Genomic DNA, 57,671 nt, shown 5'->3' on the forward strand with positions numbered 1-57,671 from the left:
CGAGAGCCATCTGTTTGAACCCAGGCATTTTAATATTGGATGACGCCACGAGCGCAGTAGATATGCAAACAGAGCACAGCATACAGCTTGCCTTAAAAGAAGTCATGAAAAACCGCACAACCTTTATCATCGCTCACCGTATTTCTTCACTGAAACACGCCGATGAGATTCTTGTTTTTGATAAAGGGCGCATACGTGAAAGGGGAACACATCAGGACCTTCTTGAAAAAGAAGGCTATTATAAAAAGATTTACGATCTGCAATACCGTGATGTCAAAATGATCATTGAGCCGCATCAGGTCGGATAGGGAGGGCCATATGAAACAAGCAAAAAAACAGGGGATTTTGGAGCGTTTCTCTTATTCTTCAGATGAAATCATTGAAAAGCCGTTTAACTGGGCTCAAATGTGGCGGCTGCTGAGCTATGTCAAACCATATCGGAAAACAATTTTGCCGCTTGCTTTTCTCACCGTATTGATTGGGACTGCTGTGAAGCTTGTGATTCCCATTCTGATCGGCGTTTATGTTCTCGATCAAGCCATTACAGCGAGAAACTCGGAGCTGCTGACCCAGCTCATTTTCATTATCAGCGGATTATATGTCCTGAATTATGCTGCCAATGTGTTAAGAATCAGATGGATGAATCAGCTTGGCCAGCATGTGATTTACGATTTGCGGCAGCATTTATTTACCCATGTGCAGCATTTATCCCACCGATTTTTTGATCAGCGGTCGGCAGGCTCGATCTTGGTCAGGATTATGAATGATATTAACTCTCTTCAGGAGCTCTTTACTAGCGGAGTCATCAACTTATTGACCGACTTGCTGCTTCTGGCCGGCGTTATCATCATTTTGTTTACGCTGAGTCCTGAGCTGACCCTAGCCATTATGGTGACACTGCCGATTATGTTTTTTATTTCAACAAGTTTAAGGAAAAACATACGCCGCTCCTGGCAAACGGTGCGTCTAAAGCAATCAAAGCTGAATTCTCATTTAAATGAAAGCATTCAGGGCATCCGTGTTACACAGGCATTTACGCAGGAAGAAGAGAACATGGCGTATTTTGACGGCGTTAATCAAGAGAACTATCAATCTTGGCGGGATGCGATAAGAAAAAATGCCATGTTCCGTCCGCTTGTAGAAATGACAAATGCGATTGGAACGGCTGTTTTGATTTGGTATGGCGCCACACTCATCATGAATGAAACCATCACAATTGGCGTCTTTGTTTCTTTTGCCTTCTATCTGGGCATGTTTTGGGAACCTATTTCGAGACTGGGCCAGGTCTACAACCAGCTGTTAATGGGGATGGCATCATCAGAGCGGATTTTTGAGTTTCTGGACGAACAGCCAAATGTCAAGGAGAAGCCGGATGCTATTCATAAAAAAACGATAAATGGAGAGATCTGTTTTGAAGAGGTTGAATTTTCGTATGATGAAAAACGAAAAGCTCTTCACGCTGTATCCTTCACTATTCCGGCAGGCTCAACGCTTGCTCTTGTCGGACATACGGGAAGCGGGAAAACGACGATCGCCAATTTAATCAGCCGTTTTTATGACGCCACTGGAGGAACCATTAAAATCGACGGCATTCCGATTCAGGATCTTTCTCTTGCCAGTTTGCGCTCTCAGATCAGCATTGTGCTGCAAGATACATTTATTTTCTCCGGGACCATCATGGAAAATATTCGTTTAGGACGGCCGGATGCTTCAGACGAAGAGGTGATGAAAGCAGCCCAAGCGGTCGGAGCTGATGAGTTTATATCTGGTTTAGCAGAAGGCTATAAAACAGAGGTGGAGGAAAGGGGCAGCGTACTGTCTGCCGGACAGCGCCAGCTTATTTCCTTTGCGAGAGCATTGCTGGCCGATCCAGCTATTATCATTCTCGACGAAGCAACGGCAAGCATTGATACAGAGACGGAGGTGAAAATTCAGCAGGCTCTAAAAACATTGCTGAAAGGGCGTACAGCAGTGATGATCGCCCACAGATTGTCCACGATCCGCGACGCCGACCGCATCATCGTTCTTGATCACGGCAAGAAAATGGAAGAAGGAAACCATGAACAGCTGCTTGCAAAAGGAGGCATCTATGCAGGACTTGTGAAAGCGCAGTACAGCACAGCGATAGAATAATATAAAAAGCCTTCAGTGATATAATTAAGGCTTTTGGAAATTTATTAGAAAAACATGAAACTTTTTGATCCCCGTCTCGTACTACTTGTTAGATATTCCTAAGGAGGTTTTGAAATGGAAACAAATGTAGAAAAAAACAGCGGGATGGCAACTGAAAAGCCATCACTTTTCGGAGTAATCACAAGTCCGGCCGTTCAGTTTGAAAGAATAAGAGAGAGACCGGTTGTATGGGGTCCGCTTTTTATTGTTGCAGTGATTATCATCGTTGGTGCTGTATTGCAATCACTTGGTACGGATTACAGTGAACTTTTGAAAAGCGGGGACACGCAAGGGTTATCAGCTGAACAAATGGAAACTGTCGAAACAATAACCAAATTTGGAGGAATGGCAGGCGCTATTTTCGGCGGTATCGCAGCGTTATTTATTGCCCCTCTTATTTATTGGCTTTGTGTAAAAATATCAGGCGGGGTTACGTCATACAAAAAAATGCTTTCTCTCGGTCTATTTGTCTCTTTGATTAGCAGTCTTGGATTATTGATTAACGGAATTGTTGCTTTTACGACTGACGCAAATCCTCTTTACAGCACGACGTCACTGGCAGGGATTATCCCGTCAGATGGAGCTCTCGCCAGCGTGTTGAACACCTTTGAGATATTCAGCATATGGAGCTATGTATTATTAGCAATCGGACTCCACAAAACAGGCGGCATCTCAAAAAAAGCAGGATGGATTTCAGTCATTGTTCTTTTCGGCATTTTGGTTGCCTTTTCGTTCTTTTCAGGTTTAATCAATACTGTGGCGGGTGCATAAATTCATGAAAAAAGTTTGGATCGGAATTGGAATCGCCGTTTTAGTCGCTCTTTTTATTGGCATAAATATATATCGGTCTGCCGCGCCGACAAGCGGCAGCACCGGCCAGAAGATACAGACGGGAAGCCTCGAAGAAAACGAAATCTCAACAACGGTCATGGTTCCCGGCACACTTAAATTTTCAAATGAACAGTATGTGTTTTATGAAGCGGATAAAGGGACATTAGAAGAGATTAAAGTGAAGGAAGGCGATAAAGTTAAAAAGGGCACGCCTTTAGTCACCTATACAAATGAGCAGCTGAGCCTGGAAAAAGAACAGAACCAGTTAACGGCTGAATCGAACCGGCTTCAAATTGACCAAATTCAAGAAAAGATAAAAGCGTTAGACAATAAAGAAAAAGAATTGGCAAAACAGGTTGGAAAAAAAGAAGCAGAAAAACAAATTGAATCTGAACGGACGGAGCTTCAAATGCAGGAAAGAACAGCTGAGATCGAATTAAAACAAACCGAGCTTCAGCGGCAGTCACTTGCCAATCGGGTGTCAGATCTTGAAGTGAAAAGCGAAATTGAAGGCACCGTTATTTCCGTCAACCAAGAAGCGGCATCCAAAAAGTCAGATATTCAAGAGCCTGTTATACATATCGGCAACCCAAAAGACCTTGTCGTCTCAGGGAAATTGTCTGAATACGATACACTGAAAGTCAAAAAAGGCCAGAAGGTTACACTCACTTCAGATGTTATTCAGGATAAAACATGGAAAGGTACAGTTTCCGCAGTCGGTCTTGTTCCGGATCAGCAGGAAAACACTGCGGCACAAGGAACAGAACAAGCGGTCCAATACCCGCTTCAAGTGAAAATAAAAGGGAAGCTTCCAGAAGGAAAGCCAGGCTTTAAATTCATCATGAATATTGAAACGGATAAGCGGAAAGCAAATACGCTTCCTTCGAAGGCAGTTAAAAAAGAAGATGATCAATATTATGTGTATACAGTAATAGATGGAAAAGCAAAACGAGTTGATGTCAAAATCGGCGAAGTAACAGATGATCTGACAGAAATTAAAGAGGGTATTTCTCAAGATGATCAAGTTATTTTGAATCCTTCTGATCAGGTGACCGATGGAACGGAAGTGAAAGCATAAATGATCCAGCTTTCTAATGTGCGTAAAAGCTACCAGATTGGCAGGGAAACGTTTGATGTTCTCCATTCTATTCATTTGGACATCCATCAAGGGGAATATGTTTCGATTATGGGGCCGTCAGGATCAGGGAAATCGACGATCATGAATATTATCGGCTGCCTTGACCGGCCGACTTCCGGCACGTATAAATTAGACGGTGAAGATATTTCTTCATATAAAGATAAAGAACTGGCTGCAGTCCGTAACCGGTCCATCGGTTTTGTATTCCAGCAATTTCAGCTTCTTCCGCGGCTGAACGCAAAAAAAAATGTCGAGCTGCCGATGATTTATTCCGGGATAGGCAAAAAAGAACGTCAAGAGCGGGCTGAGAGGGCGTTGGAAAAAGTCGGGTTAGCTGATCGAATGCTTCACATGCCCAATGAGCTGTCGGGCGGACAGAAGCAGCGGGTGGCGATTGCAAGGGCGATCGTGAATGAGCCAAAGCTGATTTTAGCTGATGAACCGACCGGTGCGCTGGATACGAAAACAAGCGCGGCGATTATGGATCAATTTACAGCATTAAATGCCGAGGGAACGACAATCGTTCTTGTTACTCACGAGCCGGAAGTTGCAGATTGCACAAATCGGATCATCTTGGTGCGCGACGGAAACATTGTTCCTGCCAGCTCCGGACAAAGGAGTGTGGGAGAATGAGCCTGTTAGAGAACATCAGAATGGCTCTAAGCTCTGTGCTTGCCCATAAAATGCGTTCAATTTTAACGATGCTTGGCATTATCATTGGTGTAGGCTCCGTCATTATTGTCGTTGCAGTAGGACAGGGCGGCGAGCAAATGCTGAAGCAGTCGATCAGCGGCCCGGGAAATACGGTGGAGCTGTACTACATGCCAAGCGATGAGGAGCTTGCAAGCAATCCGAATGCCGTAGCAGAATCTACTTTTACGGAAAACGATATTAAAGGTTTAAAAGAGATCGAGGGCATCAAACAAGTCGTTGCCTCTACTTCTGAAAGTATGACAGCGCGTTATCATGAGGAAGAAACCGATGTTACGGTAAATGGAATAAACGATGGATATATGAATGTAAATTCATTGGAAATCGAAAACGGCAGAACCTTCACCGACAATGATTTTATTGCAGGGAAAAGAGCCGGAGTCATCTCTCAAAAGATGGCAGAAGAGCTGTTTGATAAAACCTCCCCTCTTGGTGAAGTAGTCTGGATAAACGGCCAGCCTGTTGAAATTATAGGCGTGCTGAAAAAAGAAACAGGCTTGCTTTCTTTCGGTTTAAGTGAAATGTATGTGCCATTTAATATGATGAAATCCTCTTTTGGCACAAGTGATTTCAGTAACGTATCGCTGCAAGTCGAATCAGCGGACAACATAAAAACAGCTGGAAAAGAAGCGGCACAGCTGGTAAATGACAATCATGGGACAGAGGATTCGTATCAAGTGATGAATATGGAAGAGATTGCGGCAGGGATTGGGAAAGTAACGGCGATTATGACGACGATAATCGGCTCAATTGCAGGCATCTCTCTTTTAGTCGGCGGAATCGGTGTCATGAATATTATGCTCGTATCAGTCACAGAACGAACGCGAGAGATCGGAATCAGAAAATCACTCGGCGCGACGAGGGGGCAGATTCTGACTCAGTTTTTAATTGAATCAGTCGTATTAACGCTTATTGGCGGACTGATTGGGATTGGAATCGGATATGGAGGAGCCTCGCTTGTTTCAGCCATTGCGGGCTGGCCGTCTCTCATATCCTGGCAGGTTGTATGCGGGGGCGTGCTGTTCAGTATGCTCATTGGAGTTGTTTTCGGCATGCTTCCTGCAAATAAAGCGGCAAAGCTTGATCCGATTGAAGCGCTTCGTTACGAGTAGCCTCATGCAATATGCATGAGGTTTTTTTATGTTTCGTGATTTCTACTATGAATATAAAAGACTTTTTTCATTAAAATAAGAAGAAAATGTCGTACAATTGTCCTTATTTTTGTCGAATTTACAGTTTACAAACCCTATAGACATACGTTAATATGGAGAAACGTGAAAGATTTTGATAGTTATTGAATGAATTTGAATGATTTTAGTTGCCTAAACTGAAAATAGCGTTTACAATGAAATTGTATTCAAAATGAATACGTTTTCATTAGGAGGTGAAGCATGCTAACTCCTGAACGGCATCAATTGATTATTGATCAAATAGAAAAGCATGATGTGGTGAAAATTCAAGAGCTCATAAGTCTTACAAATGCTTCTGAATCAACAATCAGAAGAGATTTATCGACACTTGAAGAACGCGGTTTTTTAAAGCGTGTTCATGGGGGAGCGGCCAAGCTTTCCGATATCAGACTTGAACCCGATATGCTTGAAAAATCATCCAAAAACCTTCACGATAAGTTGAAGATTGCTGAAAAAGCAGCTTCCCTTATAGAAGAAGGGGATTGCATTTACCTTGATGCAGGCACGACGACTTTGCACATGATTGATTTTATGGATAAAAGCAAAGATATTGTCGTTGTCACAAACGGAGTGATGCATATCGATGCATTAATAAGGAAAGAAATTTCTTTTTATCTGCTTGGAGGATACGTAAAGCACAGAACGGGCGCGGTTATTGGAGGCGCTTCACTGATTGCCATGGATCAGTACAGATTCGACAAGAGTTTTCTGGGAACAAACGGTGTCCATACAGAGGCTGGATTCACAACCCCGGACCCTGATGAGGCCCTATTAAAACAGAAAGCTGTCAAACAGGCAAAACACGCTTACGTCTTAGCAGACCCTTCGAAATTCGGAGAAATTTCATTTTCGGCTTTTGCCGGAATAGGCGACGCAACAATCATTACGACTGACGCTGAAGAGCTTACATTCGATAATTACCAAGAAAAAACTGTCGTAAAGGTAGTGAAACCATGATTTACACTGTAACACTTAATCCATCTGTCGATTATATTGTTCACGTTGAAGATTTTACTGTAGGAGGCCTGAACCGTTCTGCATACGATACAAAGTATCCTGGGGGCAAAGGCATCAACGTATCGAGACTGCTGAAAAGACATCATGTACCGTCTAAAGCGCTCGGGTTCGTCGGCGGATTTACCGGAGAATATATCAAAACATTTTTACGGGAAGAAAACCTGGAAACAGCTTTTTCTGAAGTAAAAGGAGATACCCGTATCAATGTAAAGCTGAAAACTGGTGATGAAACTGAAATTAACGGGCAGGGACCGAATATTTCTGATGAAGATTTCAAAGCCTTTTTAGAACAGTTCCAATCTTTGCAAGAGGGAGATATCGTCGTCCTTGCAGGAAGCATTCCATCTTCACTGCCTCACGATACTTATGAAAAAATCGCAAAAGCCTGCCAACAGCAGAACGCGCGAGTTGTGCTGGATATCTCAGGCGAGGCGCTTTTGAAAGCGACAGAAATGAAACCGTTTTTGATGAAGCCAAATCATCATGAACTGGGAGAAATGTTCGGTACGACGATTACATCAGTTGAAGAAGCTGTTCCTTACGGGAAAAAGCTTGTAGAACAAGGTGCTGAACATGTAATCGTATCCATGGCTGGAGACGGAGCGCTTCTGTTTACGAACGAAGCAACATATTTTGCCAACGTGCCAAAGGGGAAATTGGTAAACTCAGTTGGAGCGGGAGATTCCGTCGTTGCAGGTTTCCTTGCCGGCATTTCCAAACAGCTGCCGCTTGAAGAAGCATTCCGCTTAGGAGTGACGTCAGGCAGTGCTACCGCGTTCTCTGAAGAACTTGGAACAGAAGAATTCGTCCAGCAGCTTCTTCCTGAAGTTAAGGTCACACGTCTATAGAGGAGGAAACAAAAGTGAAAATAACTGAGCTTTTAACGAAGCATACGATAAAGCTTAATATTGAGAGCAAAGAAAAAGAAAATGTTATTGACGAAATGGTCACTGTTCTTGATAAGGCTGGAAAATTAAATGACCGGGAAGCCTACAAAGAAGCCATTTTAAATCGCGAGAGCCAAAGCTCAACGGGTATCGGTGAAGGAATCGCTATCCCCCATGCGAAAACAGCAAGTGTAATCAACCCGGCGATTGCGTTCGGACGTTCAAAAGACGGTGTCGATTATGAATCATTAGACGGCCAGCCGGCTCATTTGGTGTTCATGATTGCGGCAACTGAAGGCGCAAATAACACTCACCTTGAAGCATTATCAAGACTTTCAACACTGTTAATGCGTGAAGAAATCCGCAAGCAGCTCCTTGAAGCTGAGTCAGAGGATGCCATCATCGATATTATTAATCAGCATGATAAAGATGATGACGAAGAGGAAGAGGAAGAAGAAGCGGCACCAGCACCTGCCGGAAAAGGAAAAATCCTGGCTGTTACGGCATGTCCGACAGGTATTGCACACACATTCATGGCTGCGGATGCTCTTAAAGAAAAAGCGAAAGAGCTTGGTGTAGAAATCAAGGTCGAAACAAATGGTTCAAGCGGTATTAAGCACAAGCTGACTGCACAGGAAATTGAAGATGCGCCTGCAATCATTGTCGCAGCGGACAAGCAGGTTGAAATGGAGCGCTTTAAAGGCAAACGCGTACTTCAAGTTCCTGTAACGGCGGGTATCAGACGTCCGCAAGAGCTTATCGAAAAAGCGATGAATCAAGATGCGCCTATTTATCAAGGCAGTGGCGGCGATTCTTCAGCTTCCAATGATGAAGATGAAGCGCGAGGCAAGTCTGGCGGCGGCATCGGAAGCGCGTTTTATAAGCATCTGATGAGCGGTGTCAGCAACATGCTTCCGTTCGTAGTCGGCGGCGGTATACTCGTTGCGATTTCATTCTTCTGGGGAATTAATTCTTCCAATCCGGATGATCCTACTTACAACACGTTTGCTGCAGCTCTGAAGTTTATCGGCGGTGACAATGCGTTAGGATTAATCGTGGCTGTTCTTGCCGGATTTATCGCAATGAGTATTGCAGACCGTCCTGGTTTTGCACCTGGTATGGTCGGCGGATTTATGGCTTCCCAAGCAAATGCTGGATTCTTAGGCGGATTAATTGCCGGATTCTTGGCTGGTTATATCGTTGTTCTTTTGAAAAAAGCATTCGTTTTTATTCCGCAATCACTTGACGGACTGAAACCTGTATTAATTTATCCGCTGTTTGGTATATTCTTAACTGGTATTATCATGCGTTTCGTTGTGAACACACCTGTAGCGGCATTTATGAATTTCTTAACAGACTGGCTTGAAAGCCTTGGTACTGGAAACCTTGTATTAATGGGTATTATCTTGGGCGGTATGATGGCGATCGATATGGGGGGCCCGCTTAATAAAGCAGCCTTTACGTTCGGTATCGCGATGATTGATGCAGGCAACTATGCGCCTCATGCAGCAATCATGGCCGGCGGTATGGTTCCTCCGCTAGGTATCGCACTTGCAACAACAATTTTCCGAAACAAGTTCTCTCAGCGTGACCGTGAAGCAGGTATTACATGCTACTTCATGGGTGCTGCTTTCGTAACAGAGGGAGCAATTCCGTTTGCTGCAGCTGATCCGCTTCGCGTTATCCCGGCTGCTGTAGTCGGTGCAGCTGTTGCCGGCGGATTAACTGAATTCTTCCGCGTAACGCTTCCGGCCCCTCACGGAGGAGTATTCGTAGCCTTTATTACAAACCATCCGCTGCTTTACCTATTAAGTATCGTGATCGGTGCTGTCGTGATGGCCGTTATCCTCGGTATTGTAAAAAAAACTGTTACAGAGAAATAAGAAAAAAGCGTCCTTGATTCGAAAGGACGCTTTTTCTTTATCCTGCTTGCGGGAGCGCGGTTAAGTTATGTATTTTAATATCATTTATGATAAAGTAAAAGAAGAGAAACAACTGACATAGCAATCGTCTAGGATGGAGGAAACACGTTGACCGAGGAAAAAAACACGAAAACTGAAAAAGCGGCGAAGAAAAAAACCAATACGTACTTGGAATGGGGAAAAGCGATCGTCATCGCTGTTCTGTTGGCTCTCCTTATCCGTCATTTTTTGTTTGAACCTTATTTAGTAGAAGGTTCATCTATGTATCCCACATTACATGACGGAGAAAGACTGTTTGTGAATAAAACAGTGAACTATATCGGTGAGCTCGACCGCGGAGATATCGTCATTATCAATGGTGAGACATCAAAAGTCCACTATGTAAAAAGATTGATCGGAAAGCCTGGAGAAACCGTTCAAATGAAGGATGACACGCTTTATATAAACGGAAAAAAAGTAGCCGAGCCTTACTTGTCTAAAAACAAAAAGGAAGCAGAAAAACTTGGCGTCAGTCTGACCGGCGACTTTGGACCGGTAAAGGTTCCAAAAGGCAAATATTTTGTCATGGGAGATAATCGGCTGAATTCTATGGACAGCCGAAACGGACTGGGACTGATTGCGGAAGACCGGATTGTCGGCACATCAAAGTTTGTCTTTTTCCCGTTTAACGAAATGCGTCAAACAAAATAAAAACGCCTTGCTGGCCTTTGGACAGCAGGCGTTTTTTAATTTGAAATAGAAGCAACTAATGCAATGCATAGTACCGTGATGAACACTGAACCGATAATGGCCAGCACACTGAAGAAAAGGTGAACCTGTTTGTTCTCTTTTCCGCGCTTTTCTAAAAAACGTTTAGAAAAAACGTGCGAAAATATGTAAATGAGGGCTATGCCGATATATAAGCCGATATCTTTGGCGGTAAAACCTGTTACGGCAAGGTAAAAGCCCGTAAAAAAGATCAATAAGCAGTATTCAATAAGTGTTAAAAGCCTCAACGTGTTCCTCCATGAGAGTGTGTAATTTTCCAGGTGGATGCATTCTCTCTGCTTCATTGTAACATGCTGGCCGCTTTGAGTGTATACGTGTTTTCTCTCTGTTTTATCAGGGAATCATTTCTCTTGCCCTGTATTCATGGTATACTTTTAATGATGATAGACATGATGGAGGATAATAAATGATTGCTGTAAATAATGTAAGCTTGCGGTTTGCGGATCGCAAGTTATTTGAAGATGTCAATATTAAATTTACCCCAGGCAACTGCTATGGGTTAATTGGTGCAAATGGTGCCGGTAAATCAACGTTTCTGAAAGTGCTATCAGGCGAGATTGAGCCTCAGACAGGCGACGTTCATATGAGTCCCGGCGAGCGTCTTGCCATCTTGAAACAGAACCATTTTGAGTACGAAGAGCATGAAGTGCTGAAAGTGGTCATTATGGGCCACAAACGCCTGTATGAAGTCATGCAGGAGAAAGACGCCATTTACATGAAGCCTGATTTCTCAGATGAGGATGGAATTCGTGCGGCTGAGCTCGAAGGTGAATTTGCAGAGCTGAACGGTTGGGAAGCGGAAAGTGAAGCTGCGATCCTTTTAAAAGGCCTCGGAATCTCAGAAGACCTTCATACGAAGAAGATGGAAGACCTTGGCGGTTCAGAGAAAGTAAAAGTGCTCTTGGCGCAGGCGCTATTCGGCAAGCCGGATGTTCTGCTGCTGGATGAGCCGACGAACCACTTGGACCTTCAGGCAATCCAGTGGCTGGAAGAATTTCTGATTAACTTCGAAAACACAGTTATTGTCGTATCCCATGACCGTCACTTCTTAAATAAAGTGTGTACGCACATCGCTGACCTTGATTTTAACAAAATCCAAATCTATGTCGGAAACTATGATTTCTGGTACGAATCAAGCCAGCTGGCGTTAAAGCTTTCTCAAGAAGCGAACAAGAAAAAAGAAGAGCAAATTAAACAGCTTCAAGAGTTTGTCGCTAGATTCAGCGCCAATGCGTCTAAATCTAAGCAGGCAACATCAAGAAAGAAACTTCTCGAAAAAATTACGCTGGATGATATTAAACCGTCTTCCCGCCGCTATCCTTACGTTAACTTTACGCCTGAACGGGAAATCGGAAATGATGTGCTTCGGGTTGAAGGCTTAACGAAAACAATCGATGGCGTAAAGGTACTCGACAACGTCAGCTTTATTATGAATAGAGAAGATAAAATTGCTTTTACGGGCCGCAACGAACTGGCTGTTACTACACTGTTTAAAATCATTTCCGGGGAAATGGAAGCTGACAGCGGAACGTTTAAATGGGGCGTCACTACATCCCAAGCGTATTTTCCGAAAGACAACAGCGAATATTTCGAAGGCAGTGATTTGAATCTTGTTGACTGGCTTCGCCAATATTCTCCTCATGACCAAAGTGAGAGCTTTTTACGCGGTTTCTTAGGTCGCATGCTGTTCTCCGGAGAAGAAGTCCACAAAAAAGCAAATGTACTTTCCGGGGGAGAAAAAGTTCGCTGTATGCTGTCGAAAGCGATGCTTTCTGGCGCCAATATTTTAATATTGGATGAGCCGACCAACCATCTAGACTTAGAATCCATTACAGCGCTCAATAACGGCTTAATCAGCTTTAAAGGCGCTATGCTGTTTACTTCCCATGACCATCAGTTTGTTCAGACCATTGCCAACAGAATTATAGAAATTACACCTAACGGCATCGTCGATAAGCAAATGAGCTATGACGAGTTCCTTGAAAATGCTGATGTGCAGAAAAAACTGACTGAACTATACGCGTAATAAAAAAAGCAGAGATGTCTCTGCTTTTTTTGATACATAAATATGAAAGGGGACCACAGCATGAAGTTTTTAGTTGTCGGAGCTGGAGGAGTAGGCGGATATATTGGCGGACGGCTTGCAGAGAAAGGTAATGATGTGGCATTTCTCGTGCGTCAAAAAAGAGCTGGGCAGTTAAAAGAAACCGGGATTGTCATTCATAGCGAAAAGGGGAATGTATCATTTCAGCCCTCACTTATCAGTGCCGGAGAAACAGGGCAGTTTGATGTTGTTATCATCGCTTCTAAAGCATATTCACTTGGTCAAGTGATAGACGATGTCAAACCGTTTATCCATCGCGAAACTGTCATTATTCCGTTTTTAAACGGATACCGGCATTACGAGCAGCTGTTCACGGCATTTTCAAAAGAACAGGTGCTGGGCGGCCTATGTTTTATAGAAAGCGCCTTAGACAGCAAGGGAGAAATTCATCATACGAGCGCATCGCATCGTTTTGTATTCGGAGAATGGAACGGCGAGCGTACGGAACGAATAACAGCGCTTGGAGAGGCATTTTCAGGCGTGAAGGCAGAAGTCATCATCAGCGGAAATATCGAGAAGGACATATGGAAAAAGTATCTCTTCATTGCAGCGCAGGCGGGGATCACAACGCTATTTCAACGACCGCTTGGCCCGATTCTCAAAACAGAAGGCGGACGTCACACGGCCAAAAAACTTATTGGGGAAATTGGCGCTATTTTACGAAAAGAAGGCGTTCCGGCTGATCCGAATCTTGAAGAAGAGAGCTTCCGGACGATGACAAGCATGTCTTATCATATGAAGTCCTCCATGCTTCGGGATATGGAAAACGGCCAAACGACTGAAGGTGACCACTTGCACGGATTTTTGCTTGAAAAAGCAAAACGTTTATCACTTGCAACGCCTATATTAGAAACCGTTTATGCCAATCTGCAAATGTATGAAGCGGAAAAATAAAAAGGAGGCGAAAAGCCTCCTTTTGTTGATTAAAAAGCCCAATTACCGTTTCTGAAGATAGGCTCTCTTTTTCCGTCTGCCGTAATTCCGTCGATATTCATATCCTTAGAACCAACCATAAAGTCCACGTGTGTGATGCTTTCATTTAAGCCTTCTTTGACAAGCTCTTCCCGAGACATCTGTTTTCCGCCTTCAATGTTAAAGGCATATGCGCTGCCGATCGCTAAATGATTTGACGCGTTTTCATCAAACAATGTGTTATAGAAAAGAATATTTGATTGTGATATAGGAGAATCGTAAGGAACAAGTGCCACTTCACCTAAATAGTGAGAGCCTTCATCTGTTTCCACCAATTCTTTTAAAATGTCCTCACCTTTTTCGGCTTTAATGTCGACTATACGGCCATTTTTAAACGTGAGGGTAAAGTTTTCGATAATATTTCCGCCGTAGCTTAGCGGTTTTGTGCTCGATACCACTCCGTCGACCCCGTCTTTTTGCGGCAGTGTAAACACTTCTTCTGTCGGCATATTGGCCATAAACTCATGGCCGCTTTCATTCACGCTTCCTGCGCCTGCCCAAACATGCTTTTTCGGCAGCTTAATGGTTAAATCAGTTCCTTTTGCTTGATAATGTAAAGCAGCGTAATGTCTCTCGTTCAAATGGTCAACTTTTTCATGCAGATTTTGATCATGTTTGATCCAAGCTTGAACCGGGTTATCTTCGTTTACGCGCGTTGCTTTGAAAATTTCTTCCCACAGAAGCTGAATCGCTTCCTCCTCTGATTTGCCAGGAAACACTTTCTGAGCCCAGCCCGCTGATGCCGCACCTACGACCGTCCAGCTGACTTTGTCCGATTGAATATATTGTCTGTATGTATGTAATGCTTCACCTGCTGCTTTTTGAAATGCAGCGATCCGCTTGGAATCGACACCCTTTAGTAAGTCCGGGTTAGATGACACAACAGAGATGAAAGCAGCCCCTTTTTTAGCAAGCTCTTCTCTTCCTTTTGCTTCCCATTCAGGATATTCTTCAAATGCTTCAAACGGCGCGAGTTCATATTTTAATTTGGCGACTTCGTCATCCTGCCAATTTACTGTTACATTTTTTGCCCCTTTTTCATATGCATGTTTCACTATTAAGCGGACAAAATCCCGTACGTCTGTAGAAGCATTTACAACTACATACTGGCCTTTTTGGACGTTTACGCCAACCTCTACCGCCAGCTGTGCATATGTATTTAATTTCTGTGAAAATGAATCCATAAATCATTCCTCCTCAAGCTTTTTTCTCATCATATCAAATATAATTCAATAAAGGAAAGAAAGGAGGCCAATGTGAAAAACCCAAAACAACATGTCTTGGGTTTTCCGGTTTTATGGATGATTCAGTTTTACAGTGCCGCCTGCAGGCGAATGGGGCATATTTGCCAAAGAAATGCTCATGCCTCCAAGAATGATTCCGCTTAAAATGGCTGCAATCGCTACTCTTCTTCCTAAATCTCTTAGCATCTGTTTCCTCCTTAACGTTTCTCCATTTCCCACAATATGAAGGGAGAGAGGAAAAAAGAAGCAAGAAATTTACTATATGTGAGATTTTTGCAGGAAAAGGCTATTTAATCGCTTTTTGAAGCTTATCGATCACTTCTAAAGAACGGCCTGTGCCGATTGCCACAGATTCAAGCGGATTTTGCGCAACGTGTACAGGAACTACAATTTCTTCTGTGAGCCATTCTTTTATCCCATTAAGGAGCGCGCCGCCGCCTGTTAAAATAACGCCACGGTCAACAATATCACCGCTCAATTCAGGCGGGCAGTCCTCAAGTGTAGCTCTGATGGCTTCAAGAATATGCAGGAGAGATTCACGCATGGCATCTTGAATTTCGTTAGATTGAAGCATAATGGTTTTTGGAAGGCCTGTCACGAGGTCGCGTCCCCGAATTTCCATTGCTTCGGGCACATGCTCAATCAGGGCGTGGCCAATTTCCATTTTTACCTGCTCAGCTGTACGCTCGCCGATCAGCAAATTATATTTTTTTCGGACGAAAGAAACGATATCCTCATCAAGCTGGTCTCCGCCGATTCTGATAGAGTGGCAGGAAACAACGCCGCCAAAGGAAATGATCGCGACCTCTGTCGTCCCTCCGCCGATGTCTACTACCACATTGGCAACCGGCTCATCAACCGGTAAATCCGCTCCGATTGCGGCAGCTACTGGCTCTTCAATTAAATGGACATTTTTCGCACCGCAGTTTTTCACCGCGTCACTGATGGCGCGGCGTTCTACTGCTGTTGATCCTGACGGTGTGCAAACGACGACGTTCGGTTTTCTGAACGTCATGCCGATGCTTTTTGCGGCTTTTTTCATAATATGCTTTAGCAAATCGGTTGTCATATCATAGTCTGCGATAACGCCATCCTTCATTGGTCTGACGGCGACAATTTTTCCCGGCGTTTTGCCGATCATGTTTTTTGCGTCAGTCCCGATTGCAAGGACTGCTTTTGTCGTTGTATCCACTGCGACAACAGATGGTTCATTTAAAATAATCCCTTTATTTTTGCTGTAAACAAGTATATTAGCTGTTCCTAAGTCAATCCCGATTTCAGTTGATTGAAACATGTTTTCACCCAATCTCTATCCTGATTTTATATGATTCTACATTTAAAGTTTCTAACAAATAAAGCGATTTGTGGGGGTGTGCGTCGGGAAAGAAATGTTTTTGTAAAAAATCATGGAACTGTGTAACAGAAGTAATACATTTTTCGGTTTTATGGAAAAAATATCTTGTGATTCTTATAGAAAGCGGGAAACTTTTTCTAAGTTTCGTACGTCTACGATATATTGAGGTACATCCTTAAATATTACATGAGAAAAGAAACATTTAAAGGAAGAAGGGTTTTTATGAAATCAATAGGTGTTGTAAGAAAAGTAGATGAATTAGGCCGTATTGTTATGCCCATAGAATTAAGACGGGCACTGGATATTGCTATTAAAGACAGCATTGAGTTTTTTGTTGACGGAGATAAAATTATTTTGAAAAAGTACAAACCTCATGGCGTTTGTTTAATGACCGGAGAAATCACGTCAGAAAATAAAGAATACGGCAACGGTAAAATTACGTTAAGCCCTGAGGGTGCACAGCTGCTCCTTGAGGAAATTCAAGCCGCTTTAAAAGAATAATACGATATTGAAAAAGGCGGAGCGATGCATCTCCGCCTTTTTTTGCGTGCCAATTTCTGATTACCGCCGCCTAAGATAGAACACCATGAACACCCGGTAATGAATGATTTGGGATACTTTACATATTTTACTCAATTATTTGTCGAAGAATGGTACAATAAGTAGAGAAACACAAGCGGCAGGTGGTCATATGAGAAAATATCAAGCGCGTATCATTTCCATCATCTTGGCAATGATTTTTATTATGTTTTGGGATTATTTATTTTATTTTATAGGCAAAAACCCGATTAATTGGCCTGTTGATATTGTGTATACTGCAGTCACGCTCGTAAGTGTCTGGATGCTGGCTTACTATGTAGATGAAAAACAGCAGCTGGTTAAGAAAATGAAGGATAATGAATGGAAGTATAAACAGCTCTCTGAAGAAAAAAACCGCATCATGGATAATCTGCAGGAAATCGTATTTCAAACGAATGCAAAAGGCGAAATTACATATTTAAACCAGGCGTGGGCATCAATAACGGGCTTTTCAATCAGTGAATGTATGGGAACGATGTATAATGATTACTTCATAAAAGAAAAGCACGTAGCCGACCACATTAACACCCAAATCCAAAACAAAGCGTCTTCTGGCATGTTTACCGCAAAATATGTGACAAAGAACGGCACGATTTTTTGGGGAGAAGTTCATTATAAACTTTACTACGACCGAGATGACCAATTTACAGGCAGCCTCGGTACAATGTCAGATATCACTGAGCGAAAAGAGGCTGAAGATGAGCTTATTGAGATTAATGAACGGCTGGCGAGGGAATCACAGAAACTGTCCATCACAAGTGAACTTGCTGCCGGGATTGCACACGAAGTCAGAAACCCTTTAACATCTGTCAGCGGTTTCCTTCAGATTATGAAAACACAATATCCGGACAGAAAAAGCTATTTTGACATCATCTTTTCAGAGATTAAAAGAATCGATTCGGTGCTCAGCGAGCTGTTGCTGCTTGCAAAACCGCAGGCGATCTCATTTAAAACGCATCAGCTCAATGAGATTCTGAAACAAGTCACGACATTGCTTGATACCAATGCTATTTTGTCCAATATCGTGATCGAAAAAAATTTTGAAGAGACAGACGGCAGTATCATTAACGGGGACGAAAATCAGCTGAAGCAGGTCTTTATCAATATCATTAAAAATGGGATTGAGGCAATGCCAAAAGGCGGTGTCGTAACCATTACGACTGCTAAGACAGCCTCTCACGCAGTAATCAGCGTCAAAGATGAAGGAAACGGCATGCCGCAGGAAAAACTTAAGCAGATTGGCAAACCTTTTTACTCGACAAAGGAAAAAGGCACCGGACTAGGACTTGCCATTTGTTTAAGGATCTTGAAGGAACATAACGGAGAATTGAAAATTGAAAGTGAAGCTGGGAAAGGCAGCGTCTTTCAAGTTGTTTTGCCTTTAACATCAGACGGCTGAGAGGGGAAAAATAAGATGAACTCGCTTCTGTTTGTATACGGGACATTAAGAAAACATGAAAAAGATCATCATTTACTTGCGCAATCGGCATGTATTAATGAACAGGCGAGAACGAAAGGATGCCTGTTTGCCGCAAATGAGGGGCCTGCAGCCGTTTTGGCTGGTGAGGGCTATATATGCGGCGAGGTATATGAAGCAGATGAATTATGTATACATAAGCTCGATCAATTTTTTCAAGGTTACCATAAACAAACGGTGCTTGCGGAAACAGATGGCGGGAACAAAAAAGCACTTGTTTATTTTATGAACAAAGACGATTGTACCGGCTTTCCGAAAATAAGCAGCGGCGACTGGAAAGAACATCAGATGATCAGCAAATCGCAAGATCCTGTTTATTATTTTGCCTACGGGTCCTGTATGGACAATGCACGTTTTCAAAAGGCTGGTGTCGATCATTATTTTCAAGATCCAGTGGGAAGAGCCGTTTTAAAAGGATACACAACCCGTTTCACGCTAAAAAGGGAAGACGGCTCAAGAGCGGATATGATGGAAGACGGAGGAATAACAGAAGGTATTTTATATCGTATCCCTTTTTCTGCGCTCTCCTACCTATACAAAAGGGAGGGTGTCGAATCACTTACGTATCGCCCGGCATTTGTAGATGTTGAAGCAGGCGGAAGGCGTTACACAGACTGCTTAACCTTTCTTGTTCTCCAAAAAGATGCGGAAACCGCCCCGCCTCAGCACTATCAGAGTGAAATTGAACGCGGAGCAGAGCTGTACTTATCACCGGCATTTGCTGAAAAACTCAAGCGGCATATGAATTCGCTGCCAAAAGGATAACGAGATTAACACTGTTACAAAAGAATATGATAAAATTTGATCAATATGATGTCAGGTAAAGGAGCATCACTATGAAAAAAGAATTTGCGGTAATTGGACTCGGCCGTTTTGGAGGCAGTATTTGCAAAGCATTAAGTGAAGAGGGCGTCGAGGTTATGGCGATGGATATTGATGAAGATAAAGTCAACGAGTATGCCAAGATCGCATCTCACGCCGTTATCGGTGATTCAACAGATGAATCTGTCTTAAAAAATTTAGGCCTGCGAAATTTTGACCATGTCATTGTTGCAATTGGAGAAAATATCCAAGCGAGTATTTTAACGACTCTTATTCTGAAAGAGCTGGGTGTCCATACAATTACAGTTAAGGCCCAGAACGATTATCATGAAAAAGTGCTGTCTAAAATCGGTGCGGACCATATTGTCCACCCGGAACGCGATATGGCGAAACGAATTGCGCATAACATCGTGTCCAACAATGTACTTGATTATTTGGAGCTTTCTGAGGAGCATAGTCTTGTTGAAATCGTAGCCAACAGCCGCCTTGCCGGAAATACGCTTCTTGATTTAGATATCCGTGCGAAATACGGCATTAATATCGTAGCCATAAAAAGGGGCAAGGAAGTCATCGTATCGCCGCTTGCAACTGAAGTCATACATCAAGAAGATATTCTCATCGTCATTGGATCGGTTACAGACATTTCCCGCTTTGAAAAAAGAGTTCTTCATACAAAATAACAGTAAATCAAGCCGTCCGGAAAGGGCGGTTTTTTAAATATTATCAGAATATAACAACTTTAATGAAATGAGCGCCAATTTCTTAAAATTTTATTGACTAAGCATAGGCGTTCCGATAGCATATTGTACCATATAATAAAAAAGAGGAGGGGCCTATTTGAATAAAGAAACGCTGGTCAATAGGCTGAACGCTTCAGCCCGAAGACAAAAAGCTGATCTCGTCATTAAGAACGGAAAAATCATGGACGTATTTAACCAAGAGTGGATCCATGAAGATATTGCGATTACAGATGGAGTCATTGTAGGCCTCGGCGAGTATGAAGGCGAAAAGACCATTGATGCAGAGGGAAAAATGATTGTTCCGGGTTTTATTGATGGACATGTACATATTGAATCATCAATGGTTACACCAATTGAATTCGCTAAAGCGGTATTGCCGCATGGAGTGACGACAGTTGTTGCCGATCCGCATGAGATAGCGAATGTGTCCGGTGACAAAGGGATTGCCTTTATGATTGAACAGGCTCGGCAAACACCGCTGAATATTCATTTTATGCTTCCCTCAAGTGTGCCGGCCGCAAGCTTTGAGCGATCAGGCGCAGTACTCAGAGCTGCCGATTTAAAGCCTTTTTATGGAGAGGAAGAGGTTTTGGGGCTGGCTGAAGTCATGGATTATGTGTCGGTTCAGCAGGGTGAAGACGATATGGTTCAGAAACTGCTCGATGCCCGTGTTGCAGGAAAGCGGATTGACGGCCATTTAGCCGGTTTATCAACAGATCTCATTAACATTTATAGAACGGCATTTGTCTTAAACGATCATGAAGTAACAACGAAGGAAGAAGCTCTTGATCGTATTAGAAGAGGCATGTATGTCATGATGCGTGAAGGATCAGTTGCAAAAAACACTCAAAAAGTGCTTCCCGCGGTGAATGAAAAGAACGCGCGCCGTTTCTTTTTCTGTACAGATGATAAGCATGTGGATGATTTATTGTCAGAGGGAAGTGTAAATCATCAAGTGAAAATGGCAATTCAAGCTGGGCTTGACCCGTTTTTAGCCTATCAATTAGGAAGCCTTAATGCAGCCGAATGCTACGGGTTAGATACAAAGGGAGCGATTGCCCCTGGTTTTGACGCTGATTTGCTCTTTGTTTCTGATCTGGAAAACGTCACTGTCACAATGACAATGGTAAAAGGGCAGACTGTTGCTGAAGGCAGTAAAGCAGTATATCAAGATAGCGCTCAAGCTGCAATTCCAGAACCGGCACTGCTCCATTCAGTTAAGCTTGCTGGTCCTCTTACAGAACAGAATTTTCACATGCCAATCAATTCAAATCAGCAAATCAATGTGATTCAAATCATTCCAAACCAGCTTGAAACACGATTGGTACATGTTCCGGCTCCTGATGCACGCATTTTTGAAGCTGACACTGACCTTGATTTGTTGAAGATCGCAGTTGTTGAGCGGCATAAAGGATTAGAAGAAACCGGACTTGGTGTTGTGAAAGGATTTGGATTCAAGAGCGGAGCGATTGCCACAACCATTTCGCACGATTCCCATAATATTATTGCCGTCGGTACAAATGATGCCGATATCGCGGCTGCAGTTAATAAGCTGCAGGAAATGGGGGGAGGATTAACGATAATCAAAAATGGAGAAGAGCTACATTCGGTTCCGCTGCCGATTGCAGGGTTATTATCCGACCAATCCGCGGAACAGGTAAATGAGAGCTTGCTGGCGCTGCACGATAAATTACCGTTCATCGGTTTCACAGGCGGGTTTAATCCATTTTTGACGCTTTCGTTTTTAGCTTTGCCCGTCATTCCTGATATTAAAATGACGACAACAGGATTATTTGATGTAAAGGCATTTCAGCATATTTCACTGCAATAAAAAAGATGCACTCCCAAGAGTGCATCTTTTTTTAAACCTCCATAATGATCGGAAGGATCATCGGACGGCGTTTTGTTTTTTCGTATAAGAACGGCGCAAGTGTATCTGTAATCTCGTTTTTGATTTCAGACCATTGAGTCGTTTTTCGTTCCATTACTTTTTGTAAGTGGTTTGAAATGAGCTCTTGGGCGTCATTGATCAAGTCGCCAGATTCTCTCATGTACACAAACCCTCTGGAAATCAAATCAGGTCCTGCTGAAATCTTAAAGTCGTCCATGTCAATGCTGACAACCACGATAACAAGTCCTTCTTCAGAAAGGATTCTGCGGTCACGAAGCACGATATTGCCAATATCACCAATGCCGCTTCCGTCAATGTAGACTGAACCGGATGGAATTTTGCCGGCAACTGAAGCTTCATCGCCTTTAAGAGCCAACACTTCACCATTGTCCATGATAAAGCAGTTTTCTTCAGGAATGCCGCAATCTGTTGCAAGCTTGACATGCATCTTTTGCATTCTGTACTCACCGTGAATCGGCATGAAGAATTTAGGCTTGATTAAACGAAGCATCAGCTTCTGTTCTTCCTGTCCGCCGTGTCCTGATGTATGGATATCATTAAGTGGTCCGTGAATGACCTCGGCCCCCGCACGATACAACTGGTTGATTGTACGGCTTACGCTGATTGTGTTGCCTGGGATTGGGGATGAAGAAAATACGACAGTATCCCCAGGATTGATTGAAATCTGGCGGTGTGTGCCGTTTGCAATTCTTGATAGCGCCGCCATCGGCTCCCCTTGGCTTCCTGTACATAAAATTGTTACTTTATTGGCAGGCATACGATTGATTTCGTTATGCTCAATAAAGGTATTTTTAGGACAGTTAATATATCCGAGAGTTTGTCCGATTTCAATAGCCGATTCCATACTGCGTCCAAATACGGCAACTTTTCTTCCGTTTAATACAGCAGCTTCAATTACCTGCTGCAAGCGGTGAATATTCGACGCAAATGTAGCGAAGATAATTCGGCCGTCCACCTTGCGGAAAATGTCATGAATGCTTTCTCCGACACGGCGTTCAGACATGGTGAATTCCGGGTTTTCACTGTTTGTGCTGTCTGAAAGGAGGCACAAAACGCCTTCTTTGCCGATTTCGGCCATTTTCGTTAAGTTTGCCGGCTCGCCGACTGGAGTAAAGTCGAATTTGAAATCTCCAGTATGTACGATGTTTCCTGGCGGCGTCTTAACAACGATACCGTAAGAGTCCGGAATACTATGTGTTGTTCTGAAAAATGACACAGCCGTTTTGCGGAACTTTACGATATCATCCTCACCGATAATATTCAGTTTCGTTTGTCTTAATAATCCATGCTCTTCAAGTTTATTCCGAAGTAAGCCGATCGCGAGTTTACCGCCGTAAACAGGAATATTTACTTGTCTGAGCAGGTATGGAATACCGCCGATGTGGTCCTCATGCCCGTGGGTGATAAAAAGACCTTTAATTTTATCTTCGTTTTTGACTAAATACGTGTAATCAGGGATAACGTAGTCAATGCCGAGCAGTTCGTCCTCGGGAAACTTGATCCCTGCATCAATCAGTACAATTTCATCCTGAAATTGCACCGCGTACGTATTTTTACCGATTTCGCCCAACCCTCCGAGGGCGAAAACAGCAGTCTGATCATTTTTTACAAATTTCATACCGCTCATAACTCCAATACTTTAAAATTTTCGCTCTGTTGCTCATATTCTAAGAATGCACCATCAACAGGTGTAATAAACTCAATATTCAATTTCTTTTCTTTCAGCTTTGTTCTGACGTCACGCTCAGATACGCCTTCAATATAAAGTGAATCTGTCTTTTCCCGAACAGGTACTTCGTCAGCCTTTTCTTGATAAAATACCTTATAAATCATCCAAATCTCTCCTTAAATGCCGTATGTTAGACTCGCTCATTCTATTATATTCGAAAACGGAATATAAGGAAAGCCTTGAGCAAAATAAGGACCTATCGAAAAGTGAAAGATCCCTTGTCAGGCAATCGCTTTCTTGCGAAGCATTCCGTTCCATTGTCTTCTGAGTTTCTTTCTTAATTTGCGCAGCATTAGTTAGTCCCTCCTTTCATTACATACTTGCCCCAGAGTTGTTTTATACAAATAGTATACGAAGATTGAGGAAGACTTTTCGTGGTTATTAATGGAATCTATTGTGCTTTTTAAACGAAATAGTTTGCTGAATGGCAATCTTTCTGTATGATGAGGGTGGGAATTGCAGATCAAGATGATAAAGGGGAAGTTACGATGAATTCAAAATTAATTTTTTTTGATATTGACGGTACGATATATGATCATGACAAGAATATACCGGAAAGTACGAGAGAAACGATTGCAGAGCTGCAGCGCCAAGGACATCATGTGTTTATTGCCAGCGGACGGTCTCCGTTTATGGTTAAACCGATTTTGGAGGAGCTGGGCATACACTCGTTTATTTCCTATAATGGGCAGTATGTTGTCTTTGAAAATCAAGTGATTTATAAAAATCCGCTGCCTGAAGAGGCAATCAGACGATTATTACAGCAAGCGGGAGAGGGGAAACATCCTGTTGTGTTTATGGCTGAAGACACGATGAAAGCGACTGTTGCAGATCACCCTCATGTTTTAGAGGGAATCGGCAGCCTGAAAACCGATTATCCGGAAACTGATGACCTTTTCTATGAAGGAAAAGAAATATTTCAGCTTCTATTATTTTGCCAGGATGAAGAAGAAAAAGCTTATGCCGCTTTTCCTGAATTTGATCTCGTGCGCTGGCATGAACTTTCGACTGATGTACTGCCTCACGGGGGCTCAAAGGCGGAAGGAATCAAAAAAGTGATCGAGCGTCTTCCGTTTGATATCAGCGATACATATGCATTCGGCGACGGATTAAACGATCTGCAAATGATTGAATATGTCGGGACAGGCGTAGCTATGGGAAATGCTGTTCCTGAATTGAAAGAAATTGCGGACTTTGTCACGAAGCCGGTAGACGAAGATGGAATTGCGTACGCTGTCAAAGAATTAGGCCTTTTAAAATAAAGAAACGGCTGGCACTGTGCCAGCCGTTTTTTCGTTTAGCGCTCAATCGCGATTGCATTTTCAGGTTCTTTGAAAGGGTTCTCCTTATCAATATGATCATAGAACATAACGCCATTCAAATGATCAATCTCATGCTGAAATACAATAGCCGGAAATCCTTTTAAACGAATATCAATGTTTTCTCCTTCAAGGGTTGTTCCTTTTACCCTGATGCGAGCATAGCGGGGAACATACCCAGGGATTGCTTCGTCAACAGACAGGCAGCCCTCGCCGCTTGTTAAGTAGCTTCTTTCAACTGAATGGCTGACGATCTTAGGATTAAACAAAGCATAGCTGTATAACTTTCCGGCAGCATCCTCTGCATGAACGGCGATCATTCGTTTTTTGATATTAATTTGAGGAGCTGCGAGTCCCACGCCTGGACGCAGCTTGTATTTTTCGGCTAATTCCGGATCTTGGCTGTTTTTAACAAATTCAATCATGTCGGCCAGCTGCTGTTTTTCTGCATCAGTCGGAGGCAGGTTAACAGGTTCGGCTGTCTCCCTTAGTGCTGGATGGCCGTCACGTACGATGTTTTCCATAGTAATCAAGAAACTTCACTCCTAAAGCTTAATATGTAAATTATATCGGATTTCCTCACAAAGGTGCAACGAACGAATGACCAGCCGCAGATGGCTGGTCAAGTTCAGTGCTGTGCGATTATTAACAGCCTCCGCCTAAATAAGCAGCTCCAACAATGATTAACAGAATGAATAAAACAACGATGAGCGCAAATGTGCGGCCGTAGCCATATCCATAACCGTAACCACCATAACTGCAGCAGCCTCCGCCGTAACCATATCCATACATATTGCAAAACCTCCTCTTTTAATTACGCCAGAGCCTTTATCAGTAGGCATAGCGTCTACTATAACCTATGTAAAAACAAAAAAGTTGTATGGTCATCTGTCCTGCTTTTTCACTTTTTTGATTTGATTTCAGAGTTGAATTCATACAGTACAGCTATTGTCAAATGCCTCCATGAATTCTATAGTAGGAATTGTCAAGATTGGGGGATTTAACGTGAAAGACGCAAAAAAACGGCGGCATGGAATGAAAATCGGAGCCTTTTGTGCTGTGACGCTGTTATTATCAGGTTGTATAGGGAAGGACCCGGTTGATTCAATGCATCACTCATTAGAAAAAGCTGCGGAATCGGAAAAGCCGTTTCAAGAAGAACAGAAAAAGCTTGAAGAATTAGAGGCGAAAGAAAATCAGCTTTATGATGATGTCATGAAGCTCAATATGGATGATTATAAAAAAATTGTTGCTTTATCTAACGAGGCGCTTGAAAACGTCAGCAAGCGCGAAGAACATTTGAAGATTGAAAATGACAGCATCAAAAAATCAGAAACAGAATTTGAGGAAGCAAAAACGTCCGTTGAAAAAATCAAGGATAAGCGCATAAAAGAAAAAGCTGATACCGCAGCAAGCCATATGGAAAAAAGGTATTCATCATATAGCTCTATGTATGAAGAATATCAAAATGCGCTTCAGCTTAATAAAAAGCTGTATAAGCAACTGAAAGAGAAAGACTTGACCCGAGACGATTTGGATCAGCAGATCGAAAAAGTCAATGCATCTTATGAAAAGGTCCTTAAATATAGCGGGGAGTTTAATGAACAAACAGAAAAATATAATAAAGCCCGGGAGGATCTATATGATGCTGCTGGCTATCAAGTGAAAAAGAACTGACTTTGAACAGCTCTTTTTTTTCATAATTGGGAGGCAATTTTGTTCAAAATTTTCATTTCTATTGTAGTACAGTATGGTGATGTATACTAGTACAGTTTTGAACACAGTCGGCATCCTTTTTTAAAAGGAAAATGTAAAGCGAATACATTTATTGAAAATCAGCGATGAAAACGATTGACGGTTCTTCTTTATTTGGTGTAAACTAATCCATGTTAAGCGGTGTTGTATTAGTTTTTTACAACTTCGAAATAATACAGTTCAGAGCAGAGTGTAACTATCCTACATAAAAGGTTTCGGCAAACTGGGGATCGGCTAAATATATACGACTTACTGCTGATACTTTAGGGTACCCTAAGTTTGTATGTATAAAAGGAATGCACGTCTAATGACTGTTTAAAAGAAAGGAAGAGGTGACTTAGTATGGCTGCAAAAACGAAAAAAGCTATCGTTGACAGTAAGAAGCAATTTGATGCCATTAAAAAGCAGTTCGAAACGTTCCAAATTTTAAATGAAAAGGGAGAAGTCGTGAATGAAGCGGCGATGCCTGATTTAACTGATGATCAATTAAAAGAGCTCATGCGCCGCATGGTATTTACGCGTGTGCTTGATCAGCGCTCTATCTCATTAAACCGTCAAGGACGTCTCGGATTTTACGCTCCTACTGCGGGTCAAGAAGCTTCTCAGATTGCAACGCATTTCGCGCTTGAAAAAGAAGACTTTGTTCTTCCTGGATATCGTGATGTGCCTCAGTTAATTTGGCACGGCCTTCCATTATATCAAGCGTTTCTTTTCTCTCGCGGACATTTCAGAGGAAACCAAATGCCTGATGATGTGAATGCCCTTTCTCCACAAATCATTATCGGTGCCCAATACATTCAAACTGCCGGTGTTGCGCTAGGTCTTAAAAAACGCGGCAAGAAAGCTGTTGCAATCACTTACACTGGTGACGGCGGAGCTTCACAAGGGGACTTCTACGAAGGAATTAACTTTGCCGGCGCTTATAAAGCACCTGCCATCTTCGTTGTACAAAACAACCGTTATGCGATTTCAACTCCGGTTGAAAAACAATCAGCGGCTGAAACAATTGCACAAAAAGCTGTAGCTGCCGGTATTGTCGGCGTACAAGTAGACGGAATGGATCCGCTTGCTGTATACGCTGCAACTGCTGAAGCACGCGAGCGTGCAATCAACGGCGAAGGCCCGACACTTATTGAAACACTTACATTCCGTTACGGCCCGCACACAATGGCTGGTGACGATCCGACTAAATACCGCACAAAAGAAATCGAAAATGAGTGGGAACAAAAAGATCCGCTTGTACGCTTCCGCGCGTTCCTTGAAAACAAAGGCTTATGGTCTGAAGAAGAAGAAGCAAAAGTAATTGAGGATGCGAAAGAAGAAATTAAGCAAGCAATCAAAAAAGCTGATGCTGAGCCTAAACAAAAAGTAACTGATTTAATGAAAATCATGTACGAAAAAATGCCTCACAACCTTGAGGAGCAATTTGAAATTTATACACAGAAGGAGTCGAAGTAAGCCATGGCGCAAATGACAATGATTCAAGCAATCACGGATGCGTTACGCACAGAACTGAAAAATGACGAAAATGTCTTAGTTTTCGGAGAAGACGTTGGTGTAAACGGCGGCGTATTCCGTGCGACAGAAGGATTGCAAAAAGAATTCGGTGAAGACCGTGTATTTGACACGCCACTTGCTGAATCTGGTATCGGCGGTCTTGCCCTTGGTTTAGGCTTAAACGGCTTCCGTCCGGTAATGGAAATCCAATTCTTCGGATTTGTTTACGAAGTAATGGATTCAGTTTCTGGCCAAATGGCTCGTATGCGCTACCGTTCTGGCGGACGCTGGACTTCACCTGTAACAATTCGTTCTCCATTCGGCGGCGGTGTTCATACTCCTGAACTTCACGCTGACAGCTTAGAAGGTCTTGTTGCACAACAGCCTGGTATCAAAGTGGTTATTCCATCAACTCCTTACGATGCCAAAGGACTTTTAATTTCTGCAATCAGAGACAATGATCCTGTTGTCTTCTTAGAGCATATGAAGCTTTACCGTTCTTTCCGTCAGGAAGTTCCTGAAGAAGAATACACAATTGAGCTTGGCAAAGCTGACGTGAAACGTGAAGGTACTGATCTTTCAATCATCACTTACGGCGCAATGGTTCATGAATCATTAAAAGCTGCTGAGGAGCTTGAAAAAGACGGCATTTCTGCTGAAGTTGTCGACCTTCGCACAGTAAGCCCGCTTGATATCGATACAATCATCGCATCTGTAGAAAAAACAGGGCGCGCGATTGTGGTTCAAGAGGCGCAAAAACAAGCCGGTATTGCTGCAAACGTAGTAGCAGAAATTAATGACCGTGCGATCCTGAGCTTGGAAGCACCTGTACTTCGCGTGGCTGCGCCTGATACAGTATTTCCTTTCTCTCAAGCAGAAAGCGTATGGCTTCCAAACCACAAAGACGTTCTTGAAACAGCAAGAAAAGTACTTGAATTTTAATCAAATTGCATAATCGAGAGGGAAGATGAACGTTTTCCCTCTATTATATATCTGTTTTCAATGCTTACGATGTAAACTTTAAAATTGCTTAATCAAACTAGGAGGTCGAGAACTGTGGCATTTGAATTTAAACTTCCAGATATCGGGGAAGGTATCCACGAAGGCGAAATCGTAAAATGGTTTGTCAAGCCTAACGATGAGGTTGACGAAGATGATGTACTGGCTGAAGTCCAAAATGATAAAGCAGTAGTAGAAATTCCTTCACCTGTTAAAGGAAAAGTATTAGAATTAAAAGTTGAAGAGGGAACGGTTGCAACTGTTGGACAAACGATCATTACGTTTGATGCACCTGGTTACGAAGATCTTCAATTTAAAGGTAGCGATGAGTCTGACGATGCGAAAACTGAAGCACAAGTTCAGTCAACTGCAGAAGCTGGACAAGACGTTGCGAAAGAAGAGCAAGCTCAAGAGCCTGCAAAAGCTACTGGCGCAGGACAGCAGGATCAAGCTGAAGTTGACCCGAACAAACGTGTGATCGCTATGCCTTCTGTACGTAAATATGCTCGTGAAAAAGGCGTAGACATCCGTAAAGTTACTGGTTCAGGCAACAACGGACGTGTTGTAAAAGAAGATATCGACAGCTTTGTAAACGGAGGAGCGCAAGAAGCTGCACCGCAAGAAACAGCTGCACCACAAGAAACAGCTGCTAAACCGGCTGCTGCACCTGCTCCAGAGGGCGAATTCCCAGAAACACGCGAAAAAATGAGCGGTATCCGTAAAGCAATTGCAAAAGCGATGGTTAACTCTAAACACACAGCTCCTCACGTAACGTTAATGGATGAAGTGGACGTAACAAACCTTGTTGCACATCGTAAACAGTTCAAACAGGTTGCTGCTGATCAGGGAATCAAGCTGACTTACTTGCCTTACGTTGTAAAAGCTCTTACATCTGCACTGAAAAAATTCCCTGTTTTAAACACGTCAATTGACGATAAAACAGATGAAGTAATCCAAAAACATTACTTCAACATCGGTATCGCTGCTGACACTGAAAAAGGCTTGCTTGTACCGGTTGTGAAAAATGCAGATCGTAAATCTGTCTTTGAAATTTCTGATGAGATCAATGGCCTTGCAACAAAAGCTCGTGAAGGCAAGCTTGCTCCAGCTGAAATGAAAGGCGCATCTTGCACAATTACAAACATCGGTTCTGCCGGCGGACAATGGTTCACTCCGGTTATCAACCATCCAGAAGTTGCGATTCTTGGTATCGGACGTATTGCAGAAAAAGCGATTGTTCGTGATGGCGAAATCGTAGCAGCTCCAGTCTTAGCTCTTTCTCTCAGCTTCGACCACCGTATGATCGACGGAGCAACTGCGCAAAATGCATTAAATCACATCAAGCGTTTACTGAACGATCCACAATTAATTTTAATGGAGGCGTAATGTTATGGTAGTAGGAGATTTCCCTATTGAAACAGATACTCTTGTAATTGGTGCGGGACCTGGCGGCTATGTAGCTGCCATCCGCGCTGCACAGCTTGGACAAAAAGTAACAGTCGTTGAAAAAGCAACTCTTGGAGGCGTTTGTCTGAACGTTGGATGTATCCCTTCAAAAGCACTGATCAATGCAGGTCACCGTTATGAGAATGCAAAGCATTCTGATGACATGGGAATCACTGCTGAGAACGTAACTGTCGATTTCACAAAAGTTCAAGAATGGAAAGCTTCCGTTGTAAACAAACTTACTGGCGGTGTAGCAGGTCTTCTTAAAGGCAACAAAGTAGATGTTGTAAAAGGTGAAGCTTACTTTGTAGACAGCAATTCAGTTCGTGTGATGGATGAGAATTCAGCTCAAACATACACGTTCAAAAATGCAATCATTGCAACTGGTTCTCGCCCTATCGAATTGCCAAACTTCAAATATAGTGAGCGTGTCCTAAATTCAACAGGCGCTTTGGCTCTTAAAGAAATTCCTAAAAAGCTCGTTGTTATCGGCGGCGGTTACATCGGAACTGAGCTTGGTACTGCGTATGCAAACTTCGGAACTGAGCTTGTTATTCTTGAAGGCGGAGATGAAATTCTTCCAGGCTTCGAAAAACAAATGAGTTCTCTTGTTACACGCAGACTGAAGAAAAAAGGCAACGTTGAAATCCATACAAATGCGATGGCTAAAGGCGTTGAAGAAAGACCAGACGGCGTAACAGTTACGTTTGAAGTAAAAGGCGAAGAAAAAACTGTTGATGCTGATTACGTACTGATTACAGTAGGACGCCGTCCAAATACTGATGAGCTTGGTCTTGAGCAAGTCGGTATTGAAATGACGGACCGCGGTATCGTAAAAACTGACAAACAGTGCCGCACAAACGTACCTAACATTTATGCAATCGGTGATATCATCGAAGGACCGCCGCTTGCTCACAAAGCATCTTACGAAGGTAAAATCGCAGCAGAAGCTATCGCTGGAGAGCCTGCAGAAATCGATTACCTTGGTATTCCTGCAGTTGTCTTCTCTGAGCCTGAACTTGCATCAGTTGGTTACACTGAAGCACAGGCGAAAGAAGAAGGTCTTGACATTGTTGCTGCTAAATTCCCATTTGCAGCAAACGGCCGTGCGCTTTCTCTTAACGAAACAGACGGCTTCATGAAGCTGATCACTCGTAAAGAGGACGGTCTTGTGATCGGTGCGCAAATCGCCGGCGCAAGTGCTTCTGATATGATTTCTGAATTAAGCTTAGCAATCGAAGGTGGCATGACTGCTGAAGATATCGCAATGACAATTCACGCTCACCCAACATTGGGCGAAATCACAATGGAAGCAGCTGAAGTGGCAATCGGAAGTCCGATTCACATCGTAAAATAAAGCTTATATCAAAAAACAGCCCTCGCTTAAAGCGGGGGCTGTTTTATTTATTTTGTCAGCACGTGCTGTAATGGCTTAATGATGTCTTCTTTCTTTTTCACACATCCCTCGATTTTCACCACGACATGGCGCTGATCAACAACCATCAGGGTAGGGACGGTTTCAATCTCATCTTCCCAGCCTTCTTTGTTATCATAGACCTTCATTTTATCTATTTGCTCAGGATAATCCTTTTCTAAATCAAGCAGTGCATCGTAATATGGCGCTTCCTGGTCAATTTGGTTTTCATCAGAAAAAAACAAGATTTGTGTATGATGAATATTGTCAATCCGGCTTTTTTTCATGGGATTGATGGTGGAAAGCGTACAGCCCGATAAAGCAAATACTATTATCAGTATGGGGAATACCGCGCGATATCGCATCTATCTTCTCCTCTGTATAAACAATAGTAAACTAGTTTTAGTTTATCATGAGAGGCGGCTTAAACTGCTTCTTGTTACCTAATTGTTATATAATTGAAACCGTTTTTAAAGTGAGATACATATCATATTCATCGTTTAAAATACCGACCTGGGGGTATATCACATTTATCTCTGTGTTTTCAATGAAAATTCAAAAAACATGAAATTTCAATATGTGTTTTGGCATATGTATCGATTAAAGCTATTGCATTGAAGAAGCTATTATGTGATGAAAAATAAAAAATGAGCCATATATAAGTGTATCTAAATTAAATGTGTTATACAATTTAGTGTTGACATTTTAAATGTGACATATTAATATAATAGCAACAAAAGAAATTAAGCGTTTTCAAATTTCAAAGAAATGGGGAATGAGAGATGGGTACGATTGTTTGTCAAGATTGCAACGAAGCCATTCATTACTTTGAAGATGAGAAAGTGACAACATTATACGGAACATGCTGCGGACAATGTCAATGTCCTGTAGATGAAGAGTAAAAAAGCATGCGGCTATTAGCCGCATGCTTTTTATTTATTGAATCGCTTTTTGTTCTTTGATGACCCGGATCATGTTCAAAGTCGAGTCCTCAGGTCCTTGAACAGGGAGACCTGCGTCAAGGTTTTTGAAAATGTAGCTGATGTTTTCTTCTGTAATAATCTCACCTGGAATGAAGATTGGAATACCAGGCGGATATACCATGACAAATTCAGCGATAATCCGTCCCGCTGCTTCTTTTAAGGGGATGACTTCCGTATTTGCATAAAATGCATCACGCGGAGTCATTGCCAATAAAGGAATTTCCGGAAGAAGAACCTCAGTTTGCTGATGTGTTACATCCTGTTCTGACATTTGATGTGCGATCTCTGCTAAAGCCTCTACAAGACGGTCTGCATCGTTTTGGCTGTCACCAGGAGTGAAAATACACAAAATATTATATAAATCAGAAAGCTCCACTTCGATATTAAAAGATTCACGAAGCCATTTTTCAACGTCATGACCTGTAAGTCCAAGGTTTTTAACAGAGATAATCAATTTTGTCGGATCGTAGCTGTAAGCTGCTTTCGAACCGAGGATCTCAGCACCGACACAATAAATGCCTTCAATCTGATTGAGGCGATCTCTTGTCTGGTTAGCAAGCTTCAGTGTCTCCTCAGCAAGCTGATGGCCTTCTGTTGCAAGGCGTTTTCTGGCAACATCCAGAGAGGAGAGAAGCAAGTAAGATGTTGACGTTGTTGTCAGCATGCTTAGGATGGATTGCACTCTGTCTTTAGATACAAGGCCATCTTTCATGTTTAAAATAGAGCTTTGTGTCAGTGATCCGCCCAGTTTGTGGACGCTTGTCGCTGCTATGTCTGCTCCTGCCTGCATGGCTGAAAGTGGCAATTCGTCATGAAAATGAATATGAACGCCGTGTGCTTCATCAACAAGCACCGGCACATCAAACGAATGAGCGAGTTCTACAATGCTTTTTAAGTCGGCTGCAACACCGAAATATGTCGGGTTAATGACAAGAAGCCCTTTTGCATCCGGATGCTCGGTAAGCGCCCGTTTAGCAGATTCAAGTGTAATGCCGTGGGAGATACCTAATTCATTGTCAATTTCAGGATGAATAAAGATTGGGACAGCTCCGGAAAATACAATAGCTGTCATGATTGATTTGTGCACATTTCTTGGAATAATAATTTTATCTCCAGGTCCGCAAACAGCCATAACCATTGTCATAATGGCGCCGCTTGTGCCTTGAACAGAAAAAAATGTGTGATCCGCGCCAAATGCTTCAGCCGCCAGATCCTGTGCTTGTTTAATGATGCCTTTCGGCGCGTGCAGGTCATCTAATGGTTCAATATTGATTAAATCTATGCTTAATGCGTTTTCACCGATAAATTGTCTGAATTCTGGGTCCATTCCTGCCCCTTTTTTATGGCCGGGAATGTGGAATTGAACAGGCTGTCTGCTTGCATGCTTTTTCAGTCCTGTGTATAAGGGTGTTTCATGTTGCGACAATTGTTTTCCCACCTTTGTAATCATACCTATGCATAATAGTGTGTATTAAAATCCGTTTCTCAACCGTTTTTTAGACGTAAAACAAATGAATTATATTATGAACTTGAAAGAATGTAAAGAACAATTTATGATCAAATGAAGATGCTTTCTGTTTAGGGAAGCTAATCTATAAGGAGTGAAGAAAATGGAATACCAATATCCGATGAATGAAGATTGGACAACTGAAGAAGCAGTGGATGTGATTGCGTTTTTCCAGCAGGTTGAGCTTGCGTATGAAAAAGGCGCAGATCGTGAAGAACTGCTTAAGGCTTATCGCCGTTTCAAGGAAATTGTACCGGGCAAGGCCGAGGAAAAAAAGCTGTGCAGCGAGTTTGAAGAACAAAGTACATACTCTCCTTATCGCACGGTCAAACAAGCAAGAGAATCTGAAGACGTGAAGATTAAGATGTAAAAAAAGAGCAAGGAGAGATCCCTGCTCTTTTTTATGCTTGCGATACGTTTTGGGTGAAACGGTACAGAAAAGCAAGCTGCTTGAAGGCATCGTTGATACGCTGAAGGAATTCCTGGTTATTCATATTTAGCACTTCTTCTTTTTGAAGCTGGATGCCGCACAACAGCTCGGCTTTCTTTATAGTCTGCAAACGCTCAAACAGTGTCTTCAGCTGTTCCTTATCCATTTCAGACTGCTTATGTACGTCCGGTTTTGTGTGATCTGCGGACCAAACGAAGCTGTCAGGAATATTTTTTGTAATGGTTTCCTGATTCGCTTCAAGCAATTTGCCGTATTCTTCTTTAATAGGGGATTCATAAATAATCGCAAACCACACAAATACGTGGCTTTCCCATAAGCCAATCTGAAAATGCGGCAGTTTTTTATAGCCTCTTTTGCTGTTTGCGAATGCCACCCAGCTGTCAGCAGGTGGATTGACAGATCTTCTTGCGTGCTTTGCCACATGCGGAAACATTTCATCTCCGGTTAGAGCTGATAAAGTTGGGGCGAAGTGTTCGCCCAGAGCTGTCAGCTTCGGACGGACCGTCTCTTTTAATACCTCCATGCGCGCGTCTAAGCCTTCTATTGTAAAGGTGTTAAAGTCTTCTTCTGTAAAACGCATTTGTGTCATGATTTTCCTCCTTCATGCTAAGTAAACATATTTTATCACAGTTAGGACGAGCCGCAAAAAGATTGAGTGCGTTTGAAGAGAGGGGAAATGTGGTAATAAATGAGTAGGTAAACACACAATTTTCAGAATCATGTTGCACGTAAATAGAACAATCATACGATATAAGAAGTAATCATTGTTGATTGGCAAAATGGGATGCTTTTTTACAAACAAATGATCTCTGGAAGGGGCGAAAGACAATGAGGCAAGTTGTGAAAGAGGGATTTAAGGAAGAGAAAAACAATCGTGTAGCTGTCTGGAGACTAGAGGTTGATTATGAATTGGCAACCCTATATGAAGCAATGCAAAAAGAAAATGAAGAACAGATTGAACAAAGCAAAAACAAACTAGAGCGACTTAGAAAAGAATGGATTCGTCTTAACGGGTAAAAAGCGATAGTAAAAACGAACCGCATGAATGGTTCGTTTTTACGTGAGAAGGGATATTTTTCATTTTCCTTGCTTTTTCACCGCCGTTATCAGTATCCTATAAAATAAAGGTCTACATAGAAGAGAGGTACACACGAATGACAAATTGGACGGAAATTGATGAATTTGCAAAGAAATGGGTTAGGGAAGCAGGCGCGAGAATTAAACAATCCATGCATGAGAGCCTGACAATTGAAACGAAATCAAATCCGAATGATTTAGTCACCAATATTGACAAAGAAACGGAAAAGTTTTTCATTGACCGCATTCAAGAAACGTTTCCGGGACACCGCATTCTCGGTGAAGAAGGACAAGGCGATAAGCTTCACTCACTGGAGGGGGTCGTCTGGATTATTGATCCGATTGACGGGACGATGAATTTTGTGCACCAGCAAAGAAATTTTGCGATTTCAATCGGAATTTTTGAAAACGGCAAAGGGAAAATCGGATTAATTTATGATGTGGTGCATGATGAGCTGTATCACGCATTTAACGGTAAAGGAGCTTATATGAATGAAACGAAACTGGCTCCTTTAAAAGAAACCGTCATTGAGGAAGCGATTCTTGCCATTAATGCGACATGGGTAACGGAAAACAGAAGAATCGATCAAAGTGTCTTGGCGCCCCTAGTGAAAAGAGTCAGAGGTACACGCTCCTACGGCTCTGCCGCTTTAGAGCTGGCAAACGTCGCGGCAGGAAGAATAGATGCTTACATCACGATGCGGCTTGCGCCGTGGGATTATGCAGCCGGCTGTGTGCTGTTAAATGAAGTTGGAGGCATTTATACGACTATTGAGGGAGAGCCGTTTACCTTTTTAGAAAATCACAGTGTCCTGGCCGGAAACCCAGCTATACATAAAACGATATTTGAAGAGTACCTTCATGCTGGAAAGTAGGTCCTTTGAACAGGAGGACCTCAGCCTGTTAGAGAAGCTCGCGGAGGCTCATCCTGTATGGAAAGAGGAGGAGTTTGGGGAAAAGGACGCTGAACGTTATATGATCTCCTACTCCATGTACAATGGATCATGGCTTGTATGGGAAAAAGCCGGTCAGCCTGTTGCCATCAGCTATCATCTTGAGTGGGCGCCTTCCAATGGAAAGCCGTGGCTTGGAACGGTGCTGGTCGACCCGGCCGAAGAAAAAAAGGGACATGCGAGGATGATCATTGAACAGATCAGCAAATCGCTCAGAGGCAAACATAAAGCGATGTTTGCGGCCGTTCCCATTGACCGCACTGAATGGATACTGTTTTTGAGCCAATGCGGGTTTGAACAGCTGAAAACGGAGAAAGATGATAGAGGCAAATCATTTATGATCCTTGTGAAGCCTTTAGCGGAAGCTGCCGGATGATGTCGGCAGCTTATTTTTATAAAAGCCTCCCGAAAATGGGGAGGCGTCTTTTGAATAAAACGTTATTTTTTCACAGCATGGATAAAATGAATCGTTTCAAACGCTGACAAATCGTCCGTTCGATTACAAAAGAAACGGTCATTAATGTCGTCCGGTGATAAATGTTCATAGATCAGTAAGCCTGATAACTCTAACATTTGTTGAATGTCTTGATAAGTAAAACACGATTTCATCGGTTCCCCGCTGGCGGCAGCCATCTTCACCATATGTTCAACTCGATTTGACGTTCCTTTTGCCGTAAACAACGTTTCGTCCGCATAATCAAAAACGATTGAGCTTCCTGGCGGGACTTTTGAAAATAAATGACTGATCAAGCTTGCGTTTTCTTCTCGCGTTAAATAATAAGAGACGCCCAGAAGGCTGAAGAATGATTTGGTGTTTTCAAATCCTTCATCTATAAGAGGCTGATATGAAAACGTTTTGGTAAAATCCATAGGAACAAAGTGAAGGTGCCTTGGGATTGTCAGATTTGCATCCTTCAGCTTATTTTTTTTGAATTGCTGTGAAGCTGGATGGTCAACTTCGAACACATTCAAGCTGTTTTCCAATTCAGGATGGCGAAAGCAGAAGGTATCCAGCCCGGCTCCAAGTATGACATACTGTTTTGCTCCCAGCATCAATTCGTTGTGTAATACGTTTTCGCAATACGCGGCGCGTGCTAAGGGTGTAGGCGACAGCTGGATGTGGGTAACCCATTTTAATATGTTTTCAGGATCGTGTTGCAGACGTTCGGCGATCTCTTTGTTGAAAAACGATATTCCTTGAATCATATTTTCGCTGATGGTTGTAAACTCTTTTTCATTAATGAGGTCTTTTGCAATAAAATCATCAAAAATGAGAGGCGAATCATATTGGCTGTGATACGCACGGGCAAAAGCTGAAATCAAAGACGTTAAGCTGGACTCTTTTTTCCTCATGAAATGATCCTCCAATAAAAAAATAAGATTCCCCTGGCCAGGAGAATCTTATTATACATACAAATATGACAATAGTAAATTATAGCATAAATAAAAATTTTTGTCAATAATATCACTCTTTTTTTCTATCGTATGCTTTCAGTTATTTCACATGGTTGCGTTCCTTCTTTAGGTGAGAATTAAAAAATCATTTACAATGTTAAGAGTATGGTGCTGGGTAAAACCGATATGTCCGGCACCCTTAATCTTATACATCGTGGCATTGTGGCCTGTTTTTGTTAGTGCATGATAAAATTCAGCACTTTGCTCATATGGAACGACGTCATCCTGATCTCCATGCATAATAAGTATTGGCGGTGCCTAAGCGATGTACCTATTCAATAGGGCTGGCTTTTCTGGCTTTTTCCTTATGTTCCTGAATTCCCCGCCAATGAGCTTGGATTCAGGAGAATGAGGGGAGTCATTGGTCAAAAATAGACGGATATCGGCTCATTGTCAGTCAATCGGTCGGCCCAAACCTATCTGCATTGGCCTGCACTTTTGCTCGATACATGGGGATATTCCCGGTTTCCATTGAATTCTCTTAATCCTGCAGTTAATCCGAGTAAAAGAGCCAGGTGTTCTCCAGAAGAATCTCCCCATACTCCGATATTTTGCGGATCAATAATGAAAAAAAGCCTGAGGGATCTCAGGCTTTTTGCTATTATTACAATCCAACAGCATTCCAGGCTGCTTCAACTTTAGCGGCATCAGTTGAGCCGTAAAGGTCACGGGCAGACTGAATGAGAGCTGCCTTGGCATCTTTGAACGTTGAAGAAGGCGTGAGGTATGTTGTTAACGCACGGTAATAGATTTGCTGTGATTTAGATACACCAAGCTTTGTAATGGTGTTGTAAGCGGCTTTGTTTGGAATTCCGCTGTTTGTGTGTACGCCGCCGTAATCACCTTCATCTGTGTTTGGAAGGTTTTGATAATCGGCGTAATTGTCAGGTTGATCGTATTTTGTCGGATTGGACAGGCTGCGGAGAGCAGGCTGGCTGACTGTAATGTCTTCACCGATGTCCCAGTCTTCTGTATCGTTAAAGTAGCCGAATACGTCAGAGAATGATTCGTTTAATGCTCCCGGCTGATTTTCATAAATCAAGTTGGCTGTTTCTTGAGTGACGCCATGAGTCATTTCATGCGCCGTCACATCTAATGAACCGGAAAGCGGAGAGAAGAAGGAACCGTCGCCGTCACCGTAAATCATTTGGTCGCCTATCCAGGCAGCATTGTTGTACTTGGTGCCGTAATGAACGGAAGAAACGATTTTACTGCCTTTATTATCATAGCTGTTTCGTTTAAAGTTTGAATAAAAATAATCGTACACTTTACCGAGGTTATAGTGTGCGTCAACAGCTGCCCGCTGTGATGAAGATGTAAATGTTTTCGTTGTGCTTGAGACAAGCGTGCCCGGAAGGCGGCTTTGTCTGTTTTGCAAGTCATATGTGATGATTTGGGTGCCTGTTGGTTTTGAAAGATCTCTTAGAACGTATTTTCCGCTTTCATATGAGATGTTCAAAGGAACAGTTGCGCCCTTTAGAGTTGTTCCGCTTCCAGTCGCGGCGGCATGTTCTACTTTATTTTGCTTTTTTAAAATGCTGCCTGTTTCAGCGTCAACCAAAACTTCCCAGTTAGCAGGTTCAGGCTCGACATAGCGAATTGTCACGTCGTAAGCAAGGCGATAGCTGCCGTCCTTTGTTTCTACAGCTTTTAATTCAGCTTTATCGCTGTTTTTGACCGCTCCGTTAGAGACAGCGTCTGGTGATTTGCCGATAGCTTTGAAAGCAAGTGCCAGCGCTTTTTCAGAGGAGACTTTTTGGCTGTTTTCTGTTTTTGCAGCAGATTGATTGTGTAATTCACCATTGACCGCATAGACATTGTCGGATTTATCGACGTGAACGATCACTTGCGAATCTTTAATCGGCACTCCGTTAACGACAGGCGCATATCGGAAGTGCTTGTACCCAAGGGCATCAGTCGTGCTTTCAACAAGCTTCAGCCTTTTGGCAGGATCACCTTTAAAAATGGTGCGGTTCTTTTTCAAAAACTGTTTGACAGCCTTGTCATTTGGTGCAGATAGCTCTGATTGAGCAATTGCGTTTTTGGAGAGGAAATTTGTTTGATTCTCTTTAAGCTGATGACCTTCAGCAGCCTGAGCACCAGGAAGGCTGATTGATAAACTCATAAACGAAGCAGCGACAGCAACAGATAATTTCTTGCCTAAACCCACATTAAATCCCCCTTTTTGAAAATACTGAAAAATCTTTATATTGTTATATTAAACTAGCATTCTGGAATACTCAACAAAAACTAACATAACTAGACAAAATTGATAGAATTGTCCTGCGTTTATTTTTGCTGAATAATATCCAGATGAGCCAAGTGTCATGTGATGGTTCATTGCAAGTGTTATGGGGAAGAAAAGAAACTTTTATTTCTTATTGAAACTTTTGGGCAAACCGTCTGTCTAACCGAATGAGGCCTTAATAAGAAGTAAAGGATTGTTGTTCGTGTTGGATATATTCAGTCATTATGTATTGCATTTCGAACGTTATTTTATCTTAAGCAGACAAAGCACTTTGCTGATCCAGTGGTTGATTGTTGTTCTGGCGGGCTTATATGTTGTGGTGCACCATTTCAAGATAAACCGGTACCGCACAATGTTCTTAGCTGGTGTCTTATTGCGAATTGTGCTGTTGGTTGGGGTGTCTGTTGAACTCATTCATCAGGTGCAGGCAACAAATTTTACTAGTGCTTACTTAAGAGAGGACGGCAATGAACTGCTGCCGCTGGTGCATTTTTTGTTATACGGGTATGTGCTGCTAACGGCTTTTCACTATATGCTGATGCCTCGTGACCATGGCGGGAAAGGCATGTTTTATACGTTCGATCTGGCCGTTGTCAGTTTGCCGATCGTACAAATGATATTCAGTTTCTTTTCTTATTGGAAGGAATATCCTGATGGGATCGAGCCAATTGGATTTGTGTTCCTGTTTTTCATCATCATTCTTCCGATTGTTTTGAATGTACTGTTTTTCAAGCTGTACTGGAGAACAAACAAGATTTTACTAAGTTTATTTTATACGCTGATTATCGGACTGCTCGTTTTGCTGCTTGTCCCATTTTCCGGGCAAATCTCCATTGATTATGGTGCAACGTTGCCATATACGATTTATTTGGCAATGGCTGGATTTTTGATGAGCTATCATCTGTTCCAAAAGTCAGGCAAGTTTTATATACGTATGAATAAGTGGCTGACGACGGCTGTTATTGTGTTTTTTGTCTTGCTTTTAAATCCGATATATAACGTAGGAACCGTTGCTTTTGCTATCTCAAAGCCGATAAATGTCCATGATTCATTCAATTTTGTCGGGGAGCACATTTCATCTGAAAAAGCGGAACAGATTGTGAAGTCATTTTTTCCTACAGATGAGACATTATATTTGCACGATACAAAAATGGATGTGCATTATTTCTACTCATTTGAAAGCAAGGGCTATAAAGCTGAGATAGATGAAGTATCACAGCTGATTCGTAATTATGAGTACTTAAAAAAAGCGCATGGGAAAAAGCTAACGAATCAGGAGTATAAGCGGAAGTCCATGGCTTTCCTTGAGCGGCACGGACGTGTGTTAAATAAAGATCATATCGAAACAAAGGTATCTAATGAGGACGGCCAGACAGTGGTACGTATATACCTGAAAAATCGACTTCATAAAAAAGATAATGCTGATGATGGCACGGTATTTTATTGGGAAAAGGAAACCTTAATGGGGTTTAGTGAAGATCCTTCGATTTATCAGCTTGACTCTCTTCTGCATGTTCATATCACAGAACAAGACATTCACGATAAAGTGGAACAAATGTTTATAGCGCTGAACAGATCAAAACAGCCTTATCAGATCACTGATATTGAAAGCGATAGCCTGCTCGGAACTATAGTGCGTGTTGAAACGAAAGATGGAATTGTGTTGGAATTTGAAGGCGAATCCGGTTGTTTACATAGCCTTTCGCTTCCAATGAAAAAGAATATCTTACTGGCTAACAGCCGGATGCAGCGACAGATATTATCGGTCTTCGATGCTCGTGGATCAGAAAAGAAGAAAAAAAGCCAGAGTGACATGGTGATGTATACTGATTCTTCTAAAACATATGAGTTTTTTGAAGATCAAGGTCAGCTAAACGTTTATGTGTACAGTGATACACCCAATCACCCGTTCCCATATACGTATCGTAATGGAACACTGGCTTATGAAAAAGTAGTTTCTCTATATCAAGATGTCATTTACAAAAAACGTATGCGCCCAATTATCGTTCAAAGAGGGAATGAACGCCATTATGCATGGCTGATCATTATTCAGCCGTTCGGGTCAAACCGCCATGATGCATACGTCGTGGATGGAGAAACACAAGAGGTGAAAAGTCTTTATGAACGATAAAGAAAAAGAGTCTGTTTTTTTAGATTTATATGACCTATATAAAGAAGGAGAGCTAGAGGACGAATCAATGGAATGGATGAAACAGCACCAACCGTTATATCAAAAGAATGCGGAAAGCTTGAAGAGTGAAGCTTATTCAAATAGAAGCCCTGGTGCTGAAGAAGAGAGCCAAATCAGACATATGAAAGTATACATGTCTTCCATGTATATCTGTTTCATTTTATTGGCCATTTGGATGACAGTGTGGTTTTACTTTTAATGAAACATAGGGATTCTATTGAAGACTTGTATCGACAGTATTACCAAGAAATTTTGAATTATTTATTTCGAAGGACGCATCACCTTGAAACAGCCAAGGACTTGGCGCAGGACACATTTGTGAAAGCACTTAACGGCCTGGTTTCGTTTAGGGGGCATTCTTCCATCAGAACGTGGCTTTACACCATTGCGCATCACACATTTGTCAATTGGTACCGAAGGGATGTCAAATATCAATTTACTGATATCAGCAAAAATGACGGATTAACACAAACAACTTATGAGCAGCCTGAACAGTATCTGTCACGGACGGTAAAAAGTGAAACCCTAAGGCGGGAGCTTTTACAGTTAAAAGATCAGCATCAATCCGTTTTGATTTTAAGAGAATTCCAAGAGCTCTCGTATGAAGAAATCGCTGAGATATTGGGATGGAGCCTTTCAAAGGTGAAAACTACCCTGCACCGTGCCAGATTGGAGCTAAAGAAAAACATGATGAAGAGAAGAGAGGAGGAGCGGATATGACCTGCTTTCTAGTAAGAGACCTGCTTCCTCTGTATCTTGAAGGTGATTGTAGAAAAGAAACGGAACACATCATTGAAGAGCATTTAAAGAGCTGCAGCAGTTGCAGAGAAATGTTTGACATGATGTCTGAGCCTTTTGAATTGGAGGGTGAACAGGCCGTTGAAGAGACTTTTTTGCCGGAAGAAGAACTACGGTTTAAACAGAGGTATTACGGTTTGCTGATCGTTAAAGCTGCCTGCGGGTTTGGAGCGGCGGTCGCCGTGATGCTGATCATCAAACTGCTGATATAAAGAAAAGCGCTTGCCGAAATCGGGCAAGCGCCGTTTTAGATTACACTTGGGGATGAACCATTTCGTAGATTGCAGCAAGCTGTTCTTGGGATAGCGTACTGAAGAGTTTTTCGTAAACGTCAGCTTGCAGAGGTGTCGCACCTGCTTGTACCGCTGCATCTTTATCATAACTGTACACACCGTCTTGTAATACAATGGCTGCTTGAAGAATGTGAATCTTTAGGGAAGCAGCAGAGAAAAATTGTTCAAGAGCGAGTGCCTCTTTTTCTGTGAAGCCAAGTTCAACTGCTTTTTCAGTATCAAATTTGTAATTTCCATCTTCAACATACACACATTGTGAAACGACGCTGAAAAACTCTGATGTCGACTCCCATAATGTTGCGATTACTTGAGCCTCTTCTTTTGTCATTCCTAACTCAACAGCTTTCTCGCTGTCAAAATAATACACACCGTCTTGTTCGTATATACATTGATTTAATATATCAATAAATGTATTGAGATCTTCGTTTGTGATTGTCTGGTGCTGAACATGGACAGACGTGTTATCAGCCAGAGTTTTTGCGCTGGCTGCATCAGGGCCGAACGTTAATAGAGCAGCTGAAGTCATTGCGGCAGTCGATAAAATAGCTTTTTTTACAAATGTTTTCTTCATGATTTCTTCTCTCCTTTTATCGATTTGTGTTACAGATTCCATTATAGGGAGAGATTGGCGGAAGAAAAATAGGCTCTATGGTATTTTATGTATATCTTTGTCGAACTACTTTTTGCCGTACGCATATGTAGTCGTTAGAACGATTGTCTATGTATGAATGCTGTTTTGCATCTTCTCGACTAAGAAACGGGGGAGATAAGACTTAAAGAAATGAAAAACACCGCATTCTTTGCGGTGTTTTTTGATTACAATGTATACTGCGGGGCAATGCTTTTAATCAAGCAAGCCTTGCTCACGCATTTTCTTTTTTAATGTAAAGCCGCCGCCCATAACAGCACAAACAAGTATAATGCTGGCGATAATGCCTAAAGCGCTTTTTTCAGCGATAAAGACGCCGATCAGCATAATGCTGAAAACCGCTGCAAATGCAAATAATAAGAAAAGCCAATTCAATTTTTTCATATTTTCCATCCCCTTTTACGTCTTATCATAAGTTTACAGAAAAACGTGACGCTTTTAAAGTGGATGTGTGATATAATATGAAAGTTATCTAATTTTATTAGGAGATGAAAAAGTGAAACTTCGAAATGATCTTCGCAACATCGCGATTATTGCCCACGTTGACCATGGGAAAACGACTCTGGTCGATCAGCTTTTACATCAAGCTGGTACGTTCCGTGCCAACGAACAAGTTGCTGAACGCGCAATGGATTCTAATGATCTTGAACGCGAACGCGGCATTACAATTTTGGCGAAAAATACTGCGATTAACTATAAAGATACACGCATCAATATTTTGGATACCCCTGGACACGCAGACTTTGGGGGAGAAGTAGAACGGATTATGAAAATGGTTGACGGCGTAGTGCTTGTCGTTGACGCCTATGAAGGCTGCATGCCTCAAACTCGTTTCGTTCTGAAAAAAGCTCTTGAGCAAAACCTGAACCCGGTTGTTGTTGTAAACAAAATTGACCGTGACTTTGCCCGCCCTGAGGAAGTTATCGATGAAGTTCTTGATCTGTTTATTGAGCTTGATGCCAATGAAGAGCAGCTCGAATTCCCAGTCGTATACGCTTCAGCGATTAATGGAACAGCGAGTCTTGATCCGAAACAGCAGGATGAAAACATGGAAGCTTTATATGAAACGATTATTAAGCATGTTCCGGCACCTGTTGATAATGCAGAGGAGCCGCTTCAATTCCAAGTTGCCCTTCTTGACTACAATGACTATGTAGGACGTATCGGAATCGGTCGCGTATTCCGCGGCACGATGAAAGTCGGTCAGCAGGTTTCTCTTATGAAGCTTGACGGAACGGCTAAGTCATTCCGTGTAACAAAGATTTTCGGTTTCCAAGGCTTAAAGCGTGTGGAAATTGACGAAGCAAAAGCGGGAGACCTCGTTGCGGTTTCCGGTATGGAAGATATCAACGTTGGTGAAACAGTCTGTCCTGTGGACCATCAAGATCCGCTTCCGGTGCTTCGCATTGATGAGCCGACACTTCAAATGACATTTGTCGTGAATAACAGTCCGTTTGCAGGTCGTGAAGGTAAATATGTAACGGCCCGCAAAATTGAAGAGCGTCTTCAGTCACAGCTTCAGACGGATGTGAGCTTGCGTGTTGAGCCAACAGCTTCTCCTGATGCTTGGGTTGTTTCCGGACGCGGTGAGCTGCACTTGTCCATTTTAATTGAAAATATGCGCCGTGAAGGCTATGAGCTTCAAGTTTCAAAACCTGAGGTTATCATCAAAGAAATCGACGGCGTACGCTGTGAGCCTGTTGAGCGTGTGCAAATCGATGTTCCTGAAGAGCATACAGGCTCTGTCATGGAATCAATGGGTGCCCGAAAAGGCGAAATGGTTGATATGATCAACAACGGTAACGGCCAAGTTCGTCTTATCTTTACAGTTCCTTCCCGCGGATTGATCGGTTACTCCACCGAGTTCCTATCATTAACACGCGGATTCGGTATTTTGAACCATACGTTTGACAGCTACCAGCCGATGCAGGCGGGCCAAGTCGGCGGACGCCGTCAAGGTGTGCTTGTGTCAATGGAAAACGGAAAAGCGACATCTTACGGTATCCAAGGAATTGAAGACCGCGGTGTCATCTTCGTTGAGCCGGGTACTGAAGTATATGAAGGAATGATCGTTGGAGAGCATAACCGTGACAACGACCTCGTTGTTAACGTCAGCAAAATGAAACAGCAGACGAACGTCCGCTCTGCGACAAAAGATCAGACAACTACAATTAAAAAAGCGCGCATTATGTCTCTTGAGGAATCTCTAGAGTACTTAAACGAAGATGAATACTGTGAAGTAACGCCTGAATCCATTCGTTTAAGAAAGAAAATCCTCAATAAAAACGAACGTGAAAAAGCAGCGAAAAAGAAAAAAACAGCAGGATTGTCTTAATCTCTTGCAGAATTTGAAAAGATAGAACCCGCACGTTTGCAGGGGAGGGAATCTTTTTGAATGACGTAAGCGAACGCCTGTCGTTCTTCGCCGCTCTATATCAAGTAGACCGGCAGCCTGCGGCAGGCATGTGGCTCTTGTACGGCACGATTTTTGTGTTGGCCGTTATTGTATTTAAGCTTGGATTTGCAAAACGGCTACCGGTGTTAAAATCAGCAGTGGTGTATGTATTTCTAGCTTTAGGCTGCACTGTTTTGACCTTTTTAGGAGTGTTTTTGCCCGTGGCAGAGGGATTGGTCGTCGCTGCGCTGATTTTAATCATTTACAAAATTCGGCTGTATCAGTCGAAGAAGGGGCAGTCTGCCAAATCATAAAAAGACTCAGCTGAAAAGCTGAGTCTTTTTTGTTTTTGTATGGTAAAGCGGCTGCTTTATTTTTTAACTTTTTCTTTCTTTTGCTGTCCCGGATGAAAAGTGAATTTTCCCGTTTTCAGCCGTTCTTCTGTTTTCTGGGCAATCCTGTCATGGCATTCCTTGCACATATATGTATGGATTGGGCGGTTTCGAAGCCGTTTCGCGATCAGGGTATCATCATCAATTGTTTCAATTTTATCGCAAATAGAACATTTGACCCTCATCATATCACCTCTTTCACTAACATGTATTATAGCATGGATCAGAAGCTGTCCAAAATAAGAAAAAGCTAAAGCGCGAGGCTATAGCTTAATCATTGTTGTTCTTTTTCATATGATGGTCAGATTGATCGTTCTGCTCCTGCTCCATTTTCTGCTGCTGCTTTCTGTTTAATTGGTCATTTTGCTGCTTTGTTTGCGGTTCGTCTTCATCGTCAATGACATCGTTAGGCACTTCCGGAAGCACTCGGCCGACAATTGCAGCCAATTCATCTAATATGCCGGTCACCGGACGGCCTTCACTGATTTCTTTGCTCATTTCATTCAGGCGGCTGACCGTATCTGGATCAGCAATGACAACTGCGTTGGCGCCGTATCGATCATTTTTCAGAGCCTGGGCAACAGAATATTTAATCGTTTCCACCTTGCTCCTGTCCAAAGTATCATCGACATCAATTCCCACAACGGCATATCCTCCGAGCACAACGGCTGTTGCATCCTTAACATCAGGGATTTTTTCGGCAACGCTGACAAGATGCTTGGCAATATCCCTTCTTGCTCCATTGTCTTTTGTCTCCTGAGTTGTGTCCTTTACGTGAATCGGTTTGGTTTCCTGCTGTCTTGTTGATTCATTTTCAACATTTTGATCCTGTCTTCCTTGCTGGTAGGCACATGCGGACAGAATAAGCGTCAGCTGTATGATAATGAAAAGAATTCGCACTTGCGGGTTCCCTCCTTGAGATGCATTCATAATTTTATTGTTGAATTAACCTTCTATCTTTATGCACAAAATCATATATTTTAGCAGGCATTCACCTTTTTTACATCGTAAGAGAAGCAGGAAGAACTTTGACCCTTATATCAGGAGGCTGAGACTTGAGTAAAATTTATGTGTTAGATACGAATGTGTTATTACAGGATCCTAACGCGATATTTTCTTTTGAAGAAAATGAGGTTGTCATCCCTGCTGTTGTATTAGAAGAGGTTGATTCAAAAAAACGGTATATGGACGAAGTTGGGAGGAATGCAAGGCACGTATCTAAGCTGATCGATGCGCTAAGGCAAAAGGGCAGGCTGCATGAGCAAGTTCCGCTTCACACCGGCGGCACACTTAGAATTGAACTGAATCATCGTTCGTTTCATCAGCTGCAAGAGATCTTTATTGAAAAGACGAACGATAATCGTATATTGGCTGTTGCGAAAAACTTAAGCCTCGAGGAAGAAACGAAGGAAGATGGCAGGCCTGTTATCCTCGTCAGCAAGGATGTATTGGTCAGAGTGAAAGCGGACGCGATCGGATTGCTTGCCGAAGATTTTTTAAATGACCGGGTTGTGGACAATGATGAAATGTACAGCGGCTATAAAGATTTATATATCAGCCAGCAGCTGTTCAGCTCTTTTTATGGGAAAAATCAAATTTCAGTAAACGATGTGAAACAGCACGCATTTTATCCGAATCAATTCGCATTAATGAAGGATGAGCTGGGAGGGTCTTCCTCAGCGGTTGGAATTGCAGATAAAACGGGCACGGTCTTAAAAAGGCTTGTTTTTGATGATGAGCATGTATGGGGAATCAGGCCGAAAAATGTACAGCAGACTATGGCATTAGAGCTTTTGCTGCGTGAGGATATTCCGCTCGTCACCCTGATCGGAAAAGCAGGAACCGGAAAAACGCTTTTAGCATTGGCGGCGGGGCTATTACAGACAGAAGACTTGGGAATATATAAAAAACTCGTCGTCGCAAGACCCATTGTTCCTGTTGGCAAGGACATCGGATACTTGCCGGGTGAAAAAGAGGAAAAGCTTAAGCCTTGGATGCAGCCGATTTTTGACAACTTAGAGTTTTTGTTTAATGCGAAGAAACCGGGAGAGCTTGAGGCCATTCTGTCCGGTATTGGCTCAATTCAGGTTGAGGCGCTGACTTATATTAGGGGAAGAAGTATTCCGGATCAATTTATTATTATTGATGAAGCGCAAAATTTGACCAGGCATGAAGTGAAAACGCTGCTGACGAGAGTCGGTGAGGGCAGTAAAATTGTCTTAATGGGCGACCCTGAACAAATTGATCACCCATATTTAGACAGTCTGAACAATGGCTTAGCCTATGTGGTTGAGCGGTTTAAAGGACAACCCATCTCAGGCAGCGTGAAGCTGTTAAAAGGTGAGAGGTCTGGTCTCGCCCAGCTTGCCGCCGACCTGCTGTAGCGCTATACGATTTCAATCTCTTTTATATGGGTGATCGGCTGTTCGTGATCAACTGGATCGTCAAAGTAAATATGAACAGGGCCGCCTACTTGAATCGGCTTGCCTGCCTCACTGAAATGGACAATACTGTTCAGAGCGGTTGCAAGAGGAACGGCCGCCTTTCCCGAACTTGTGACAAATACGCATTGTGTCGCGGAGCTGCGCGGCTCGGCATTTTTCAGCACAGTCCCAAGCTTCATTGCGAAACTGCCGTCCATCAGTTTTTGCTTTTCGTATTGTTTTTCCGTCTTTAATGTCGGAGGCGCAATCCGCCCTTCTCTGATCACGCGTTCTGGATCAAGATCGGATTCATCTCCGGATGATTGTAAATGTGTCTCTTGACCGTCCCCCTTGCGGTCAAACGAAAATTTGCGGTCATCAAAAATCCATACGCTCGGATCAATGGTGATCGGATATGTAACATTGCCTTTTACTTGTATAACACTCATGTTATGACCCCCTTCTCCCAAAATTATAAAAGTTTTCGCATGAATTGTCACTTTGTGTACAAATTATGTGTATTGAAATGCTCAGGGAGCGGGGGTGGTAGCGTGGTATGCCGGCATAATGACGAGCTTGAAGCCTTAGTGAAAGAGGCAAAAAAGGTGACGGATAAGGGGGAGGTAGCCAGCTATATTCCCGCTTTGGCAAAAGCTGATAAGCATGATCTGTCAGTGGCGATTTATTATTCCAATAATGCTTGTCTGTCAGCGGGTGACGTAGAAAAAACGTTTACGCTTCAAAGTATATCAAAAGTCCTCTCACTTGCATTGGTGTTAATGGAATACGGCAAAGATAAGGTCTTCAGCTATGTCGGACAGGAGCCGACCGGTGATCCGTTTAATTCAATCATCAAGCTGGAAACAGTGAATCCGAGCAAGCCGTTAAACCCTATGATCAATGCCGGGGCACTGGTAGTGACAAGCTTGATTAAAGGGGAAACGGTGAAAGAAAGACTTAATTATTTGCTTTCTTTTATCAGAAGGCTGACAAACAATCAAGAGATTACATACTGCCGGGAAGTTGCTGAATCCGAATACAGCACGTCAATGATTAATCGGGCAATGTGTTATTATATGAAGCAGTACGGCATCTTTGAAGATGATGTAGAAGCTGTAATGGATTTATATACGAAGCAATGTGCGATTGAGATGAACAGTCTGGACTTGGCGAAAATCGGATCTGTATTTGCGCTGAACGGCAGACACCCTGAGACTGGGGAGCAAGTGATCTCAAAAGATGTCGCGAGAATTTGCAAAACGTTTATGGTGACGTGCGGAATGTACAATGCAAGCGGGGAATTTGCGATTAAGGTCGGAATACCTGCAAAAAGCGGGGTATCCGGAGGGATTATGGGCATTTCGCCTTACGATTTCGGGATCGGGATTTTCGGCCCGGCATTGGATGAAAAAGGGAACAGCATTGCAGGTGTAAAGCTTTTGAAAATAATGTCTGAGAGGTACAGGCTGAGTATTTTTTAATTTATGTCATCTGCTTAAATCCTCTTGCATTTTCTGCTGATACCCTTTATGATAAATAGAAGAATTAGGTACTCGCCTGGGGAACGGAGGGATACTTTTGGCTTCAGAGATGATAGTTGACCATCGGCAAAAAGCTTTTGAGCTCTTAAAAGTTGACGCTGAGAAGATTTTGAAGCTGATCCGAGTACAAATGGATAACTTAACGATGCCTCAATGTCCTCTATATGAAGAGGTATTAGATACTCAAATGTTCGGGCTTTCGAGGGAAATCGATTTTGCTGTCCGCCTGGGATTGGTTGATGAAAAAGACGGTAAAGACCTTTTATACACATTGGAGCGCGAATTGTCAGCTTTACATGACGCGTTTACAGCTAAATAAATGATAAAACTCAAACTTTTTAACAGTTTGGGTTTTTTTATAACCGCTATTCTTCTCTTATCCCTTTCATGACGGTCTTTTTTTGCATTTTCCTTCCGAATCGTATAGAGATTCTTCGTCTCGTCTGATAAATTGTAGTAAAATAAAAAAATAGAAATACATAAAAACCATAGACAATGGAAGTTTGAAGCAGGGAAGAGGATGTTATGTTAAAAAAAATGCTAAAATCTTATGATTACTCACTGATATTCGCTATTGTTTTGTTGTGCGGATTCGGTTTAGTGATGGTATACAGCTCTAGCATGATTACGGCTGTCTCTCGATATGGGGTTAGCAGTAATTTTTTCTTCATGCGGCAGCTGTTTGCTTTAATTGCGGGTGGTGCTCTTTTTATTCTTATGGCTTTGTTTCCTTACAAAGCACTGGCCCACCAAAAGTTTCAGAAGGGGATACTGCTTGTTTCTGTACTCGCACTTATCTCCCTGTTTGTATTCGGGCATGTTGCCGGAAACGCGCAAAGCTGGTTTAAAATTGGCGGAATGAGTATTCAGCCGGGGGAATTTGTTAAGCTGGTCGTGATTTTATATCTTGCAGCAGTATATGCCAAAAAACAAAGCTATATTGACCATCTGTTGACGGGAGTGGCCCCTCCGGTAGTCATGACGCTAGTTATTTGCGGTTTAATTGCCATGCAGCCAGATTTCGGTACAGCCATGATCATCGGCTTAATTGCGACTTGCATGATCTTGTGTTCCGGATTCAGCGGAAAGACGCTGATGAGGCTTGTGTTGCTGGGCGGAATTGTTTTGATTTTAGTGAGTCCTATTATCTATTTGAATCAGGACAAAATTTTAACTGAAGGCCGTTTAGCGCGTTTTGAAAGCCTTGAAGACCCATTTAAATATGCAAATTCATCAGGCTTACAAGTAATCAATTCTTACTATGCGATAGGCTCAGGCGGCATTTTCGGTCTGGGACTCGGTGAAAGTATCCAAAAATACGGATATCTGCCTGAATCGCACACTGACTTTATTATGGCTGTCATTGCTGAAGAACTCGGTATTTTTGGGGTACTGTTTGTGATTTTCCTGTTGGGGTTTATCGTCATAAAAGGCTTTTATATAGCCAGAAAATGCGAGGATCCGTTTGGAAGTCTTCTAGCAATCGGCATTTCGAGCATGATTGCCATACAATCGTTTATTAACCTTGGCGGTGTCAGCGGATTAATTCCGATTACCGGGGTTACGCTGCCATTTATCAGTTATGGGGGCTCTTCTTTAGTGCTGCTGCTGGGGAGTATGGGGATACTAGCGAATATCAGCATGTTTGTGAAATATTCAGAGAATAAGAAAAAGAGAGAGCCCTTGGCGCCGAAGGGAATGAAAAAGAAACAGCTCAAAAAAACTGTTTATCTGTAAAAAACAAGTGTGTACAGGGGAAGGATATTCCGCTATGATAGATTATATTCCATTCGGGTAAGGGGGAGAAAAGTTTGTCTCAGCAATCGATACAAAAAGTATTAGTAGCAAACAGGGGAGAAATTGCAATCCGAATATTCCGGGCATGTACCGAGTTAAATATTCGCACAGTTGCCGTCTATTCAAAAGAAGATTCCGGTTCCTATCATCGGTATAAAGCAGATGAAGCATACCTGGTCGGTGAAGGGAAAAAACCAATTGATGCTTACCTGGATATTGAAGGTATCATTGATATTGCGAAAAGAAACAAAGTTGATGCGATTCATCCGGGATACGGTTTCTTATCTGAAAATATTCATTTCGCAAAACGATGCGAAGAAGAAGGCATTGTGTTCATTGGTCCAAAATCCGAACATCTAGATATGTTTGGTGACAAGGTAAAAGCGCGTGAGCAGGCAGAAAAAGCCGGCATTCCTGTTATTCCGGGAAGCGACGGCCCTGCAGAAACGCTCGAAGCTGTCGAACAATTTGGACGAGCTAACGGTTATCCGATTATCATCAAAGCTTCGCTTGGCGGCGGAGGCCGGGGTATGCGGATTGTCAGATCTGAAAGTGAAGTCAAAGAAGCATATGAGCGTGCAAAATCAGAGGCAAAAGCAGCTTTTGGCAATGACGAAGTATATGTAGAAAAATTGATTGAAAATCCGAAACATATTGAGGTTCAGGTTATTGGAGACAAGCAGGGCAATGTCGTCCACCTTTTTGAGAGGGATTGCTCTGTTCAAAGACGCCACCAGAAAGTTATTGAAGTGGCACCGAGTGTCTCGCTTTCTCCTGAATTAAGAGATCAGATTTGTGAAGCGGCTGTTGCGCTAGCGAAAAATGTAAATTATATAAACGCGGGTACGGTTGAATTCCTTGTTGCAAACAATGAGTTCTACTTTATCGAAGTAAACCCTCGTGTACAAGTTGAACATACGATTACAGAAATGATTACAGGTGTCGATATCGTTCAAACGCAGATCCTTGTTGCCCAAGGGCACAGCCTTCACAGCAAAAAAGTAAATATTCCTGAACAAAAGGACATTTTCACAATCGGCTATGCCATTCAGTCACGGGTGACGACTGAGGATCCGCAAAATGATTTCATGCCTGATACAGGAAAAATTATGGCTTATCGCTCAGGCGGCGGTTTTGGTGTCCGGCTTGATACAGGAAACAGCTTCCAAGGCGCCGTGATCACACCGTATTATGATTCACTGCTTGTTAAGCTTTCAACTTGGGCTTTGACGTTTGAACAGGCGGCGGCCAAAATGGTCCGAAACCTTCAGGAGTTTAGAATCAGAGGCATTAAAACGAACATTCCGTTCCTTGAGAACGTTGCAAAGCATGAGAAGTTCCTGACAGGACAATATGATACGTCTTTCATTGATACAACACCTGAATTATTTATTTTCCCTAAACAGAAAGACCGCGGAACGAAAATGCTCACTTACATCGGCAATGTGACCGTGAACGGGTTCCCTGGAATCGGGAAAAAAGAAAAACCGGCGTTTGACAAGCCGATAAACGTAAAAGTAGACGTTGATCAGCAGCCTGCGAGAGGCACAAAACAAATTCTCGATGAAAAGGGTGCTGAAGGGCTTGCAAAATGGGTTAAGGAACAAAAATCGGTCCTTTTAACAGATACGACATTCAGGGATGCCCACCAATCGTTATTGGCGACGAGATTCAGATCGCATGATTTGAAAAAAATCGCGAATCCGACGGCTGCGTTATGGCCTGAGCTATTCAGCATGGAAATGTGGGGAGGCGCAACCTTCGATGTAGCTTACCGATTCCTGAAAGAAGACCCGTGGAAACGTTTGGAGGACCTTCGCAAGGAAGTGCCGAATACCTTATTCCAGATGCTGCTTCGTTCATCAAACGCAGTCGGCTATACGAATTATCCGGACAATGTGATTAAAGAATTTGTGAAACAATCTGCTCAATCCGGTATTGATGTGTTCCGTATATTCGACAGCTTAAATTGGGTAAAGGGTATGACCTTAGCCATTGATGCTGTTCGCGATACCGGCAAAGTGGCAGAAGCTGCGATTTGTTATACTGGAGATATCCTTGACAAGAACCGCACGAAATATGATCTTGCTTATTATACGTCGATGGCGAAGGAGCTTGAGGCTGCCGGAGCCCATATTCTCGGAATTAAAGATATGGCTGGACTGTTAAAACCGCAGGCTGCATATGAACTCGTTTCTGCGTTGAAAGAGTCGATCGATATTCCGGTTCACCTACATACGCATGATACGAGCGGCAACGGTATTTATATGTATGCAAAAGCTGTTGAAGCCGGCGTTGATATCATTGATGTGGCGGTCAGCTCAATGGCGGGATTAACGTCACAGCCTAGCGCGAGCGGTTTTTACCATGCAATGGAAGGTGATGCCCGCCGTCCGGAAATGAATGTTCAAAACGTTGAATTGCTGTCTCAGTATTGGGAATCAGTACGTAAATACTATAGTGAATTTGAAAGCGGAATGAAGTCTCCGCATACTGAAATTTATGAGCACGAAATGCCTGGAGGCCAATACAGCAACCTGCAGCAGCAGGCGAAGGGAGTAGGCCTTGGCGACCGCTGGAATGAAGTCAAAGAAATGTACAGACGCGTCAACGATATGTTTGGTGATATCGTGAAGGTCACGCCTTCCTCTAAAGTAGTCGGAGACATGGCGCTCTATATGGTGCAAAACAATCTGACTGAAAAGGACGTTTACGAAAAAGGCGAGTCATTAGATTTCCCTGATTCTGTAGTGGAGCTTTTCAAAGGTAATATCGGCCAGCCTCATGGCGGATTCCCGGAAAAACTCCAAAAGCTGGTCTTAAAAGGACAGGAACCGATTACGGTCAGACCGGGAGAACTGTTAGAGCCGGTATCCTTTGAAGCGATCAAACAGGAATTTAAAGAGCAGCATAACTTGGAGATTTCTGATCAAGATGCTGTGGCATATGCCCTTTATCCTAAAGTCTTCTCCGAGTATGTGAAAACTGCGGAAAGCTATGGAGACATTTCTGTGTTAGATACGCCGACATTCTTCTATGGCATGACTTTAGGTGAAGAAATAGAAGTGGAAATTGAGCGCGGGAAAACGCTGATTGTCAAGCTGATTTCAATCGGTGAGCCGCAGCCTGATGCCACTCGTGTCGTTTATTTCGAACTGAACGGACAGCCGCGTGAGGTTGTTATTAAAGATGAAAGCATCAAGTCTTCCGTTCAGGAAAGGCTGAAAGCGGACCGGACAAATCCAAGCCACATCGCAGCTTCCATGCCTGGAACGGTTATTAAGGTATTGACTGAAGCAGGCACAAAAGTAAATAAAGGTGATCATTTGATGATCAATGAAGCGATGAAAATGGAAACAACGGTTCAGGCGCCTTTCTCAGGAACAATCAAGCAGGTTCATGTGAAAAATGGCGAGCCGATCCAAACGGGAGATCTGCTTCTCGAAATTGAAAAAGCATAATCAATCGGAGTGTATATCATTTGATATACACTCTTTTATTTTCTGAAAAAACAGAGTGAAACAAATGAAAATTGTTGGTGAATTTGAAGTATGATATGAACCATGAATATTTCTTTTTGACACTATCTGTTTTTTAGTGTGGCGCGGCAATAGGGGACTTTATTTGCATATATGAAGCGTTACATATGTTTCGTAGGCTGATGGATGAACTGATGCTTAAGATGACGCAAGATACGATTGCAGCGTGATCATCAGGTTCAGCGGAGACTGTCATTGAAACGTATGAAGCGGCAAAAAACATGACATAAAAAAGACCAAAGCATAGGAAGCTTTGGTCTAGAATCATTATGCTTGTCTGGATTCATAACGGAAGCGTGCAATTAATAATAAGAAATAGCATAGAACGCCAAACAGGCAGGCAATAAAGAACGAGTGGGCAAGTGCAAAGCCCAGAGCTAATTCAGTATACACGATCATAATACCGGACAGCGCCTGTAATATGATAAAAATAAGACATGCGATCCAGCCCCAAAAGATCTGTTTTTGATCTTTATAGGAAGTAATAGCATGAACAGCAGCAACAATAATCCATACAAACAGCAGCAGGGCTGCTGCTCTGTGGCCCATTTGCACCCATTCATGGAATTGAGTCGGAAGCCCATTGTTTAGCGGACTGCACAGCGGCACATCAGGACACGCCAAACTGGATTCTGTATGTCTTACATATGCGCCTGTATACACAACGATATAGGAATATATTAAAATTCCTATCATGTGAAATTGCATTTTTTTGCCGATTTGAAGCGGTTTAACCAGTTTTCTCACTGATTTATCGGCTTCAAATATGAGCAATGTCAAAATGAGCACTGAAGCGAAAGATATCAATGAGATGCCAAAGTGAAGCGCCATAATCAGCGCGTTTGAACCGAATACGACAGCCAATGCGCCAAGCAATGCCTGCAGAAATAAAAAGATAATAGACATAATCGCGAGAAACGTTGTTTCACGAAAAATAGGCGTGATTTTTTTCCATGACCAAAATGCAAGGCTTAACACAA

60 protein-coding genes (2 of these 60 only partly in view) are annotated in these 57,671 nt (G+C 42.6%); 39 read left to right on the plus strand and 21 right to left on the minus strand.

The window, feature by feature from the left end:
• The 10 genes from MOC09_RS02780 to sipT form a co-directional block, all read left to right on the plus strand.
• A protein-coding gene (locus tag MOC09_RS02780) for an ABC transporter ATP-binding protein (protein WP_268369472.1) crosses the window boundary here: on the plus strand, positions 1 to 308 show its end. 1,450 nt of this gene lie to the left of the window's left edge; only the last 308 of its 1,758 coding nucleotides appear in the window; its start codon lies off the left edge, out of view; the stop codon is at positions 306 to 308.
• A 10-nt stretch (positions 309 to 318) separates the two neighbouring features.
• The gene (locus MOC09_RS02785; RefSeq protein WP_268369474.1) at positions 319 to 2,133 is read left to right on the plus strand and encodes an ABC transporter ATP-binding protein; all 1,815 of its coding nucleotides are present in this window, start codon (positions 319 to 321) and stop codon (positions 2,131 to 2,133) included.
• Positions 2,134 to 2,247: 114 nt separating this feature from the next.
• Entirely contained in the window at positions 2,248 to 2,943 is a 696-nt protein-coding gene (yknW, locus tag MOC09_RS02790) for a toxin SDP protection protein YknW (RefSeq protein ID WP_268369476.1), read from the plus strand.
• A gap of 4 nt (positions 2,944 to 2,947) precedes the next feature.
• A complete protein-coding gene (locus tag MOC09_RS02795) occupies positions 2,948 to 4,081 on the plus strand; it encodes an efflux RND transporter periplasmic adaptor subunit (protein WP_268369480.1) in 1,134 nt (377 codons plus the stop codon).
• A complete protein-coding gene (yknY, locus tag MOC09_RS02800) occupies positions 4,082 to 4,774 on the plus strand; it encodes an ABC transporter ATP-binding protein YknY (RefSeq protein WP_268369482.1) in 693 nt (230 codons plus the stop codon).
• A complete protein-coding gene (skiZ, locus tag MOC09_RS02805; protein WP_268361101.1) occupies positions 4,771 to 5,964 on the plus strand; it encodes a sporulation-delaying-protein transporter subunit SkiZ in 1,194 nt (397 codons plus the stop codon). The genes yknY and skiZ overlap by 4 nt, the downstream gene beginning before the upstream one ends.
• 279 nt (positions 5,965 to 6,243) lie before the next feature.
• On the plus strand, positions 6,244 to 6,999 hold the full coding sequence (locus tag MOC09_RS02810) for a DeoR/GlpR family DNA-binding transcription regulator (RefSeq protein ID WP_268361103.1): 756 nt from the start codon (positions 6,244 to 6,246) through the stop codon (positions 6,997 to 6,999).
• Positions 6,996 to 7,907 (plus strand): 1-phosphofructokinase, encoded by a 912-nt coding sequence (gene pfkB / locus MOC09_RS02815; RefSeq protein ID WP_268361104.1) that lies wholly within the window; start codon positions 6,996 to 6,998, stop codon positions 7,905 to 7,907. The genes MOC09_RS02810 and pfkB overlap by 4 nt, the downstream gene beginning before the upstream one ends.
• A 14-nt stretch (positions 7,908 to 7,921) precedes the next feature.
• Positions 7,922 to 9,829: a PTS fructose transporter subunit IIABC gene (locus tag MOC09_RS02820; RefSeq protein ID WP_268369484.1), complete on the plus strand. Its 1,908-nt coding sequence runs from the start codon at positions 7,922 to 7,924 to the stop codon at positions 9,827 to 9,829.
• A 147-nt stretch (positions 9,830 to 9,976) separates the two neighbouring features.
• The gene (gene sipT, locus MOC09_RS02825; protein WP_268361108.1) at positions 9,977 to 10,558 is read left to right on the plus strand and encodes a signal peptidase I sipT; all 582 of its coding nucleotides are present in this window, start codon (positions 9,977 to 9,979) and stop codon (positions 10,556 to 10,558) included.
• A 35-nt stretch (positions 10,559 to 10,593) separates the two neighbouring features.
• Here sipT and MOC09_RS02830 read toward each other — a convergent pair whose 3' ends face one another.
• On the minus strand, positions 10,594 to 10,863 hold the full coding sequence (locus tag MOC09_RS02830) for a hypothetical protein (protein ID WP_268369486.1): 270 nt from the start codon (positions 10,861 to 10,863) through the stop codon (positions 10,594 to 10,596).
• Positions 10,864 to 11,042: 179 nt separating this feature from the next.
• Here MOC09_RS02830 and MOC09_RS02835 point away from each other — a divergent pair, with 179 nt between their 5' ends.
• Positions 11,043 to 12,662, plus strand: a complete 1,620-nt coding sequence (locus MOC09_RS02835) for an ATP-binding cassette domain-containing protein (protein ID WP_268361111.1) — start codon at positions 11,043 to 11,045, stop codon at positions 12,660 to 12,662.
• A 60-nt stretch (positions 12,663 to 12,722) separates the two neighbouring features.
• The gene (locus MOC09_RS02840; protein ID WP_268361113.1) at positions 12,723 to 13,634 is read left to right on the plus strand and encodes a ketopantoate reductase family protein; all 912 of its coding nucleotides are present in this window, start codon (positions 12,723 to 12,725) and stop codon (positions 13,632 to 13,634) included.
• A gap of 29 nt (positions 13,635 to 13,663) precedes the next feature.
• Here the strand turns inward: MOC09_RS02840 and MOC09_RS02845 are convergent, their stop codons facing one another.
• From MOC09_RS02845 to mreBH, 3 genes are all read right to left on the minus strand, one after another.
• Positions 13,664 to 14,896 carry an aminopeptidase gene (locus tag MOC09_RS02845; protein WP_268361115.1) on the minus strand — a complete coding sequence of 411 codons (1,233 nt, stop codon included), beginning with the start codon at positions 14,894 to 14,896 and terminating at the stop codon, positions 13,664 to 13,666.
• 111 nt (positions 14,897 to 15,007) lie between these two features.
• The gene (locus MOC09_RS02850; protein ID WP_003238865.1) at positions 15,008 to 15,142 is read right to left on the minus strand and encodes a protein YkpC; all 135 of its coding nucleotides are present in this window, start codon (positions 15,140 to 15,142) and stop codon (positions 15,008 to 15,010) included.
• Positions 15,143 to 15,242: 100 nt separating this feature from the next.
• Positions 15,243 to 16,250 carry a cell shape-determining protein MreBH gene (mreBH, locus tag MOC09_RS02855; RefSeq protein ID WP_268361117.1) on the minus strand — a complete coding sequence of 336 codons (1,008 nt, stop codon included), beginning with the start codon at positions 16,248 to 16,250 and terminating at the stop codon, positions 15,243 to 15,245.
• 282 nt (positions 16,251 to 16,532) lie between these two features.
• On the opposite strand from mreBH, the gene abhA reads away from it, so the two are divergent.
• The 5 genes from abhA (at position 16,533) to ade (ending at position 21,759) form a co-directional block, all read left to right on the plus strand.
• Positions 16,533 to 16,811: a transcriptional regulator AbhA gene (gene abhA / locus MOC09_RS02860; RefSeq protein ID WP_003244728.1), complete on the plus strand. Its 279-nt coding sequence runs from the start codon at positions 16,533 to 16,535 to the stop codon at positions 16,809 to 16,811.
• Between the two features lie 190 nt (positions 16,812 to 17,001).
• A complete protein-coding gene (gene kinC / locus MOC09_RS02865; RefSeq protein ID WP_268369487.1) occupies positions 17,002 to 18,288 on the plus strand; it encodes a two-component sensor histidine kinase KinC in 1,287 nt (428 codons plus the stop codon).
• Between the two features lie 15 nt (positions 18,289 to 18,303).
• Complete coding sequence (locus tag MOC09_RS02870; protein WP_268361901.1) at positions 18,304 to 19,131, plus strand: gamma-glutamylcyclotransferase; 828 nt, start codon at positions 18,304 to 18,306, stop codon at positions 19,129 to 19,131.
• Positions 19,132 to 19,202: 71 nt separating this feature from the next.
• On the plus strand, positions 19,203 to 19,868 hold the full coding sequence (gene ktrC / locus MOC09_RS02875; RefSeq protein WP_003222311.1) for a Ktr system potassium transporter KtrC: 666 nt from the start codon (positions 19,203 to 19,205) through the stop codon (positions 19,866 to 19,868).
• A gap of 157 nt (positions 19,869 to 20,025) precedes the next feature.
• Complete coding sequence (ade, locus tag MOC09_RS02880) at positions 20,026 to 21,759, plus strand: adenine deaminase (protein ID WP_268369489.1); 1,734 nt, start codon at positions 20,026 to 20,028, stop codon at positions 21,757 to 21,759.
• A gap of 31 nt (positions 21,760 to 21,790) precedes the next feature.
• Here the strand turns inward: ade and rnjA are convergent, their stop codons facing one another.
• On the minus strand, positions 21,791 to 23,458 hold the full coding sequence (gene rnjA, locus MOC09_RS02885) for a ribonuclease J1 (protein ID WP_268367392.1): 1,668 nt from the start codon (positions 23,456 to 23,458) through the stop codon (positions 21,791 to 21,793).
• A 5-nt stretch (positions 23,459 to 23,463) separates the two neighbouring features.
• On the minus strand, positions 23,464 to 23,673 hold the full coding sequence (gene rnpZA / locus MOC09_RS02890) for an RNA polymerase subunit omega 1 (RefSeq protein ID WP_268361909.1): 210 nt from the start codon (positions 23,671 to 23,673) through the stop codon (positions 23,464 to 23,466).
• A 384-nt stretch (positions 23,674 to 24,057) separates the two neighbouring features.
• Between rnpZA and MOC09_RS02895 the strand changes: the two genes are divergently transcribed.
• Positions 24,058 to 24,831 carry a Cof-type HAD-IIB family hydrolase gene (locus MOC09_RS02895; RefSeq protein WP_268369491.1) on the plus strand — a complete coding sequence of 258 codons (774 nt, stop codon included), beginning with the start codon at positions 24,058 to 24,060 and terminating at the stop codon, positions 24,829 to 24,831.
• 35 nt (positions 24,832 to 24,866) lie between these two features.
• Here the strand turns inward: MOC09_RS02895 and def are convergent, their stop codons facing one another.
• The gene (def, locus tag MOC09_RS02900) at positions 24,867 to 25,421 is read right to left on the minus strand and encodes a peptide deformylase (RefSeq protein ID WP_268361914.1); all 555 of its coding nucleotides are present in this window, start codon (positions 25,419 to 25,421) and stop codon (positions 24,867 to 24,869) included.
• Between the two features lie 112 nt (positions 25,422 to 25,533).
• A complete protein-coding gene (locus tag MOC09_RS02905) occupies positions 25,534 to 25,680 on the minus strand; it encodes a YjcZ family sporulation protein (protein ID WP_268361916.1) in 147 nt (48 codons plus the stop codon).
• A gap of 213 nt (positions 25,681 to 25,893) precedes the next feature.
• On the opposite strand from MOC09_RS02905, the gene MOC09_RS02910 reads away from it, so the two are divergent.
• The 5 genes from MOC09_RS02910 to lpdA all read left to right on the plus strand — a co-directional run bounded on the left by MOC09_RS02910 (position 25,894) and on the right by lpdA (position 31,942).
• A complete protein-coding gene (locus tag MOC09_RS02910; protein WP_268369493.1) occupies positions 25,894 to 26,565 on the plus strand; it encodes a YkyA family protein in 672 nt (223 codons plus the stop codon).
• Between the two features lie 420 nt (positions 26,566 to 26,985).
• Entirely contained in the window at positions 26,986 to 28,101 is a 1,116-nt protein-coding gene (gene pdhA / locus MOC09_RS02915; RefSeq protein WP_003222294.1) for a pyruvate dehydrogenase (acetyl-transferring) E1 component subunit alpha, read from the plus strand.
• Between the two features lie 3 nt (positions 28,102 to 28,104).
• Positions 28,105 to 29,082 carry a pyruvate dehydrogenase complex E1 component subunit beta gene (gene pdhB, locus MOC09_RS02920; protein WP_014113660.1) on the plus strand — a complete coding sequence of 326 codons (978 nt, stop codon included), beginning with the start codon at positions 28,105 to 28,107 and terminating at the stop codon, positions 29,080 to 29,082.
• Between the two features lie 114 nt (positions 29,083 to 29,196).
• Positions 29,197 to 30,525 carry a pyruvate dehydrogenase complex dihydrolipoyllysine-residue acetyltransferase gene (gene pdhC / locus MOC09_RS02925; protein WP_003232311.1) on the plus strand — a complete coding sequence of 443 codons (1,329 nt, stop codon included), beginning with the start codon at positions 29,197 to 29,199 and terminating at the stop codon, positions 30,523 to 30,525.
• A 4-nt stretch (positions 30,526 to 30,529) separates the two neighbouring features.
• On the plus strand, positions 30,530 to 31,942 hold the full coding sequence (lpdA, locus tag MOC09_RS02930; protein ID WP_003232309.1) for a dihydrolipoyl dehydrogenase: 1,413 nt from the start codon (positions 30,530 to 30,532) through the stop codon (positions 31,940 to 31,942).
• Positions 31,943 to 31,989: 47 nt separating this feature from the next.
• Here lpdA and slp read toward each other — a convergent pair whose 3' ends face one another.
• A complete protein-coding gene (gene slp / locus MOC09_RS02935) occupies positions 31,990 to 32,364 on the minus strand; it encodes a peptidoglycan-associated lipoprotein Slp (RefSeq protein ID WP_268361924.1) in 375 nt (124 codons plus the stop codon).
• Positions 32,365 to 32,781: 417 nt separating this feature from the next.
• Here slp and MOC09_RS02940 point away from each other — a divergent pair, with 417 nt between their 5' ends.
• Positions 32,782 to 32,901 carry a GapA-binding peptide SR1P gene (locus MOC09_RS02940; protein WP_003232305.1) on the plus strand — a complete coding sequence of 40 codons (120 nt, stop codon included), beginning with the start codon at positions 32,782 to 32,784 and terminating at the stop codon, positions 32,899 to 32,901.
• 34 nt (positions 32,902 to 32,935) lie between these two features.
• Here the strand turns inward: MOC09_RS02940 and speA are convergent, their stop codons facing one another.
• On the minus strand, positions 32,936 to 34,408 hold the full coding sequence (gene speA / locus MOC09_RS02945; RefSeq protein WP_268369495.1) for an arginine decarboxylase: 1,473 nt from the start codon (positions 34,406 to 34,408) through the stop codon (positions 32,936 to 32,938).
• Between the two features lie 184 nt (positions 34,409 to 34,592).
• Here speA and MOC09_RS02950 point away from each other — a divergent pair, with 184 nt between their 5' ends.
• Positions 34,593 to 34,859: a UPF0223 family protein gene (locus MOC09_RS02950; protein ID WP_268369497.1), complete on the plus strand. Its 267-nt coding sequence runs from the start codon at positions 34,593 to 34,595 to the stop codon at positions 34,857 to 34,859.
• A gap of 31 nt (positions 34,860 to 34,890) precedes the next feature.
• Here the strand turns inward: MOC09_RS02950 and MOC09_RS02955 are convergent, their stop codons facing one another.
• A complete protein-coding gene (locus MOC09_RS02955; RefSeq protein ID WP_268360048.1) occupies positions 34,891 to 35,529 on the minus strand; it encodes a YktB family protein in 639 nt (212 codons plus the stop codon).
• Between the two features lie 239 nt (positions 35,530 to 35,768).
• On the opposite strand from MOC09_RS02955, the gene MOC09_RS02960 reads away from it, so the two are divergent.
• The 3 genes from MOC09_RS02960 to MOC09_RS02970 all read left to right on the plus strand — a co-directional run bounded on the left by MOC09_RS02960 (position 35,769) and on the right by MOC09_RS02970 (position 37,346).
• Positions 35,769 to 35,957: a hypothetical protein gene (locus MOC09_RS02960; protein WP_009967148.1), complete on the plus strand. Its 189-nt coding sequence runs from the start codon at positions 35,769 to 35,771 to the stop codon at positions 35,955 to 35,957.
• 137 nt (positions 35,958 to 36,094) lie between these two features.
• Positions 36,095 to 36,892 carry an inositol-1-monophosphatase gene (gene suhB / locus MOC09_RS02965; protein WP_268360047.1) on the plus strand — a complete coding sequence of 266 codons (798 nt, stop codon included), beginning with the start codon at positions 36,095 to 36,097 and terminating at the stop codon, positions 36,890 to 36,892.
• 25 nt (positions 36,893 to 36,917) lie between these two features.
• Positions 36,918 to 37,346: a GNAT family N-acetyltransferase gene (locus MOC09_RS02970; protein WP_268360049.1), complete on the plus strand. Its 429-nt coding sequence runs from the start codon at positions 36,918 to 36,920 to the stop codon at positions 37,344 to 37,346.
• Between the two features lie 62 nt (positions 37,347 to 37,408).
• Here the strand turns inward: MOC09_RS02970 and MOC09_RS02975 are convergent, their stop codons facing one another.
• The 4 genes from MOC09_RS02975 to nprE all read right to left on the minus strand — a co-directional run bounded on the left by MOC09_RS02975 (position 37,409) and on the right by nprE (position 40,595).
• A complete protein-coding gene (locus tag MOC09_RS02975; RefSeq protein WP_268369499.1) occupies positions 37,409 to 38,323 on the minus strand; it encodes a class I SAM-dependent methyltransferase in 915 nt (304 codons plus the stop codon).
• 168 nt (positions 38,324 to 38,491) lie between these two features.
• The gene (locus MOC09_RS02980; RefSeq protein ID WP_268360045.1) at positions 38,492 to 38,665 is read right to left on the minus strand and encodes an alpha/beta hydrolase family protein; all 174 of its coding nucleotides are present in this window, start codon (positions 38,663 to 38,665) and stop codon (positions 38,492 to 38,494) included.
• Positions 38,666 to 38,841: 176 nt separating this feature from the next.
• Positions 38,842 to 39,051, minus strand: a complete 210-nt coding sequence (locus tag MOC09_RS20150) for a hypothetical protein (RefSeq protein WP_311766267.1) — start codon at positions 39,049 to 39,051, stop codon at positions 38,842 to 38,844.
• Positions 39,030 to 40,595 carry a neutral metalloprotease NprE gene (gene nprE / locus MOC09_RS02985; RefSeq protein WP_268360044.1) on the minus strand — a complete coding sequence of 522 codons (1,566 nt, stop codon included), beginning with the start codon at positions 40,593 to 40,595 and terminating at the stop codon, positions 39,030 to 39,032. The genes MOC09_RS20150 and nprE overlap by 22 nt, the downstream gene beginning before the upstream one ends.
• 271 nt (positions 40,596 to 40,866) lie before the next feature.
• On the opposite strand from nprE, the gene MOC09_RS02990 reads away from it, so the two are divergent.
• Genes MOC09_RS02990 through MOC09_RS03005 form a run of 4 tightly spaced genes read left to right on the plus strand, consistent with a single transcriptional unit; the run spans position 40,867 to position 43,874 of the window.
• A complete protein-coding gene (locus tag MOC09_RS02990; protein WP_268369502.1) occupies positions 40,867 to 42,804 on the plus strand; it encodes a hypothetical protein in 1,938 nt (645 codons plus the stop codon).
• Positions 42,794 to 43,063 (plus strand): hypothetical protein, encoded by a 270-nt coding sequence (locus tag MOC09_RS02995; protein ID WP_268360042.1) that lies wholly within the window; start codon positions 42,794 to 42,796, stop codon positions 43,061 to 43,063. Before MOC09_RS02990 ends, MOC09_RS02995 begins: the two co-directional genes overlap by 11 nt.
• Positions 43,063 to 43,584 carry an RNA polymerase sigma factor YlaC gene (gene ylaC, locus MOC09_RS03000; protein ID WP_268360041.1) on the plus strand — a complete coding sequence of 174 codons (522 nt, stop codon included), beginning with the start codon at positions 43,063 to 43,065 and terminating at the stop codon, positions 43,582 to 43,584. Before MOC09_RS02995 ends, ylaC begins: the two co-directional genes overlap by 1 nt.
• Positions 43,581 to 43,874 carry an anti-sigma factor family protein gene (locus tag MOC09_RS03005; protein ID WP_268360040.1) on the plus strand — a complete coding sequence of 98 codons (294 nt, stop codon included), beginning with the start codon at positions 43,581 to 43,583 and terminating at the stop codon, positions 43,872 to 43,874. The genes ylaC and MOC09_RS03005 overlap by 4 nt, the downstream gene beginning before the upstream one ends.
• 40 nt (positions 43,875 to 43,914) lie before the next feature.
• On the opposite strand, the gene MOC09_RS03010 is transcribed toward MOC09_RS03005, so the two are convergent.
• Together MOC09_RS03010 and MOC09_RS03015 are read right to left on the minus strand one after the other, a co-directional pair.
• Positions 43,915 to 44,526 carry a hypothetical protein gene (locus MOC09_RS03010; protein WP_268360039.1) on the minus strand — a complete coding sequence of 204 codons (612 nt, stop codon included), beginning with the start codon at positions 44,524 to 44,526 and terminating at the stop codon, positions 43,915 to 43,917.
• Positions 44,527 to 44,799: 273 nt separating this feature from the next.
• Positions 44,800 to 44,988 carry a YlaF family protein gene (locus tag MOC09_RS03015; RefSeq protein WP_268360038.1) on the minus strand — a complete coding sequence of 63 codons (189 nt, stop codon included), beginning with the start codon at positions 44,986 to 44,988 and terminating at the stop codon, positions 44,800 to 44,802.
• A 112-nt stretch (positions 44,989 to 45,100) separates the two neighbouring features.
• Between MOC09_RS03015 and typA the strand changes: the two genes are divergently transcribed.
• The gene (gene typA / locus MOC09_RS03020) at positions 45,101 to 46,939 is read left to right on the plus strand and encodes a translational GTPase TypA (RefSeq protein ID WP_268369504.1); all 1,839 of its coding nucleotides are present in this window, start codon (positions 45,101 to 45,103) and stop codon (positions 46,937 to 46,939) included.
• A 56-nt stretch (positions 46,940 to 46,995) separates the two neighbouring features.
• On the plus strand, positions 46,996 to 47,313 hold the full coding sequence (locus MOC09_RS03025) for a YlaH-like family protein (RefSeq protein ID WP_003232274.1): 318 nt from the start codon (positions 46,996 to 46,998) through the stop codon (positions 47,311 to 47,313).
• A 56-nt stretch (positions 47,314 to 47,369) separates the two neighbouring features.
• Here MOC09_RS03025 and MOC09_RS03030 read toward each other — a convergent pair whose 3' ends face one another.
• Positions 47,370 to 47,579: a YlaI family protein gene (locus MOC09_RS03030; RefSeq protein WP_268360037.1), complete on the minus strand. Its 210-nt coding sequence runs from the start codon at positions 47,577 to 47,579 to the stop codon at positions 47,370 to 47,372.
• A gap of 82 nt (positions 47,580 to 47,661) precedes the next feature.
• A complete protein-coding gene (locus tag MOC09_RS03035; protein WP_268369506.1) occupies positions 47,662 to 48,291 on the minus strand; it encodes a YhcN/YlaJ family sporulation lipoprotein in 630 nt (209 codons plus the stop codon).
• A gap of 155 nt (positions 48,292 to 48,446) precedes the next feature.
• On the opposite strand from MOC09_RS03035, the gene MOC09_RS03040 reads away from it, so the two are divergent.
• Positions 48,447 to 49,775, plus strand: coding sequence for a PhoH family protein (locus tag MOC09_RS03040; protein WP_268360035.1), 1,329 nt, complete (start codon positions 48,447 to 48,449; stop codon positions 49,773 to 49,775).
• A gap of 2 nt (positions 49,776 to 49,777) precedes the next feature.
• Here the strand turns inward: MOC09_RS03040 and MOC09_RS03045 are convergent, their stop codons facing one another.
• Entirely contained in the window at positions 49,778 to 50,263 is a 486-nt protein-coding gene (locus MOC09_RS03045; RefSeq protein ID WP_268369508.1) for a peptidyl-prolyl cis-trans isomerase, read from the minus strand.
• A 102-nt stretch (positions 50,264 to 50,365) separates the two neighbouring features.
• Here MOC09_RS03045 and glsA point away from each other — a divergent pair, with 102 nt between their 5' ends.
• The 4 genes from glsA (at position 50,366) to pyc (ending at position 56,613) form a co-directional block, all read left to right on the plus strand.
• Positions 50,366 to 51,295 (plus strand): glutaminase A, encoded by a 930-nt coding sequence (gene glsA, locus MOC09_RS03050; protein WP_268369510.1) that lies wholly within the window; start codon positions 50,366 to 50,368, stop codon positions 51,293 to 51,295.
• A 97-nt stretch (positions 51,296 to 51,392) separates the two neighbouring features.
• Positions 51,393 to 51,674: a YlaN family protein gene (locus MOC09_RS03055; protein ID WP_003245286.1), complete on the plus strand. Its 282-nt coding sequence runs from the start codon at positions 51,393 to 51,395 to the stop codon at positions 51,672 to 51,674.
• Positions 51,675 to 51,880: 206 nt separating this feature from the next.
• Complete coding sequence (gene ftsW / locus MOC09_RS03060; protein ID WP_268369512.1) at positions 51,881 to 53,092, plus strand: cell division protein FtsW; 1,212 nt, start codon at positions 51,881 to 51,883, stop codon at positions 53,090 to 53,092.
• A gap of 74 nt (positions 53,093 to 53,166) precedes the next feature.
• The gene (pyc, locus tag MOC09_RS03065; protein WP_268369513.1) at positions 53,167 to 56,613 is read left to right on the plus strand and encodes a pyruvate carboxylase; all 3,447 of its coding nucleotides are present in this window, start codon (positions 53,167 to 53,169) and stop codon (positions 56,611 to 56,613) included.
• A gap of 345 nt (positions 56,614 to 56,958) precedes the next feature.
• Here the strand turns inward: pyc and ctaA are convergent, their stop codons facing one another.
• On the minus strand, positions 56,959 to 57,671 hold the 3' portion of the coding sequence (ctaA, locus tag MOC09_RS03070) for a heme A synthase CtaA (RefSeq protein ID WP_268360030.1). Its footprint extends 208 nt past the window's final position; the window shows 713 of its 921 coding nt (coding positions 209-921); its start codon lies beyond the right edge, outside the window; it ends in the stop codon at positions 56,959 to 56,961.

This window comes from Bacillus sp. N12A5 (assembly GCF_026790125.1).
Taxonomy (GTDB): Bacteria; Bacillota; Bacilli; order Bacillales; family Bacillaceae; genus Bacillus.

Excerpts from the sequence above, each read along its gene's own strand:
- yknY (WP_268369482.1), top strand. The coding sequence starts at position 4,082 with ATGATCCAGCTTTCTAATGTGCGTAAAAGCTACCAGATTGGCAGGGAA.
- MOC09_RS02950 (WP_268369497.1), top strand. The coding sequence starts at position 34,593 with ATGGAATACCAATATCCGATGAATGAAGATTGGACAACTGAAGAAGCA.
- MOC09_RS02905 (WP_268361916.1), bottom strand. The coding sequence starts at position 25,680 with ATGTATGGATATGGTTACGGCGGAGGCTGCTGCAGTTATGGTGGTTAC.
- ftsW (WP_268369512.1), top strand. The coding sequence starts at position 51,881 with ATGTTAAAAAAAATGCTAAAATCTTATGATTACTCACTGATATTCGCT.
- MOC09_RS02845 (WP_268361115.1), bottom strand. The coding sequence starts at position 14,896 with ATGGATTCATTTTCACAGAAATTAAATACATATGCACAGCTGGCGGTA.
- mreBH (WP_268361117.1), bottom strand. The coding sequence starts at position 16,250 with ATGTTTCAATCAACTGAAATCGGGATTGACTTAGGAACAGCTAATATA.
- pdhA (WP_003222294.1), top strand. The coding sequence starts at position 26,986 with ATGGCTGCAAAAACGAAAAAAGCTATCGTTGACAGTAAGAAGCAATTT.
- ylaC (WP_268360041.1), top strand. The coding sequence starts at position 43,063 with ATGAAACATAGGGATTCTATTGAAGACTTGTATCGACAGTATTACCAA.
- rnjA (WP_268367392.1), bottom strand. The coding sequence starts at position 23,458 with ATGAAATTTGTAAAAAATGATCAGACTGCTGTTTTCGCCCTCGGAGGG.
- MOC09_RS02840 (WP_268361113.1), top strand. The coding sequence starts at position 12,723 with ATGAAGTTTTTAGTTGTCGGAGCTGGAGGAGTAGGCGGATATATTGGC.
- pdhB (WP_014113660.1), top strand. The coding sequence starts at position 28,105 with ATGGCGCAAATGACAATGATTCAAGCAATCACGGATGCGTTACGCACA.
- MOC09_RS02955 (WP_268360048.1), bottom strand. The coding sequence starts at position 35,529 with ATGACACAAATGCGTTTTACAGAAGAAGACTTTAACACCTTTACAATA.
- MOC09_RS03005 (WP_268360040.1), top strand. The coding sequence starts at position 43,581 with ATGACCTGCTTTCTAGTAAGAGACCTGCTTCCTCTGTATCTTGAAGGT.
- MOC09_RS03030 (WP_268360037.1), bottom strand. The coding sequence starts at position 47,579 with ATGATGAGGGTCAAATGTTCTATTTGCGATAAAATTGAAACAATTGAT.
- MOC09_RS02980 (WP_268360045.1), bottom strand. The coding sequence starts at position 38,665 with ATGCATGGAGATCAGGATGACGTCGTTCCATATGAGCAAAGTGCTGAA.
- MOC09_RS03045 (WP_268369508.1), bottom strand. The coding sequence starts at position 50,263 with ATGAGTGTTATACAAGTAAAAGGCAATGTTACATATCCGATCACCATT.
- MOC09_RS02995 (WP_268360042.1), top strand. The coding sequence starts at position 42,794 with ATGAACGATAAAGAAAAAGAGTCTGTTTTTTTAGATTTATATGACCTA.
- ktrC (WP_003222311.1), top strand. The coding sequence starts at position 19,203 with ATGAAAAAAGAATTTGCGGTAATTGGACTCGGCCGTTTTGGAGGCAGT.
- suhB (WP_268360047.1), top strand. The coding sequence starts at position 36,095 with ATGACAAATTGGACGGAAATTGATGAATTTGCAAAGAAATGGGTTAGG.
- MOC09_RS03010 (WP_268360039.1), bottom strand. The coding sequence starts at position 44,526 with ATGAAGAAAACATTTGTAAAAAAAGCTATTTTATCGACTGCCGCAATG.
- yknW (WP_268369476.1), top strand. The coding sequence starts at position 2,248 with ATGGAAACAAATGTAGAAAAAAACAGCGGGATGGCAACTGAAAAGCCA.
- abhA (WP_003244728.1), top strand. The coding sequence starts at position 16,533 with ATGAAATCAATAGGTGTTGTAAGAAAAGTAGATGAATTAGGCCGTATT.
- MOC09_RS02810 (WP_268361103.1), top strand. The coding sequence starts at position 6,244 with ATGCTAACTCCTGAACGGCATCAATTGATTATTGATCAAATAGAAAAG.
- rnpZA (WP_268361909.1), bottom strand. The coding sequence starts at position 23,673 with ATGATTTATAAGGTATTTTATCAAGAAAAGGCTGACGAAGTACCTGTT.
- MOC09_RS02975 (WP_268369499.1), bottom strand. The coding sequence starts at position 38,323 with ATGAGGAAAAAAGAGTCCAGCTTAACGTCTTTGATTTCAGCTTTTGCC.
- MOC09_RS02940 (WP_003232305.1), top strand. The coding sequence starts at position 32,782 with ATGGGTACGATTGTTTGTCAAGATTGCAACGAAGCCATTCATTACTTT.
- skiZ (WP_268361101.1), top strand. The coding sequence starts at position 4,771 with ATGAGCCTGTTAGAGAACATCAGAATGGCTCTAAGCTCTGTGCTTGCC.
- lpdA (WP_003232309.1), top strand. The coding sequence starts at position 30,530 with ATGGTAGTAGGAGATTTCCCTATTGAAACAGATACTCTTGTAATTGGT.
- MOC09_RS02835 (WP_268361111.1), top strand. The coding sequence starts at position 11,043 with ATGATTGCTGTAAATAATGTAAGCTTGCGGTTTGCGGATCGCAAGTTA.
- MOC09_RS03015 (WP_268360038.1), bottom strand. The coding sequence starts at position 44,988 with ATGAAAAAATTGAATTGGCTTTTCTTATTATTTGCATTTGCAGCGGTT.
- MOC09_RS02850 (WP_003238865.1), bottom strand. The coding sequence starts at position 15,142 with ATGCTAAGAGATTTAGGAAGAAGAGTAGCGATTGCAGCCATTTTAAGC.
- MOC09_RS02895 (WP_268369491.1), top strand. The coding sequence starts at position 24,058 with ATGAATTCAAAATTAATTTTTTTTGATATTGACGGTACGATATATGAT.
- MOC09_RS02870 (WP_268361901.1), top strand. The coding sequence starts at position 18,304 with ATGAACTCGCTTCTGTTTGTATACGGGACATTAAGAAAACATGAAAAA.
- MOC09_RS02795 (WP_268369480.1), top strand. The coding sequence starts at position 2,948 with ATGAAAAAAGTTTGGATCGGAATTGGAATCGCCGTTTTAGTCGCTCTT.
- kinC (WP_268369487.1), top strand. The coding sequence starts at position 17,002 with ATGAGAAAATATCAAGCGCGTATCATTTCCATCATCTTGGCAATGATT.
- pfkB (WP_268361104.1), top strand. The coding sequence starts at position 6,996 with ATGATTTACACTGTAACACTTAATCCATCTGTCGATTATATTGTTCAC.
- slp (WP_268361924.1), bottom strand. The coding sequence starts at position 32,364 with ATGCGATATCGCGCGGTATTCCCCATACTGATAATAGTATTTGCTTTA.
- MOC09_RS02960 (WP_009967148.1), top strand. The coding sequence starts at position 35,769 with ATGAGGCAAGTTGTGAAAGAGGGATTTAAGGAAGAGAAAAACAATCGT.
- MOC09_RS02785 (WP_268369474.1), top strand. The coding sequence starts at position 319 with ATGAAACAAGCAAAAAAACAGGGGATTTTGGAGCGTTTCTCTTATTCT.